Source organism: Ruegeria jejuensis (assembly GCF_041537905.1).
In the GTDB taxonomy this organism is placed as follows: Bacteria; Pseudomonadota; Alphaproteobacteria; order Rhodobacterales; family Rhodobacteraceae; genus Ruegeria_C.
The window spans coordinates 1-54675 of record NZ_JBGRUO010000026.1; the positions used below are offsets into that span (position 1 = coordinate 1).

63 protein-coding genes and 1 pseudogene (1 of these 64 only partly in view) are annotated in these 54675 nt (G+C 59.7%); 35 read left to right on the plus strand and 29 right to left on the minus strand.

The genetic code is table 11. The features are described from left to right. Positions 1–529 precede the first annotated feature (529 nt). A pseudogene (locus tag AB1E34_RS22255) lies at positions 530–1688 on the minus strand (IS110 family RNA-guided transposase). Positions 1689–2427: 739 nt separating this feature from the next. Here AB1E34_RS22255 and AB1E34_RS22260 point away from each other — a divergent pair. Both AB1E34_RS22260 and AB1E34_RS22265 read left to right on the plus strand, forming a co-directional pair. After that, on the plus strand, positions 2428–3009 hold the full coding sequence (locus tag AB1E34_RS22260) for a uracil-DNA glycosylase family protein (RefSeq protein WP_372574505.1): 582 nt from the start codon (positions 2428–2430) through the stop codon (positions 3007–3009). Between the two features lie 54 nt (positions 3010–3063). After that, a complete protein-coding gene (locus tag AB1E34_RS22265; RefSeq protein ID WP_372574506.1) occupies positions 3064–3852 on the plus strand; it encodes an SseB family protein in 789 nt (262 codons plus the stop codon). A 53-nt stretch (positions 3853–3905) separates the two neighbouring features. On the opposite strand, the gene yghU is transcribed toward AB1E34_RS22265, so the two are convergent. Then, complete coding sequence (yghU, locus tag AB1E34_RS22270; RefSeq protein ID WP_372574571.1) at positions 3906–4784, minus strand: glutathione-dependent disulfide-bond oxidoreductase; 879 nt, start codon at positions 4782–4784, stop codon at positions 3906–3908. 256 nt (positions 4785–5040) lie between these two features. On the opposite strand from yghU, the gene AB1E34_RS22275 reads away from it, so the two are divergent. Both AB1E34_RS22275 and AB1E34_RS22280 read left to right on the plus strand, forming a co-directional pair. Continuing rightward, positions 5041–5562 carry a YHS domain-containing (seleno)protein gene (locus AB1E34_RS22275; RefSeq protein WP_372574507.1) on the plus strand — a complete coding sequence of 174 codons (522 nt, stop codon included), beginning with the start codon at positions 5041–5043 and terminating at the stop codon, positions 5560–5562. A 215-nt stretch (positions 5563–5777) separates the two neighbouring features. After that, positions 5778–6755: a Hint domain-containing protein gene (locus tag AB1E34_RS22280; RefSeq protein ID WP_372574508.1), complete on the plus strand. Its 978-nt coding sequence runs from the start codon at positions 5778–5780 to the stop codon at positions 6753–6755. 85 nt (positions 6756–6840) lie between these two features. Here AB1E34_RS22280 and AB1E34_RS22285 read toward each other — a convergent pair whose 3' ends face one another. Continuing rightward, complete coding sequence (locus tag AB1E34_RS22285) at positions 6841–7413, minus strand: GcrA family cell cycle regulator (protein ID WP_372574509.1); 573 nt, start codon at positions 7411–7413, stop codon at positions 6841–6843. Between the two features lie 126 nt (positions 7414–7539). Here AB1E34_RS22285 and AB1E34_RS22290 point away from each other — a divergent pair, with 126 nt between their 5' ends. Next, the gene (locus AB1E34_RS22290; protein WP_372574510.1) at positions 7540–8343 is read left to right on the plus strand and encodes an ABC transporter permease; all 804 of its coding nucleotides are present in this window, start codon (positions 7540–7542) and stop codon (positions 8341–8343) included. Positions 8344–8349: 6 nt separating this feature from the next. Here the strand turns inward: AB1E34_RS22290 and AB1E34_RS22295 are convergent, their stop codons facing one another. Together AB1E34_RS22295 and AB1E34_RS22300 are read right to left on the minus strand one after the other, a co-directional pair. Then, positions 8350–9234, minus strand: a complete 885-nt coding sequence (locus tag AB1E34_RS22295; RefSeq protein WP_372574511.1) for a DMT family transporter — start codon at positions 9232–9234, stop codon at positions 8350–8352. Positions 9235–9282: 48 nt separating this feature from the next. Continuing rightward, a complete protein-coding gene (locus AB1E34_RS22300) occupies positions 9283–9648 on the minus strand; it encodes a MerR family transcriptional regulator (protein ID WP_372574512.1) in 366 nt (121 codons plus the stop codon). Between the two features lie 79 nt (positions 9649–9727). Between AB1E34_RS22300 and AB1E34_RS22305 the strand changes: the two genes are divergently transcribed. The 5 genes from AB1E34_RS22305 to AB1E34_RS22325 all read left to right on the plus strand — a co-directional run bounded on the left by AB1E34_RS22305 (position 9728) and on the right by AB1E34_RS22325 (position 13393). Then, positions 9728–9985, plus strand: coding sequence for a zinc ribbon domain-containing protein (locus AB1E34_RS22305; RefSeq protein WP_372574513.1), 258 nt, complete (start codon positions 9728–9730; stop codon positions 9983–9985). 248 nt (positions 9986–10233) lie between these two features. Next, positions 10234–11421: an aspartate aminotransferase family protein gene (locus AB1E34_RS22310; RefSeq protein ID WP_372574514.1), complete on the plus strand. Its 1188-nt coding sequence runs from the start codon at positions 10234–10236 to the stop codon at positions 11419–11421. A gap of 77 nt (positions 11422–11498) precedes the next feature. Further along, entirely contained in the window at positions 11499–12425 is a 927-nt protein-coding gene (argF, locus tag AB1E34_RS22315) for an ornithine carbamoyltransferase (protein WP_372574515.1), read from the plus strand. 90 nt (positions 12426–12515) lie between these two features. Then, the gene (locus AB1E34_RS22320; protein ID WP_372574516.1) at positions 12516–12866 is read left to right on the plus strand and encodes a hypothetical protein; all 351 of its coding nucleotides are present in this window, start codon (positions 12516–12518) and stop codon (positions 12864–12866) included. A gap of 44 nt (positions 12867–12910) precedes the next feature. Further along, positions 12911–13393, plus strand: a complete 483-nt coding sequence (locus tag AB1E34_RS22325; RefSeq protein ID WP_372574517.1) for a copper chaperone PCu(A)C — start codon at positions 12911–12913, stop codon at positions 13391–13393. A gap of 72 nt (positions 13394–13465) precedes the next feature. Here the strand turns inward: AB1E34_RS22325 and AB1E34_RS22330 are convergent, their stop codons facing one another. Further along, on the minus strand, positions 13466–14164 hold the full coding sequence (locus AB1E34_RS22330; RefSeq protein ID WP_372574518.1) for an NAD-dependent deacylase: 699 nt from the start codon (positions 14162–14164) through the stop codon (positions 13466–13468). 45 nt (positions 14165–14209) lie between these two features. Here AB1E34_RS22330 and AB1E34_RS22335 point away from each other — a divergent pair, with 45 nt between their 5' ends. Further along, entirely contained in the window at positions 14210–14656 is a 447-nt protein-coding gene (locus tag AB1E34_RS22335; protein ID WP_372574519.1) for a low molecular weight protein-tyrosine-phosphatase, read from the plus strand. Here the strand turns inward: AB1E34_RS22335 and AB1E34_RS22340 are convergent. From AB1E34_RS22340 to AB1E34_RS22360, 5 genes are all read right to left on the minus strand, one after another. After that, a complete protein-coding gene (locus AB1E34_RS22340) occupies positions 14653–15276 on the minus strand; it encodes a class I SAM-dependent methyltransferase (RefSeq protein ID WP_372574520.1) in 624 nt (207 codons plus the stop codon). The two genes, AB1E34_RS22335 and AB1E34_RS22340, sit on opposite strands and share 4 nt — an antisense overlap. Beyond that, positions 15273–16238 carry a LysR family transcriptional regulator gene (locus tag AB1E34_RS22345; RefSeq protein ID WP_372574521.1) on the minus strand — a complete coding sequence of 322 codons (966 nt, stop codon included), beginning with the start codon at positions 16236–16238 and terminating at the stop codon, positions 15273–15275. The genes AB1E34_RS22340 and AB1E34_RS22345 overlap by 4 nt, the downstream gene beginning before the upstream one ends. A 162-nt stretch (positions 16239–16400) precedes the next feature. Further along, positions 16401–16712, minus strand: a complete 312-nt coding sequence (locus AB1E34_RS22350; protein ID WP_372574522.1) for a hypothetical protein — start codon at positions 16710–16712, stop codon at positions 16401–16403. 150 nt (positions 16713–16862) lie between these two features. After that, on the minus strand, positions 16863–17141 hold the full coding sequence (locus AB1E34_RS22355; RefSeq protein ID WP_372574523.1) for an acylphosphatase: 279 nt from the start codon (positions 17139–17141) through the stop codon (positions 16863–16865). A 135-nt stretch (positions 17142–17276) separates the two neighbouring features. Next, positions 17277–18347, minus strand: a complete 1071-nt coding sequence (locus AB1E34_RS22360; protein ID WP_372574524.1) for a hypothetical protein — start codon at positions 18345–18347, stop codon at positions 17277–17279. A gap of 36 nt (positions 18348–18383) precedes the next feature. Between AB1E34_RS22360 and lepA the strand changes: the two genes are divergently transcribed. The 5 genes from lepA (at position 18384) to AB1E34_RS22385 (ending at position 23107) form a co-directional block, all read left to right on the plus strand. Continuing rightward, positions 18384–20183 (plus strand): translation elongation factor 4, encoded by a 1800-nt coding sequence (gene lepA, locus AB1E34_RS22365; RefSeq protein ID WP_372574525.1) that lies wholly within the window; start codon positions 18384–18386, stop codon positions 20181–20183. Positions 20184–20193: 10 nt separating this feature from the next. Then, positions 20194–20865, plus strand: a complete 672-nt coding sequence (locus AB1E34_RS22370; RefSeq protein WP_372574526.1) for a hypothetical protein — start codon at positions 20194–20196, stop codon at positions 20863–20865. Beyond that, entirely contained in the window at positions 20865–21740 is an 876-nt protein-coding gene (locus AB1E34_RS22375) for a hypothetical protein (protein WP_372574527.1), read from the plus strand. The genes AB1E34_RS22370 and AB1E34_RS22375 overlap by 1 nt, the downstream gene beginning before the upstream one ends. A gap of 485 nt (positions 21741–22225) precedes the next feature. Continuing rightward, complete coding sequence (locus AB1E34_RS22380) at positions 22226–22540, plus strand: hypothetical protein (protein WP_372574528.1); 315 nt, start codon at positions 22226–22228, stop codon at positions 22538–22540. Positions 22541–22657: 117 nt separating this feature from the next. Further along, entirely contained in the window at positions 22658–23107 is a 450-nt protein-coding gene (locus tag AB1E34_RS22385) for a hypothetical protein (protein WP_372574529.1), read from the plus strand. A 1087-nt stretch (positions 23108–24194) separates the two neighbouring features. Here the strand turns inward: AB1E34_RS22385 and AB1E34_RS22390 are convergent. Together AB1E34_RS22390 and AB1E34_RS22395 are read right to left on the minus strand one after the other, a co-directional pair. Further along, positions 24195–24332 carry an entericidin A/B family lipoprotein gene (locus AB1E34_RS22390; protein ID WP_372574530.1) on the minus strand — a complete coding sequence of 46 codons (138 nt, stop codon included), beginning with the start codon at positions 24330–24332 and terminating at the stop codon, positions 24195–24197. Between the two features lie 65 nt (positions 24333–24397). Further along, on the minus strand, positions 24398–24610 hold the full coding sequence (locus AB1E34_RS22395) for a hypothetical protein (RefSeq protein WP_372574531.1): 213 nt from the start codon (positions 24608–24610) through the stop codon (positions 24398–24400). Here AB1E34_RS22395 and AB1E34_RS22400 point away from each other — a divergent pair. The 6 genes from AB1E34_RS22400 to AB1E34_RS22425 all read left to right on the plus strand — a co-directional run bounded on the left by AB1E34_RS22400 (position 24609) and on the right by AB1E34_RS22425 (position 28350). Then, a complete protein-coding gene (locus AB1E34_RS22400; protein ID WP_372574532.1) occupies positions 24609–25241 on the plus strand; it encodes an ATP-dependent Clp protease proteolytic subunit in 633 nt (210 codons plus the stop codon). The genes AB1E34_RS22395 and AB1E34_RS22400 overlap by 2 nt on opposite strands. Positions 25242–25358: 117 nt before the next feature. Beyond that, a complete protein-coding gene (gene clpX, locus AB1E34_RS22405; RefSeq protein ID WP_306202352.1) occupies positions 25359–26627 on the plus strand; it encodes an ATP-dependent Clp protease ATP-binding subunit ClpX in 1269 nt (422 codons plus the stop codon). Between the two features lie 64 nt (positions 26628–26691). Further along, positions 26692–27066, plus strand: coding sequence for a Rid family hydrolase (locus tag AB1E34_RS22410; RefSeq protein ID WP_372574533.1), 375 nt, complete (start codon positions 26692–26694; stop codon positions 27064–27066). A 76-nt stretch (positions 27067–27142) separates the two neighbouring features. Continuing rightward, complete coding sequence (locus AB1E34_RS22415; protein WP_372574534.1) at positions 27143–27526, plus strand: NADH:ubiquinone oxidoreductase subunit NDUFA12; 384 nt, start codon at positions 27143–27145, stop codon at positions 27524–27526. 12 nt (positions 27527–27538) lie between these two features. After that, positions 27539–27994: an outer membrane lipid asymmetry maintenance protein MlaD gene (mlaD, locus tag AB1E34_RS22420; protein WP_372574535.1), complete on the plus strand. Its 456-nt coding sequence runs from the start codon at positions 27539–27541 to the stop codon at positions 27992–27994. Further along, positions 27991–28350 carry a DUF2155 domain-containing protein gene (locus AB1E34_RS22425; protein WP_372574536.1) on the plus strand — a complete coding sequence of 120 codons (360 nt, stop codon included), beginning with the start codon at positions 27991–27993 and terminating at the stop codon, positions 28348–28350. Before mlaD ends, AB1E34_RS22425 begins: the two co-directional genes overlap by 4 nt. On the opposite strand, the gene aat is transcribed toward AB1E34_RS22425, so the two are convergent. From aat to AB1E34_RS22485, 12 genes are all read right to left on the minus strand, one after another. Further along, positions 28314–28946 (minus strand): leucyl/phenylalanyl-tRNA--protein transferase, encoded by a 633-nt coding sequence (gene aat, locus AB1E34_RS22430; RefSeq protein ID WP_372574537.1) that lies wholly within the window; start codon positions 28944–28946, stop codon positions 28314–28316. The genes AB1E34_RS22425 and aat overlap by 37 nt on opposite strands. A 15-nt stretch (positions 28947–28961) precedes the next feature. After that, a complete protein-coding gene (gene accC / locus AB1E34_RS22435) occupies positions 28962–30311 on the minus strand; it encodes an acetyl-CoA carboxylase biotin carboxylase subunit (protein WP_372574538.1) in 1350 nt (449 codons plus the stop codon). Positions 30312–30320: 9 nt separating this feature from the next. After that, positions 30321–30815 carry an acetyl-CoA carboxylase biotin carboxyl carrier protein gene (gene accB / locus AB1E34_RS22440; protein ID WP_372574539.1) on the minus strand — a complete coding sequence of 165 codons (495 nt, stop codon included), beginning with the start codon at positions 30813–30815 and terminating at the stop codon, positions 30321–30323. A gap of 146 nt (positions 30816–30961) precedes the next feature. Beyond that, positions 30962–31498, minus strand: coding sequence for a LuxR C-terminal-related transcriptional regulator (locus AB1E34_RS22445; protein WP_306202369.1), 537 nt, complete (start codon positions 31496–31498; stop codon positions 30962–30964). A gap of 118 nt (positions 31499–31616) precedes the next feature. After that, positions 31617–32345 (minus strand): hypothetical protein, encoded by a 729-nt coding sequence (locus AB1E34_RS22450; protein ID WP_372574540.1) that lies wholly within the window; start codon positions 32343–32345, stop codon positions 31617–31619. After that, positions 32342–33328 carry a GSCFA domain-containing protein gene (locus tag AB1E34_RS22455; RefSeq protein ID WP_372574541.1) on the minus strand — a complete coding sequence of 329 codons (987 nt, stop codon included), beginning with the start codon at positions 33326–33328 and terminating at the stop codon, positions 32342–32344. The genes AB1E34_RS22450 and AB1E34_RS22455 overlap by 4 nt, the downstream gene beginning before the upstream one ends. Before the next feature lie 269 nt (positions 33329–33597). Then, positions 33598–34464 (minus strand): glycosyltransferase family protein, encoded by an 867-nt coding sequence (locus AB1E34_RS22460; protein WP_372574542.1) that lies wholly within the window; start codon positions 34462–34464, stop codon positions 33598–33600. 65 nt (positions 34465–34529) lie between these two features. Further along, positions 34530–35285, minus strand: coding sequence for an ABC transporter ATP-binding protein (locus tag AB1E34_RS22465; RefSeq protein WP_372574543.1), 756 nt, complete (start codon positions 35283–35285; stop codon positions 34530–34532). 12 nt (positions 35286–35297) lie between these two features. Continuing rightward, complete coding sequence (locus tag AB1E34_RS22470; RefSeq protein WP_372574544.1) at positions 35298–36053, minus strand: ABC transporter ATP-binding protein; 756 nt, start codon at positions 36051–36053, stop codon at positions 35298–35300. A gap of 12 nt (positions 36054–36065) precedes the next feature. Then, positions 36066–37265 carry a branched-chain amino acid ABC transporter permease gene (locus AB1E34_RS22475; RefSeq protein ID WP_372574545.1) on the minus strand — a complete coding sequence of 400 codons (1200 nt, stop codon included), beginning with the start codon at positions 37263–37265 and terminating at the stop codon, positions 36066–36068. Between the two features lie 3 nt (positions 37266–37268). Further along, positions 37269–38300 carry a branched-chain amino acid ABC transporter permease gene (locus tag AB1E34_RS22480; RefSeq protein WP_372574546.1) on the minus strand — a complete coding sequence of 344 codons (1032 nt, stop codon included), beginning with the start codon at positions 38298–38300 and terminating at the stop codon, positions 37269–37271. Positions 38301–38404: 104 nt separating this feature from the next. Beyond that, the gene (locus tag AB1E34_RS22485; protein WP_372574547.1) at positions 38405–39751 is read right to left on the minus strand and encodes a substrate-binding protein; all 1347 of its coding nucleotides are present in this window, start codon (positions 39749–39751) and stop codon (positions 38405–38407) included. Positions 39752–39979: 228 nt separating this feature from the next. Between AB1E34_RS22485 and AB1E34_RS22490 the strand changes: the two genes are divergently transcribed. From AB1E34_RS22490 to AB1E34_RS22510, 5 genes are all read left to right on the plus strand, one after another. Further along, positions 39980–41281 carry a short-chain fatty acyl-CoA regulator family protein gene (locus AB1E34_RS22490; protein ID WP_372574572.1) on the plus strand — a complete coding sequence of 434 codons (1302 nt, stop codon included), beginning with the start codon at positions 39980–39982 and terminating at the stop codon, positions 41279–41281. Between the two features lie 86 nt (positions 41282–41367). Beyond that, positions 41368–41748 carry a response regulator transcription factor gene (locus AB1E34_RS22495; RefSeq protein ID WP_372574548.1) on the plus strand — a complete coding sequence of 127 codons (381 nt, stop codon included), beginning with the start codon at positions 41368–41370 and terminating at the stop codon, positions 41746–41748. After that, positions 41745–42050 carry a hypothetical protein gene (locus AB1E34_RS22500; protein WP_372574549.1) on the plus strand — a complete coding sequence of 102 codons (306 nt, stop codon included), beginning with the start codon at positions 41745–41747 and terminating at the stop codon, positions 42048–42050. Before AB1E34_RS22495 ends, AB1E34_RS22500 begins: the two co-directional genes overlap by 4 nt. Then, positions 42050–44725, plus strand: coding sequence for an ATP-binding protein (locus AB1E34_RS22505; protein ID WP_372574550.1), 2676 nt, complete (start codon positions 42050–42052; stop codon positions 44723–44725). Before AB1E34_RS22500 ends, AB1E34_RS22505 begins: the two co-directional genes overlap by 1 nt. A 74-nt stretch (positions 44726–44799) precedes the next feature. Further along, complete coding sequence (locus AB1E34_RS22510; RefSeq protein ID WP_372574551.1) at positions 44800–45867, plus strand: flagellar motor switch protein FliM; 1068 nt, start codon at positions 44800–44802, stop codon at positions 45865–45867. A gap of 23 nt (positions 45868–45890) precedes the next feature. On the opposite strand, the gene AB1E34_RS22515 is transcribed toward AB1E34_RS22510, so the two are convergent. Further along, positions 45891–46331 carry a protein tyrosine phosphatase family protein gene (locus AB1E34_RS22515; protein WP_372574552.1) on the minus strand — a complete coding sequence of 147 codons (441 nt, stop codon included), beginning with the start codon at positions 46329–46331 and terminating at the stop codon, positions 45891–45893. Positions 46332–46674: 343 nt separating this feature from the next. Between AB1E34_RS22515 and AB1E34_RS22520 the strand changes: the two genes are divergently transcribed. After that, entirely contained in the window at positions 46675–46890 is a 216-nt protein-coding gene (locus AB1E34_RS22520) for a hypothetical protein (RefSeq protein WP_372574553.1), read from the plus strand. Between the two features lie 23 nt (positions 46891–46913). Here the strand turns inward: AB1E34_RS22520 and AB1E34_RS22525 are convergent, their stop codons facing one another. Continuing rightward, positions 46914–47132, minus strand: a complete 219-nt coding sequence (locus tag AB1E34_RS22525; protein ID WP_372574554.1) for a hypothetical protein — start codon at positions 47130–47132, stop codon at positions 46914–46916. A 156-nt stretch (positions 47133–47288) separates the two neighbouring features. On the opposite strand from AB1E34_RS22525, the gene AB1E34_RS22530 reads away from it, so the two are divergent. Further along, entirely contained in the window at positions 47289–47549 is a 261-nt protein-coding gene (locus AB1E34_RS22530; RefSeq protein WP_306202395.1) for a DUF2312 domain-containing protein, read from the plus strand. Positions 47550–48260: 711 nt separating this feature from the next. Next, on the plus strand, positions 48261–48605 hold the full coding sequence (locus AB1E34_RS22535) for a hypothetical protein (protein WP_372574555.1): 345 nt from the start codon (positions 48261–48263) through the stop codon (positions 48603–48605). A gap of 72 nt (positions 48606–48677) precedes the next feature. On the opposite strand, the gene AB1E34_RS22540 is transcribed toward AB1E34_RS22535, so the two are convergent. Further along, on the minus strand, positions 48678–49871 hold the full coding sequence (locus tag AB1E34_RS22540; protein WP_372574556.1) for an adenylate/guanylate cyclase domain-containing protein: 1194 nt from the start codon (positions 49869–49871) through the stop codon (positions 48678–48680). Between the two features lie 385 nt (positions 49872–50256). On the opposite strand from AB1E34_RS22540, the gene AB1E34_RS22545 reads away from it, so the two are divergent. Genes AB1E34_RS22545 through modC form a run of 4 tightly spaced genes read left to right on the plus strand, consistent with a single transcriptional unit; the run spans position 50257 to position 53690 of the window. After that, complete coding sequence (locus AB1E34_RS22545) at positions 50257–51126, plus strand: hypothetical protein (RefSeq protein WP_372574557.1); 870 nt, start codon at positions 50257–50259, stop codon at positions 51124–51126. Positions 51127–51142: 16 nt separating this feature from the next. Then, positions 51143–51910 carry a molybdate ABC transporter substrate-binding protein gene (gene modA / locus AB1E34_RS22550; RefSeq protein ID WP_372574558.1) on the plus strand — a complete coding sequence of 256 codons (768 nt, stop codon included), beginning with the start codon at positions 51143–51145 and terminating at the stop codon, positions 51908–51910. Further along, positions 51907–52605 carry a molybdate ABC transporter permease subunit gene (gene modB / locus AB1E34_RS22555; RefSeq protein ID WP_372574559.1) on the plus strand — a complete coding sequence of 233 codons (699 nt, stop codon included), beginning with the start codon at positions 51907–51909 and terminating at the stop codon, positions 52603–52605. The genes modA and modB overlap by 4 nt, the downstream gene beginning before the upstream one ends. Continuing rightward, complete coding sequence (gene modC, locus AB1E34_RS22560; protein ID WP_372574560.1) at positions 52602–53690, plus strand: molybdenum ABC transporter ATP-binding protein; 1089 nt, start codon at positions 52602–52604, stop codon at positions 53688–53690. Before modB ends, modC begins: the two co-directional genes overlap by 4 nt. Before the next feature lie 30 nt (positions 53691–53720). Here modC and AB1E34_RS22565 read toward each other — a convergent pair whose 3' ends face one another. Next, on the minus strand, positions 53721–54323 hold the full coding sequence (locus AB1E34_RS22565) for a helix-turn-helix domain-containing protein (protein WP_372574561.1): 603 nt from the start codon (positions 54321–54323) through the stop codon (positions 53721–53723). A gap of 153 nt (positions 54324–54476) precedes the next feature. Here AB1E34_RS22565 and glyA point away from each other — a divergent pair, with 153 nt between their 5' ends. Then, positions 54477–54675, plus strand: the 5' portion of a protein-coding gene (gene glyA / locus AB1E34_RS22570; RefSeq protein ID WP_372574562.1) for a serine hydroxymethyltransferase. The gene runs 1055 nt beyond the window's last position; only the first 199 of its 1254 coding nucleotides appear in the window; it begins with the start codon at positions 54477–54479; its stop codon lies beyond the right edge, outside the window.

A 54675-nucleotide genomic window follows, 5' to 3' on the forward strand; every position in this document is an offset into this window, starting at 1 on the left:
GACCTGGAAAACGTTCTTGGCCAAATCAACGCCGATTGTGGTAACTTGCATGGGGTGGCTCCTCTCAAAAGCAGACTTAGACACCCGCACTATGGCGCATTGCGACGCCGGTTGGAGCAGGAGCCATCCACCCAATCAGCAATGCGAAAGCTGCGATGCAGCATCCGGAAGGTGCACTGAGTGTCCTCTGTGGGTGGCGCCTGCATTGCAAGTGTTTTCTGGTGATTTCTGCGATCATTTTCGTCAGTACCGTCGTCTGTCCGGCCTCACATGATGATGTCTCCGTCAATAGTATAGTTTCTTCATTGGAATCCGAGGCGAGCTCTCTTCCGACAGACCCCTGTCTGTAAACCTCACATTCGGCGGGATCCTGATCCCAACCACTGTCCCGCATACGGGACCGGAGAACTCCAAAGGAACGGCGCCACTCTGTGATGACGGCATCAATTGTGCCATGCCGGACAACGGCGACGTACCCTCGGTTACCAGGCGGCTATGCCGTCGCAGAGCAACCTGATTTCGCTGATTGTCAACTTGCGGGTTTCATTGTCGCTCCTTGCGGGACTATCCCGTGGGTGGCAAACCGCCAAAGGGCAATCAGCAGCTTCTGGGCGAGTGCAACAATCATTACTTTCCGCACCCGCCGACCGGTCTGACCTGTTCGCTCCCGGAACCAGACAACCTGCTCCGCTCCGGGCTGGTAACGCAGCCAGAGCCAGGCCAGTTCTACCATGGTCGTTCTTAGTCTCCGGTTCCCGGCTTTCCCGATCCCTTGCTCATGTTTTACCCCTCCACTGTTGTAGGGTGTCGCCGTCAGGCCAGCATACGATCCCAACGCCTTGCCATTGGCAAAGTGGCGCACGAAGGCCTCGCGAACCAGCACGGTGGCGCTCTGCACCCCAATACCGCGTAGTTGGCAAAGCTGCTGGATCATTTCGCCCGCCTTATCCTCAGCGGGTTCCTTAACCACGGCATCACGTTCCCGTTCCAGCTGAGCGATTTGGGTGAGGACGAGCTCGAGCCTGGTTAAAAGCCGTTCAATTTTTTGCAAATGCATTCGGAGGCAATGGTTCACCCAGACCGGTGCGCAAGTCCAGCAATCGGCGTCGTCGACTTTGGAGAAGAGGGTTGTAACCTTCCACGCCCAGCGTTGCCAGGACGGCGTCGATCCGGTTTGCCAGCGCAACGCGCTCGGAGATCAACCCCGTTCGCTCGCGCACGCATCGGCGTGCATCCTCGTCGGCTTCGTCCGGGATCGGTACCATAGAGCAGACCCGAGGTTCTCAGCGCAACCACGCCATCAGAGTGCGGAGAAGCAACTCGGCATCAATCCCGTCGGATTTGGCGCGACGCATGCGGCGATCCACTGGGACACCCGAAGGCTGAATGACGTGGACTGTGACATCCTTTGAGGTCAGCCATCGCGCCAACCAGAAGCCGCACCACCCAGCTTCATAAGTCGCGATCACACGATCGACACGACTATCAGCTGCCGCGGCCCGGCTCCGATACTCGTCAATCGCCGCTTCAAGGGCCAGTTTATCGGGCGCGATGGTTTTCCTGGTTCTGGATTGCGGCAGGCCCGGCACTTGTGCCGCGAGAACCCACGACTTGCTGCTGAGTTCAAAGGCGAGGGCCAGCGTGCTTTCGTAATGAACGGGTTTCGGCATATTGAGTGGCTGTAACATGATCAGATCTCCTCTTCTTGACGGCGCGCAGTCTATCCTCCTAGCGCCCCTCATCATGAGATCTATTAGCGCAGGGCACGCGGCTGCTGGCCCTGATGAATTCCGCGAGCAAGGTTCCAATCGGCTTATCGACCTCGGAGGGCCGCGGACACTCCCGGAGTGTCCTTGCTCGTAGTTGACTTATTTCCGCATCATCACTTCAACGTCTTGCATCTCGTAGACAGCCAGCGTGGTTACAACGCTGGTTGCCGGTATTCCTGTTTCTTCGTGAGCATCGCCCAGATGGCCCGAGCGGCCTTGTTGGCCATGGCCACGGTTGCTAACCTTGGAGGCTGTCGGTCCAACAGGGCGATTGTCCATGGATCTACGCGGTCCGGATTATCCTTCATATGCCTCAGTCGTGCCGTCATGCCTGCTACCAATAGGCGTCGGACGAGGACGAAGCCGCTGTGGCGGCAGGGGCGCTTTTGGTTGGTGTATTGCGATGATCTGACGGTCTGGATTTTGGGACTGGGCGCGTCTGTATACCAATTGATTATCGTCTTACTCAGGTCGTTGTTTGTCGGTAGAGGCGGTAACTGCGCCAAAAAAGTGTTTGATCCCACGGTTTGATGGTGTGATCCTTTCGTTGGAATGGAAGGAAGCAATATGGGACAAATTCGTCATGGCAGCTTGACCTGTTGGACGAATGTCGGGTTCCGGGCTCATCAACTATCGTGAGGATGCACTACTATCTTCAATGAATGAATTTGAAACCCTGAAATCCGAGATGCGTGCCTGCTCTCTTTGCAAAAATCTGCCGCTTGGACCCAACCCGCTATTTCAGCTGAGCGAACAGGCGAGAATCCTGATTGTTGGGCAGGCGCCCGGCCGTATTACACATGCCAAGGGGCGTCCGTTCGATGATCCGTCAGGTGATCGGCTACGCAACTGGTTGGCGATCGACAAGGACAGGTTTTATTCGGACCCCAAGATAGGCATATTCCCGATGGCTTTATGTTTCCCTGGCAGAGGGGCAGGTGGCGATAAGCCGCCACGTAAAGTTTGCGCGACGACCTGGCGCGCTCCGGTCCTAGGGGCATTGCAGGATGTACGACTCACCTTGATCTTGGGCGCATATGCGATTGCATGGCATGCGCCATCGCTTAGAGGACTGTCCGTAGCAGACGCGGTATCGCGGTCAGGTGAGCGTGACGACGGAAATTTCATCCTCCCGCACCCGAGCCCGCGAAACAACCGGTGGCTCAAAAACAACCCTTGGTTTGAGGCAGACATTGTGCCGCGCATACAGCGAAGTGTGTATTCTCTATTGAACAGCTAGGTGGACCAGGTGGCCAGGTTCTGCGGGTTGGTGGTCGAATACGGGACGTGATAAATGACTGAGCAAACAGCGCTGGATGTCGCCCATGCGGCGATGGAGCAGGATGGCGCGGATGATGCCGCCCGGTTGCGGTTTTTCGAACGGCTGGCCGATAGTGAGCTGTTCCTGCTGCTGACGCAGGAGGCACAGGGCGATGAGATCTCGCCAGAGCTGTTTGATGTGGCGGATGGTCGTTTCGTGCTGGTGTTCGACCGCGAAGAGCGGCTGGCCCGTTTCGCCGGGCGGCCCGCGCCTTACGCAGCGCTGTCGGGCCGGGTGCTGGCCGGGATGCTGGCGGGGCAGGGGGTCGGGCTTGGCCTCAATCTGGATGTGGCGCCTTCGGCACAACTGATACCGGGCGAGGCGGTGGACTGGCTGCTGGACACGCTGGCTCAGCAACCCGATCAGGTGGAGGGTCACATCGCCGAACTGCACGCGCCTGCGGGCCTGCCGGAACGTCTGTTGACGGCACTTGACGCGAAACTGGCCACGGCCGCAGGTCTGGCGCAATCGGCTTATCTGGTTGGGGTGACCTATCAGGGCGGGGGCCGCGGTCATCTTCTTGCCTTCGTGGATGCCCCCGAGGGCGCGCGCGAGGCGCTGGCCAAGGCAGCCTCGGAGGCGCTGACCTTTTCCGGTATCGAAGCCGGTTCAATGGATGTGGGTTTCTTTGCCGCCAGCGACCCCATGGCGGCAAAGCTGGCGCGACACGGGTTGCGCTTTGATTTACCGCAGCCTGAGCCGCTGGCAACAGCACCCGCAGCGCCCGGCATGGACCCGGAAAAGCCGCCGGTGCTCAAGTAAGCACTGCTTCCGTTCTGCGGGCGCGACCCGTCAAGACCGCGCCGCAGGGCCGATCACTCTGCTGCCGGTTCCAGCTTGTCCTGGGTGCGATGCTCGAAATCGCTGGCGTCATGGCGCTCGTGCAGCTGGGTATGGGGTTCGCCAAAGGCTCGGTTGACCATGCGGCCGCGTTGGACCGCCGGGCGCGCGTCGATCTTTTTGGCCCATTTCATTACGTTTGCGTAGCTGCTCACATCCAGAAATTCTGCTGCGTCATAGAGCCGACCGAGCACCAACTGACCATACCACGGCCAGATCGCCATATCTGCAATGGTGTACTCATCGCCCGCGATATACTCCTTCTCCGCCAGTTCGCGCTCCAGCACGTCAAGCTGGCGCTTGGTTTCCATCGCGAAACGGTTGATCGGGTATTCCCATTTCTCGGGCGCATAGGCGTAGAAGTGGCCAAAGCCGCCGCCCAGGTAAGGCGCGCTGCCCATCTGCCAGAACACCCAGTTCATCACCTCGGTGCGCGCCGGGCCCTCTTTGGGCAGGAACTCACCGAACTTTTCGGCAAGATGAAACAGGATCGAGGCGCTTTCGAACACCCGTAACTCGCCATCGCCAGAACGATCCAAAAGGGCGGGGATTTTTGAATTGGGGTTGGCTCCGACAAAGCCGCTGCTGAACTGGTCCCCTTCGCCAATATTGATCAGCCAGGCATTGTATTCCGCACCGGAATGCCCAAGGGCCAGCAACTCTTCCAGCATGACCGTGACCTTAACGCCGTTGGGGGTCGCCAGGGAGTACAACTGTATCGGGTGGTCTCCGGTCGGTAGGTCCTTGTCATGGGTCGGGCCGGCGATGGGCCGGTTGATAGAGGCAAAGCGCCCGCCGCTTTCTGCGTCCCAGGTCCAGACTGTAGGCGGGGTGTAGGTCGATTGGTCGGTCATCAGCAGGTCATCCATTTCTTGCAGGGCACCACAAGCCCGCGACCCGCAGCTAATACCGTCGCGGCCAAAGTCCAACCCCATCCAGCGTATTTCGGGCCCGGTTTGAAACATTTCGGCAGGTTGGGCTCACGAAATCTCGTGCCATGTCACAGCGCCGCGAGGGGGGCTTCGCAAGTGCTGCAAAGCTCCTATTGTCAGTGTCACGCTGGTCACGCGCCGGCATCTTGATGCAACAACCCCTCAGAGGACCCGATATATGAAACGTTTTGCCTTTGCTCTTGTGACCGCCGCGACCACAGCGCTGGCGCTTCCCGCTTTTGCGGGGCCGCAATATCTTGACGATACCGGCTTTGCTGTTTCGGGCTATGATGTTGTCGCCTACCGCGATCTTCCGCAGGCGAAAGTCGGCCAGTCCCAGCCCGAAGGTGTCAAGGGCAGCACCGAGTTCACCGCCGAATACAATGGTGCCACCTTTGCCTTTACCAACGCGGAAAACCGTGACAAATTCCAGTCCAACCCCGCTTTCTATGCGCCGCAATATGACGGGCATTGTGCCTATGGCGTGTCGCGCGGCGGCAAGGTGCCGGGCAACCCGAACCTGTGGCGCATCGTCGATGACAAGCTCTATCTGAACATCACGCCAAATGTCGTCACCTTCTGGGAAGAGAACATTCCCGGCAATATCGATCTGGCGCAAGGTAACTGGCCCGGCATTGAGGCAGACACAGCCTCGACCAACCCGATCCCGAATTTCGAATCTGCGGCTCCGGTCAAGTAGTCGCGTCGTTACCCCCCTTGTAAACAGTTTGCGCCCGGTCATTTCACCGGGCGCTTTTGTATTGATCATCCCTCTGACAACCCCGAAAAATTGCTCGCCCTATGCGTGCGCGCTTAAAAGGTATAGCCTGACCGGCGAGCGGAGGGGGCTTTACGGATTCGCCATGAAGCCCCTTTACTGTGTTCGTCTATGTGCCAGTCGAAGGGAATCCGGCGATGAAAAGGCTAACGATCTATCAGTTGAATACCGATCCGCTCGGCAGCGCCAATGTTACGGTTCTGGATGCTTTTCAGGTCGATATCGTCGATACGGATGATTTTCTTGAAAACCCGGACGCGGACGGGAACCCGCAATTGGACGTGACCGGGATTCCCGGTTTCATCGGGAATTCAACATCGTTCCAGGTTTTTGAGACATATAGCGGAAATGTCGGAACGGAGCCTGTTACCTTCACGCTTCTGCAATGGCAGGGCACACCATACATGGTCCTGACTGCCGGATCGGTGGAGGTTGGGGAAACGGTTACGGGCACCAACAATGTCATCGTGAATGCGCCGCCAGCGGAATACGATACCTTGCCGGATTTTGTGTGTTTCGTTGCGGGTTCACTGATCCTGACCCCGGACGGCGCGCGCCGGATTGAAACGCTGAAACCCGGGGACGAGGTCATTACGGCAGATGGGTCCGCCAAGCGGGTTCGCTGGGTGGGCAGGCGGCGCTTGCCTGCGCATGAGTTGCGCAACAATCCGCATCTCACGCCTGTGCGAATCAAGGCGGGTGCGTTTGGGCCGGATCGTCCGGCGCGCGATCTGCAGGTGTCGCCGCAGCACCGATTGCTGGTGACCGCCGCCGAGCTTGAGGTCTGTTTCGGAGATGCGGTCATGCTGGCCCCAGCCAAGGCGTTGATAGATGGCGCGCGGATCTGTCAGGAGCCGATCGAGGCCGGCGTGGAATATGTCCACCTGCTTTTCGATCAGCATGAGCTGGTGCAGGTCGAAGGGATCTGGTCGGAATCGCTCTATCCCGGAGATTGCACTGTGGAGGCGATGCCGGAACGCTCCCTGCGTGAGTTAGATATGCTGTTTCCCGATCTTAGGGCAGGCGCCGGATCCGTGGCCTTTCCAGTTCTGAAACCGTTCGAGGCCAATATCTTCAAGGAAAAGTTGCAGCTTTGCGCACCTCGGCTCCCGTGAGAGCCAAACGTTGTAGCGAAAATCAAAGACCCCGCGCTGGACCGGCGCGGGGTCTTTGCAGTGTTGGTGATTGGCTGAGCGCGCCTTAGCGGCGGCGGTCGCGGCGGGCGCTCATCGGCTGAAACGCCACGCCCACATGCGCCTCGCAATAGGGTTTGCCCTGCTGTACGGGCAGGCCGCAGAACCAGAAATCTTCGGTCGCGGGGTCGCCCACGGGCCATTTGCAGGTACGCTCGGTCAGTTCCATCAGGCTGATCTTCTTGGCCTTTTTCTCGACCTCGTTGACCTTGGCCAGTGCCTCGGGGCTGATTTCATTGGCCGAGGGCTGCGGTGGCAGCGGTTGGCCCGCCGGAATGATCTGCTTGCGCGGCGGCAATGGTTTGACTTCGGCGGCGGACGCAGGCTCAGGCGCCGGACGCGCCGGCTCGGTCTTGGGCGCGGGTTTGGGCTTGGCCTCGGCCTTGGGCGCGGGCTTTTCCTTTGGCTCGGCCTTGGCGGGGGCTGCCCCGCCAGTACGGTTCGACAGGCCCAGACGATGCACCTTGCCGATCACCGCATTGCGCGTGACACCACCCAGTTCTTTGGCGATCTGACTGGCCGACTGACCTTCGCCCCACATTTTCTTGAGCAGTTCCACACGCTCGTCTGTCCAGGACATGGCTTGCCTTTCAAAGCGGGAAAGCGGCCCCTGACGGCGCCGCCTTCGAAATATTACCTGACGCCCTATTCTAATCACTGCCGCCTGAGTTACAAGGCAGATCGGCATCAGATTCGGAGCCAGACCATGCATGACCCTTCAGTACTAGGCGAGCGCCGCTTCGGGCGGGTGAACTGGCTGGGGCTTTATACCCTGGCGCAGCGCGAAACTCGTCGCTTTCTGTCAGTCTGGACACAGACCATTCTTGCACCGCTGGTAACGGCAGGCCTGTTCATTCTGATCTTTTCGATCGCCATCGGGCCGGGGCGGCCTGACGTGATGGGCGTGCCGTTCCTGACCTTTCTGGCGCCGGGCATCCTGACCATGACGGTGATCCAGAACGCCTTTGCCAATACCTCCTCCTCGGTGATGATCGCGAAAGTGCAGGGCAATATCGTCGACACGCTGATGCCGCCTCTGTCCGCGACCGAGATCTTGCTGGGTTATCTGGCAGGTGGCGTGGCCCGTGGCGTGCTGGTGGCGCTGGCGATCGCCTGCGGCATGGCGCTGGTGCTGGGGGTGGTACCGCATCACCCGGTGCTGGCGCTGGTCTTTGTCGCGCTGGGGTCGGTGTTCATGGGGTCGCTGGGGCTGGTGGCTGCGATCTTCGCCACCAAGTTCGACCAGATGGCTGCAATCACCAATTTCATCGTTACCCCCTTGGCGTTTCTGTCGGGCACCTTCTATTCGGTGCAGGCACTGCCGCCGGTTCTGAACGTGATCACCCATATCAACCCGGTCTTCTACCTGATCGACGGCGTGCGGTTCAGCGTGATCGGTGCGTCTGACAGCCCGCCCGTTTTGGGTCTCGCGATCTGCCTGTTGGCAACGCTGGCGGTCTGCGCCCTTGTCTGGCGGATGCTGCAAAGTGGGTACCGCCTCAAGGCATGAGGGGGATCAGGCCCGCGCCAAGCGCCCTTCGCGCAAGGCCAGCAACAGCGCGCCTGCGATGATGACCGCCGCGCCGGTCAGGCTGATGGTATCGGGGATCACTCCGAACACCGCGAAATCCATCAACGCGACAAAGACCAGCGTGGCGTAGCTGAACGGTGCCACGAAAGAGGCATCCGCCCGCGCCATCCCGTTCACGAAGCAGAACTGCGCGCAGGCCATCAACCCACCCAGGCTGGCAAGGGCGACCCATTGTGCGCCGTTTGGCATCTGCCAGACCGGCAGCACGGCAAGTGTCGCGATGGTCAGGCCGATGCTGTTATTGACCAGCAGCACCTGAATGGGGCGTTCGCGCCCGGAAAGCTGCTTGATCAGGATCAGTTCCAGCCCGATCATCGCCGCTGCCGCGAGCGCAAGCAAGGCGGCGGGGTCGAAACTGGCAGGTGTCGGACGCAGAAGGATCAGCGCGCCCATGAGCGCGATGCCCGCAGCCAGCCAGCGGATCGGGCCCACCTTCTCGTGCAGCAGGGGAATGGCCAGCAGCATGGCGAAGACCGGGTTCAGGAACGAGATCGCTGTAGCGTCGGTGACCGGAATATAGGCCACCGCCGCAAAGGTCAGCGTGATGCCGACCCAGCCGCAGCTTGTCCGGCCCAGATGCAGCCGCCAATGCACCTTTCCCAGCTTTGGGCGGGCGGCCAGCACGACGGTGACAATCAGCAGGAAGGCAAACAGAAACCGCCCATGGCTGATCTGCATCGGATGCAGCGCCGGGCCAAGCGCTTCCGTCCCCAGCGCCTTGGCCAGCAGCGTGGTCCCGGCCAGAAAGACCGAGGCCAGGACGATCAGCAATGCTGCAAGGGCAGGACTATGAGAGGGCGCGCGCTCCATGCGCAAGCGGTGCGGCAAGCCGTGCCCCGGCGCAAGCGGAAAGTGATCTCAGGGCTCGGTCGGCGGTGTCGCCAGCACCAGCTTGGCGCGACGCAGGCTGTCCAGAAAACGCTCGGATCGTTTGACCCGGTCCGCGACTTCGTCGATCCGCGCCTGCAGGAACGCCTCGCCATCGAAATCCTCGCAATCAGCGGCCTCAAGCTGGGACAGGAACAGGATCAGGTCGGCAATACTCATGCCAGCGGCCTGCGCATCTGCGATCTGCTCAAGCTGGATCAGCGTATCTTCGGGATAGTCGCGATAGTTGTTTGTGGCCGCCGCACCCGCGTGCGATTGGATCAACCCCTGCTTTTCATAGAAGCGCAATGTATCGCGGCTGAGTCCGCTACGTTTGGACAACTCACCGATCCGCATGGCAAAACCATTGACTTAACTCCATGGTTTTGATCCTATGGGAACAGCCCGCCGAGGGCAAGCGAGGATGAGGGACGCCATGTCAGGTCGATGCCAAAGCTGCGGAATGCCGTTGTCGAAAGACCCCGAAGGTGGCGGCAGCGAGGCAGATGGCAGCCTCAGCACCACCTATTGCTCGATCTGCTATGCCGAGGGTGCTTTTCGCCATCCCGATGCCTCGTTGAGTGAGTTTCAGGCCTACTGTGTCGATGCGCTCGCCGCCAAGGGCATGCCGCGCATCCTGGCTTGGGCCTTCACCCGTGGCATGGGCAAGCTGGATCGCTGGCGCGAGGCCTGAGCCATTTTGCAACCCCAACCTTCCGAAAGGGGTTTTCAAGAACGGTATCCTCCGTTATGAGCCGCTCTTATGTTCAAACGCACACATATCCGCCTGCAGCGACGCCGACGCCCGAGCGCGTGATCCGGCCCGTTTGAACCTGCGCCCTGTTTGGCGCACCCAACCCACCAAATCAGTTGACGAACCCGGCCCCGGTGTATCACTCATGTGTTTCATTTGGGCCCAACCCAGCGAAAGAGGATGATCCGATGATCCCGTCCGTTCTGCCGACCTATAACCGTGCGCCGCTCGAATTCGTGAAGGGCGAAGGCGCCTGGCTGATCGAGGCGGATGGCCGACGTTTCCTTGATCTGGGCGCCGGGATTGCCGTGAACGCGCTGGGCCATGCCCATCCGACGCTGGTGCAGGCGCTGACCGATCAGGCGCAGAACCTGTGGCATGTCTCCAACCTCTACCAGATTCCGCAACAGCAGGCGCTGGCGGACAAGCTGGTGGAACATACCTTTGCTGACACGGTATTTTTCACCAATTCCGGCACCGAAGCCTGTGAGCTGGCCGTGAAGATGGCACGCAAGCATTTCCATGACAAAGGTCAGCCGGAAAAGGTCGAGATCATCACCTTTGACGGGTCTTTCCATGGCCGCTCCTCGGCGGGTATTGCGGCTGCCGGATCGGAAAAGATGACCAAGGGCTTCGGCCCGCTGCTGCCCGGTTTTGTGCATCTGACCTTTGGCGATCTGGACGGTGTCACCAATGCCATCACCGATGCCACCGCTGCGATCCTGATCGAACCGATTCAGGGCGAGGGCGGCATTCGTCCGGTACCTGACGCGGAGCTGAAAGCCCTGCGCCAGATATGTGACGAGAACGACCTGTTGCTGATCCTGGATGAGGTGCAATGCGGCGTCGGTCGGACCGGCAAGCTGTTCGCCCATGAATGGGCGGGCATCACGCCCGACATCATGATGGTCGCCAAGGGCATCGGTGGCGGCTTTCCGCTGGGCGCGGTGTTGGCCACCGAAGAGGCGGCCAGCGGCATGACCGCAGGCACTCATGGCTCGACCTATGGTGGCAATCCGCTGGGGTGCGCCGTGGGATGCGCCGTGATCGACCATGTGGCCGACCCGGAGTTCCTCGCCGAGGTGAACCGCAAAGCGGGGCTGTTGCGCCAGAAACTGGAGGGGTTGATCGCCGACCACTCCGGCGTCTTTGAAGAGGTGCGCGGCGCTGGCCTCATGCTGGGCATCAAATGCAAGGCGACCAATATCGACGTGGTGAACGCGGGCTATGACAATCAGGTCATCACCGTTCCTGCAGCCGATAACGTGATCCGCCTGCTGCCGCCGCTGACCTTGACCGAGGACGACATCTCCGAGGCGCTCATCCGTCTCGATAAGGCCGCCCGTCAGGTCGAAACCAACCTCGAAACCGCCTGATCCATCTTCTTGCTGAACACGTGCCGGGGTGCGGGGTTCGATCCCCACCTCCGCCGCCAGCCAAAAGCGACAAAGACATGAAGCATTTTCTCGATATCCACAAAACCGACGCCTCTGACCTGCGGGCCATGATCGATCAGGCGGGCGACATGAAACAGGCCCGCCTGGGCCAGCCCAAAGCCGCACTTGATGCGGATCAGCCGCTCAAGGACCGCATGGTTGCGCTGATCTTCGAAAAACCCTCGACCCGGACGCGGGTGTCCTTTGATGTGGGCGTGCGCCAGATGGGCGGTCAGACCATGGTGCTGTCTGGCAAGGACATGCAGTTGGGCCATGGCGAAACCATCGCCGACACCGCGCGCGTGCTGAGCCGTTACGTGGACATGATCATGATCCGCACCTTTGACGAAACCATCCTGACCGAGATGGCGGAATATGCCGATGTGCCGGTGATCAACGGGCTGACTGACCGCACCCATCCCTGCCAGATCATGGCCGACGTCCTGACCTTTGAGGAACATCGTGGGCCGATCAAGGGCAAGAAAGTGGTCTGGACCGGTGATGGTAACAATGTCTGCGCCTCGTTCCTGCATGCGGCGGGGCAATTCGGGTTCGATTTCACGTTCACCGGCCCGGCGCAGTTCGATCCGGAAGAGGAATTCATGGGGTTTGCCCGCCAGAAAGGCTCCACCGTGGTGACCGAGCGCGATGCGTTCAAGGCGGTGGAGGGGGCCGATCTGGTAGTGGCCGATACCTGGGTGTCGATGCATGACGCCCAGTCGGCCAAGGAACGCCGCCACAACATGCTGCGGCCCTATCAGGTCAATGCCGAGTTGATGGCCCACGCCAAGCCCGATGCTCTGTTCATGCATTGCCTGCCTGCCCATCGCGAGGAAGAGGCGACCTCTGAGGTTATGGATGGCCCGCATTCGGTGATCTTTGATGAGGCGGAAAACCGGCTGCATGCGCAAAAGGCGATCATGCGCTGGTGTCTGGGCGTCTGAGCGGGCGGGAACAGGGTGAATGCGGCTGATTGTTGCACGGCCCGGTTTCGGGTTGCGCCGGTCAGGTCTGCCTTTCATACGTGAGGGCGAATGGGAAATCCTGTGCGCATAAGTCTTGCCCTTGTGATCTCGGCGCTTCTGGCGCTGACCGCGCAGGGGCTTGCCATGTCGCGGGGAGTCTCGGCCTCGGTGGGGCAGATGGTGATCTGCACCGGAACCGGGCCGGTCATGGTCTATGTCGACGAAGACGGCCAGCCCACACGCCCTCCGCACTACTGCCCCGATTACGCGCTGTCGCTGCTCGGTGCGCTTGATGTGGTCGAGATCGCGCCAGATGCAGGGCCATCTGTTACGACGGATCCGTTGAGGCTTTCTGAAACGCAGGTGGTGCATGTCGGGGTCCGAAGCACATTGGCGCGTGCGCCCCCGATGGCTGTCTGACACCACATCCCCAGATTTCAGAATTCCAACCAAGGAGAGACGACATGTCTTTCAAATCTTTACTCCTGTCCGTTCCGACATTTGTTGCCATGGCAGGCTCTGCCCTTGCAGGCGGTATCAGCGTCGAGGACGCTTATGCACGGTCATCGGGCAAGAACGCCAAGGCCGGGGCGGCCTTTATGGTGATCGTGAACGAGAGCGATCAGGATGATCGCCTGATTGGTGTTGCCGCCGATATCTCGTCGCGGGCGGAACTGCATACTCATCGCGAAAACGGCGATGGTGTGATGCAGATGATCCATGTGGAAGAGGGCTTCGAAATCCCGGCAGGCGCGCACCACGCGCTGGCGCGGGGTGGCGATCATGTCATGTTCATGGGGCTGAACCAATCGCTTGAGCATGGCGATACGGTTCCTGTGACCTTGATCTTTGAGCATGCGGGAGAGATCCAGATCGACATCCCTGTCGATCTGGATCGCAAGCCTGAGCATGGCGGGGCGGCACACAAGTCCCATAGCGGCGGCTGAACCGGGGACGCGCGGTCTCGGGCCGCGCTGCGGCCGTCGCCCGCGCGTCGGTCCGGGCTATGCACGGACCGGTCAGCGTGCCCTGGACAGCAGGCTCTCGACCCAGGCGGGGACAGAGCTGGTGGCCGGGCCTGTCAGCACCTGATCGAACATTGAGGCACCCTCGGAGGGGTCGAGATTGAGCTCGACCGTTGTGGCGCCTGCGCGTCGCGCCTGCTGCACAAAGCCTGCCGCCGGATAGACCTGGCCCGAAGTGCCGATTGCGGCGAAGAGGTCGGTGCTGTCCAGGTGGTCGAATATCTCGTCCATGAAATAAGGCATCTCGCCGAACCAGACCACATCGGGGCGCCCGGCGGCGGCCTGACAGGCCGGGCAGGGCTGGCCGGTCTGCATCTCGGGCGGAGACTGCCAGCGGTGATCGCAAACCGCGCAGAGCGCGCCGGCCAGCGTGCCATGCATGTGGATCACGCGGGCGGTATTTGCCGCCTCGTGCAGGCCGTCCACGTTCTGGGTGACGATCACGACCTCACCGGGCCAGTCTCGCTGTAGCCTCGCCAGCGCCTCATGCGCGGCGTTTGGTCTGGCTGCCGCCGCCTGCACCCGGCGCGCGTTGTAGAAGGCATGCACGAGGTCGGGATTGCGCGCGAACCCTTCGGGGGTCGCCACATCCTCGATCCGGTGCTGCGCCCAGAGCCCGCCTTCGTCGCGGAACGTGCCCAATCCGCTTTCTGCGGAAATGCCAGCCCCGGTGAGGATCACGATCTTTTTCATATCAGTCTTTCTGGTCTATTCCTGCGGGACAAAGGAGCCCTGCCCATGACCCATCGTATCCTGTTTGTCTGTCTTGGAAACATCTGCCGTTCGCCCGCAGCTGAGGCAGTGTTTCGCGACATCATGCCGGAGGCCCAAACCGACAGCGCCGGCACCTCGGATTGGCATGTGGGAAAGCCCCCTTATGCGCCGATGCAGGCGGCGGCGCGCATGCGAGAGATCGATATGTCGGACCTGCGGGCGCGGCAGTTTTCGACCGCGGATTTTGACCGTTTCGACCTGATCATCGGCATGGATGCGAGCAATCATGCGGAGATCGAGGCCCTGAGACCGGCCGATAGCACGACGCCCGTGCGATTGTTGACCGACTTCGCCCCTGACAGCGGCATGGATCACGTGCCCGACCCCTATTACACCCGTGATTTCGATCAGGCGCTTGATCTGATCGAGATGGGCGCGCAAGGCCTGCACCGGCACTTGCGGGGCGATTAATCGGCCCCTTTCTGCGCCAGTAGCAAGGTCATTCCATAGCAATCGGGATCTTCGGGGGTGAATGCCACCACCCGCAGCCCTTCTTTGGCAAGGATGCTGGCATATTCCGATTGCGACAGGCTGGAGTGATAAACCGGGTCGTTCCCGACCTGTCCAGCAACCTCGCCCGCTTCTGGACCGACGCTGAGCAATAGCGCGCCACGGGCACGCAGATGCCCCGCCATGCGAGGGAGGACATCGCGCTGTTCGGCTTGTGTCAGGTGAAAGAAACTGTTCCAGCCGATGATCCCGTCGAACCTCTCGGGCAAGGCCAGCACCCGCATATCACCGAGCCGCCAATCCCCTTCGGGACGCCTTTGCCGCGCGATGCGGATCATGGCCTGCGAGGCATCCATACCCACAACCCGGTGCCCCAACCCAAGGAAATAACCCGCAATGGGATCGCCGGAACCGCAGCCAAGGTCCAGGATGCTGGCGTGATCCGGAAGCAATGCGACAAACCGGTCGAGCCAGGGTTTTTCGATAAGCGCCTGTGGGCGGGTCCGGGCGAACCAGTCGGCATTGCGTTCATAAACGTGCTGCGTCTGGCGCGCGAGCTTGGCAAGAGGCGGGACCCTCACGCCTTGATGACCTGGAACTGATCGCCCAGCCACGGCATCTGCGCGACCGCCGGGTCGATCATATGGCTCTGCACCAGGCGCCGCATCATCTGCGCCACATCGCGCGGCACGGTATCAGCCCAATCCGCCCCGGCAAAAAGCGAGATGGTGCGCGCAAAGGGGGCGTTGGGCAGGGGGAAGGCCTCGATCTGATCGTGAAAGCGGCCTGCACGCATGAAGCCCAGCGGCGTGGTCACCGCCCAGCCCAGACGCCGCCCGGCCATGGCCATCAGCGCCAGATGCGAGCCGATCTCGAAACGATGTTCGAAGTGCAGGTTCTGACGGGTCAGGTAGCCCTCGATCTGGTGGCAGATCAGCTGTTCGTCGGTATAGCGCAGCAAGGGCAGGTCGTGCAGTTGCTCGAACACCGCCGTCTCGCTTTCGATCATGCCCCTGGGCGCCACCACCATGAACGGGTCGCAGACCAGCGGGTATTCCATGACGCCCTCAAGCGCCTCACCCGGGCTGGCCGCAACCGCGATATGCAGTTCTTGCGCACGCATCGCTGCGCTGATCTCGCGGCTAGGGGCAGTGATCAGCTTGAACCGACATTGCGTCAGGCTCTTGGCCAGCATGGTGGCAAGGCGCGGAGTCAGGTCATTGTCGAAATCGTCGATCAGCCCGATCGACAGCGTGGTCAGATGGCTGAGGTCCATAACCGTGAGTTCGCTTTGCGCCAGCCGCAACTCTCCGAGCGCGGCCTCGGCGCGTGCCAGAAACGACCGTCCCGCCGGGGTCAGGCGCATGGGGCGTTTGCCGTGATCGAGCAGATCGACACCCAGCGCGGTTTCAAGGTTGCGCAGTTGTTGGCTGACTGCGGGTTGACTCAATCCGGTGGCTCCGGCGGCCTGGGCCACCGATCCGGTTCTGGCGAGCGCCTCGAACACTTCGAGGCCGCGCAGTGTCACACCTTTGGTCAGCATATCGGCCCCACCACAGTTTCCGATTTTCTTAACCTCTGCGGCGGAAGGGTCAAGAAAATAGTCAGCGGCCCGGCGAGTGCGCGCCGAGTGTATAAGTTTTGTGAAATCAGAACTTCAGCCTCAGGCTAGGATGGCCTACATGTTGGCCAGCTTGAAAGCTGCTCAGCTACAGGAATTCTGCGCGCGCGCGCCAAAGGCCTTGTAGCGCCGCCAGAGCCGTTCATCGCTGCTCCGGTCCGACATGCGGATTTCCTGCGCCTCATGCGGGTCCGAGAACCATTTGGCCACCTTGCGCCGCTCGGACGCGCTGAGCGACTGGTTCGCCACCCGCTGGATGCAATTGCACAACCGCGTATTGGCCGCAGGCCGGTCCGACGCCCGGCACGCCTTGCTGATCGCCCCCGCATCAGCAGGCATCGGCATCATCGCCGCCAGACTGCCCGCACATAGAACAATGGTCAGAAATTTCTTCATCTCGCACCTCAAACTTCACGACGGAGTTTGCCCCCATTCGAATTAACAAAGAGTATGTCGCAAAGTGATTCGCCGATCAACGCCCTTGTCACCGCAGGGCTCCACTTGACGACAGGGGGTGGCGTCGCAACGGGCGGCCGCCCGTGCCAATTATCGCAAAACGACAAACCCCTGCGTCTTCGGGGCGGGTGAGGGATGAACCTCGACCAAATCAACCCGTGCCGCAGGTGGCCCCTTGTGCAAGAGCGCCACCATCTCGTCGACCCGCGCAACCGGCCCGGACAGACAGGCCGCGACCGAGCCATCTGCCTCATTGCGCACCCAGCCCTCCAGCCCCAAGCGCGTGGCTTCCTGTCGTGTCCAGCCGCGAAACCAGACACCCTGCACCCGACCGGTGATCTTGACGGTGATGGTTTTTGTGGTGGTCATTGGCTTTGGTCCATTTGACTTGCCGTCAATGATAGCAGATTGCGCCTAACTGGAACCTGAAATTCCCCCGAGTTGATGCGCCCCGCGGGGTCCCGAACCATTTGCTGATCGTTCCGCGGTAGCGCGGGTTCGCTTTTACGAAAGAAACTTCAACCACTCCTCGACGGCCTTGATCAACGCCTCAACCTTCTCCGGTTGGGTCACAAGATAAGCTCCACCGGATGGGATGCCCCATTTGATCAGTGTATCGACCGTTAGATCGACCTTTCGGCCGCACCATTTCACGATCGCCACCAACCCGGTTTTCAACGCCTGCAAACACGCCGCCACCCGGTCCTGGTCGGGCGCGTCACTTGCAACCTCTTCCTTGATCCCGGCGGCGGCATCCCAGATCAGAGTGATCGAGGTGGTCAGTGCCTGCACATCTTCTATCTCTTCGGGTGGATTGTTCCCTCCGACGCCATGCCGGCTGGTCACCTTGCCGATATGCGCCTGAGGCAGGTCCGTAAGCGCTATCTCCGTCTGGATGCGCGCAATTTCTCGCGCAACGGCTTCGGGGCCCGCGTTCCAGATTTGGTCGTCAATCCGAGCGACGCGGAATTGCAGATTCCAGTCCAGTGCCTTGCCGTCGAGGAGGCTTCGGTACCAATCGCGCCAGAACGACCAAGTTTCACTTTCGTCACCGAAGAAGGCGAACATATGGTCTTCCAAGCGGTTCGAGAGAGAGCCTTCGACTCGCTCTTCATGTTGGGAGTACATATCTAGCCACAGTGGAGTGCTGGTGGCCGGGCTTGAATCGTGCTTCTTGGATTTGGCTTTCTCGAATTCGATATCTTTTAAGAAGGCGTTGTGAAGCTCGTTGCCGAAGTAATGGTGCGACGATGCCAGTTGACGTAACTCGTTGGATGATCGGTTCTGGTGCGTGGCAAAATCCGCAACGAATACGGATATCGCATCTGCTACTAATTGCATCGGCGCGTACCCATCGTAAGCATCATCGACAAGTTCATCGGTGCCGATTTGTTGGGCAATGCTTGAGGCGAGGCCCCTGTCCTGTTTGAATGCGTAACAATGGGCGTTTATGCAAATTTGCAAAAACCGAAGTGTTACTTGATCGCCGTGGCCGGGGTTATCAGCCTCACCTTGCGAATAGATCGAGAAGGGTAACATCCTTAGTACAGTCCTAAGCCCAGCCAGATCGTCCATTGACCAACCCCGATTTCCAACGCATATCCCCAACCCATGACAGACCTCGCTCATATCCGCAATTTCTCCATCGTCGCCCATATCGACCATGGCAAATCCACCCTTGCCGACCGGCTCATCCAGGAGACCGGGACAGTCAAGGATCGTGACATGAAGGAACAGTTGCTCGACAGTATGGATATCGAGCGGGAGCGCGGCATCACCATCAAGGCCAACACGGTTCGCATCGACTACACGGCGGATGATGGCGAGAAATACGTGCTGAACCTGATCGACACCCCCGGCCATGTGGACTTCGCCTATGAGGTCAGCCGGTCGATGCGCGCGGTCGAAGGGTCGCTGCTGGTTGTCGACAGCACCCAAGGGGTCGAGGCGCAGACGCTGGCCAATGTCTATCAGGCTATCGACGCCGATCATGAGATCGTGCCGGTGCTCAACAAGATCGATCTGCCCGCGTCCGACTGTGACCGCGTCGCCGAACAGATCGAGGATGTGATCGGCATCGACGCCACCGACGCCATTCAGGTCTCGGCCAAAACCGGGCAGGGCATTCACGAGACGCTGGAAGCCATCGTCACCCATCTGCCCGCCCCGCAGGGCAATCTGGATGCGCCGCTCAAGGCGATGCTGGTGGACTCATGGTATGATGCCTATCTCGGCGTCATCGTTCTGGTCCGCATCATGGACGGCACGCTGAAAAAGGGCATGCGGGTCAAGTTCATGTCGAACGGCACCCTGCACCATGTCGACCGCGTCGGTGTCTTCCGTCCTGAGATGGAGATGGTGGACTCCCTGGGCCCCGGTGAGATCGGCTTCCTGACCGCCTCGATCAAGCAGGTCCGCGACACCCGTGTCGGCGATACCATCACCAATGACCGCAACGGCACCGAGGATGCGCTGCCGGGCTTCAAACCCGCACAGCCGGTGGTGTTCTGCGGCCTCTTCCCGGTCGATAGCTCGGAATTCGAAGACCTGCGCGACGCGATCGACAAGCTGGCTTTGAACGATGCCAGCTTCAGCTATGAGATGGAAACCTCGGCCGCCCTTGGCTTTGGTTTCCGCTGCGGCTTCCTCGGCCTCTTGCACCTTGAGGTCATCCGCGACCGGATCGAGCGCGAATATGATATCGAGCTGATCACAACCGCCCCTTCGGTGGTCTATCACATCTTCATGCGCGACGGTGCGATGACCGAGCTGCACAACCCCGCCGACATGCCCGACATGACGCTGGTGGATCATCTGGAAGAGCCGCGCATCAAGGCCACGATTCTTGTGCCGGATGAATATCTGGGCGACGTGCTGAAACTGTGTCAGGACCGGCGCGGCATTCAGGAGGACCTGACCTATGCCGGCACCCGCGCCATGGTGGTCTATGACCTGCCGCTGAACGAGGTGGTGTTCGACTTTTACGACCGGTTGAAATCGGTGACCAAGGGCTATGCCAGCTTTGACTATCACATGACCGGGTACCGCGAGGATAATCTGGTCAAGATGTCGATCCTGGTGAATGACGAACCGGTGGATGCGCTGTCGATGATGGTGCACCGCGACCGGGCCGAGATGCGGGGCCGCGCCATGTGCGAAAAGCTCAAGGACCTGATCCCGCGCCACATGTTCAAGATCCCGATCCAGGCGGCCATCGGCGGCAAGGTCATCGCGCGTGAGACGCTGTCCGCGCTGCGCAAGGACGTGACCGCGAAATGCTACGGAGGCGACGCCACCCGGAAACGCAAACTGCTGGACAAGCAGAAGGCGGGTAAGAAAAAGATGCGCCAGTTCGGGAAGGTGGATATCCCACAGGAGGCGTTTATTTCAGCGTTGAAGATGGATGGGTGACAAGGTGAAGATGGACATCAAGGAAGCGCTAGTCGACGTGGTGAAAGAACGTTGGAACGATAGCAAGGCACCTGTTCTGTACTCGCAAGTGCCGAAATTGCTGAGGCGCAAAGGAATTGACTATCGTGAAGCACTAGATGGTCAATCTCTCAAAGACTTCATTCTCATGGCTCAGTTAGACCAGCTGAAATCCATTCAGAGTCCTGAAGACGAAAAAATATGGGCTTTGGTTCCGGCTGATGTATCTTCAGATGAAAAGGAGTTGTTCGCGAGCTATAAAGAAGCTTCGGGGGCAAAGAAGAGGGGAAGGTTTGACAAATTAGTTTGGCAAGCTTTTACTCATCAGCTTAGTGAGGGCGTGTCGAGATTGCTATCCGTTTCGGACTCTGGCTGTTTGAGTCGGGATGTCCCGCATTCCGAGGCCCAGGCGGTCGAGGGCTTCATTTTGATTGATCTCAAGTACATTCAAACTGATCCTTCAGCACGAACGTATGGTTCGGTTTGTGCTAATATTGAGGCTTGGTGTGCCGATAATCAGGTTGATGTTGAGATGCTCATGTACGTCCCTAGACAGCCCTCTTTGTCGGCTTTTTGGGCAAAAATCTCTGAACTGTCGCCTGATGACCTCGGCCGGATCTCTATTCCCGCTGACATAGTGCAAAAATTGGTGTCTAAGAAGTAATGTACTTCGTTATTGTAGGGGTGCCTGAGCGAGTTGGAAAGAAACTAGAAGATCGACTTCTTAAGGCAAAGAATGGCCACGAGTTTGGGATTGTGGCTTATCCAAAGCTGCCTCCTAGAAGTTCCGAAGCACTATTGGCGTCGAACCATGCAGTGCTTAAAAAAATTGAGCATAATTTCGAGTGCCATCAAGGTTTTGCGATCCTCAACTTTTGCAGTGCCCTTGATGCAAGCCTATCTGCGTCGTTTGAGCCTTCGATACCGTGTTGTTTCATGCGTGAGATCGACTATGGCGTCGAGACAACATCAGGGGTCAATCGGCTTGTTCGCGAAGTTCTTGCGGCAGTTAATCAGAAAATTGGAAAAGTTGTTCGAAACCACGGAGCTCTTAAGGTGGAGCTGTCGAAGACTAATTCCACGCCACTTTTGCTTCCAGTTGTTAACTTTAAAAGTGAAGATCTTAAAAGATTTTTTGATTTTATTTCTAAAAATTATTCTTCCGTGAAAGTTGAGAGTTATTTGCTTGCCCATAAGAAAAGAATCTCTTCATGTATGAAGGCTGCTCAGGACGGCAGGAAAGCTTTTCTCTCAAATGATGGCCTCTATTTTAAGACACCAGGTCGCGCGAAACATGGCAGTCATCCTCCCAAACTTGATTTCGATACTGATCATAAGATACTGTGTCGAGTTGGATCATTGATCCGTTTCGGGGTTAAGATCGAAACAGGTTTTCACTACGATTGTAAATATGAGAAAGGTGGCAGCTTTTCACAAGATCGTAGCAGTTGCCACGGACAAGCAGTTTCGACGAACGGCTGCGGTTATGTCAATATCTATCCAAACGACTACATTAGAGCCACGAAGGCAAAAAAATAGGGTGGCAAGCATCGCTCGCCACCCCTTCAATTTGTATCATGTCACAGTCTATTAAGCGTGTTCGCGATGAGATCAAACTCATCTACCGGGACCTAGCTGGCAACTCATACCTGATGGGGACACCGTCGTGTATGCCATCAGGACTTGCTTTACTAGCGGCAGTTTGGCATATCGCTTGTTTGCCAAACTGCACTTCCGTATCCTCCTTGATTTTCAGGAGCCTCGGGAACGACCAAGAGCTATGATCTGACACAATCCTATTCGAATTAGAATCTTTGATAACCACCAATATTGTTTTTGTTATGGCATATGCAAGGCAAATTGTACAGCATCGCAAGCTGGCTCAGTGTTCTTCGTTAGTTGTTGAGATTAACTTAGGGAATTTTAGGTGCGTTTCCAACCCCTCCCCTGTGACCCACATCACAGCCAAGCCCCGCCCTCTCTGCTACGCTTGACCCAACGTAACCAGTCAACGAGGTGCCGAGATGTCCATGATCCCTGTCATCGCCCTCGGCTCGGCTGGCCTTTATGCCCTCGCCATGATCGGCATGAAATTGTGGTGGACCGCGCCCGGTCCGGGCATCGCCCTGCTGATCATCGCGGCGATCATGGTGGGCGCGCTGCTGGAGATGACGGCGCTGCGCAGCGAGAGGCTGGGCCTCATCTATGTCTCCATTCTGGGCGCCGAGGTGATCCTGATCGCCAGCGCCTCGCTGCTTTATTTCGGGGAAAGCTTTTCGACCCGCGAAGCGGCGGGGATCGGCCTCGTTCTGGTTGGAACGGCGCTGGCCTGGGCGTGACACGCCGAACATGAAGACTGCGTTAAAATCCCTTCATTTAGACATCCACAGATTGTAAACCTCCCCCCACCTCCCAACCTTGAATACTGACAGACGCCCAAGGAAGAGGAGGAAACCATGACACGGATGAAAGCCATAGGTGCGGCAGCCCTTGCCGGAACGCTCGCTCTGGCCACCAGCGCCTTTGCCAGCGACACCCCCGATCTGCGCGGCACATGGAGCGGCAGCCACACGGTTGCGGCCCTGCCCAACAAGGACAGCGACGGGGCCCCGCGGTTCAACGAATCCGAATGGGTGATGGAGATCAAGGAGCAGCAGGACAACGTGTTCTGGGGCACCAGCAAGTGGAGCCGCAAGAGTTCGGATCGCTGGAATGAAGGTCAGATGACCGGCACGATCAGTCTGGATGGTTCGGGCGATATCGCCATGGTCGAAAGCAGGGCCGGTTATGATCGCGAGGTGAACGGGTTGATCGACGCGACCTATCAGGACGGCAAGATCTATGCCGACTTCCGCAGCCTGCACAGCGGCATCACATACAGCACGGTTCTTGAGCGCGTGAATTGATGCGTAAGACCCTGGCGGGGATGTCACACCCGGATCTTTATCGGGACCTCCGCCAGGGCAGCACCCAAGGGTCCCGGTTCGAACCGGGGCAGGGGCGGAGACGGCAGGCGGACCTTTTAGCGAGTTTGGGGGTTAGCGTCGTGACATCCGTTTCCATATTGTTCGGTCCGGGTGTTCGACAGGTTCTCCGCGATTGACCGGCTCCGCCCCACTTCAAGTGTAGCACCGAATTCCAGTGATGACGCGCTGTGTGACCAAGATACGCGAATCTCTCACCAGCAGAACCTGCATTACCGGGTGAGTCGGGGCGAAAGGGACCTGAGTGCCCTTTGCAGGTGCAGAAAATCTCGAAAATCAGCGGATTCTGACAGGATTTGGGTTTTCCCCATGCAAGGTGATTTGCAGCGCGGGGATTTTCGAGTTTTCCACATCTCCATCCCGGCAGATACCAACAGGTTATCCCCGTCTAATTGTCATGCTGCAGTGCTATTTTCTTGCCCGGCGAAGTGGCTTTTGTAACAGTCTCCTTACTGCGGCGGACCTTCGGGACCTCAGCAGGGCACAGCGGCCAGGGGGTCATGGCGGATCAGGATAGGGCTTCGGTTTTACTCTGATATGTCATCGGCTTACCGGGAGCGGGCCAGTCGCGGAGGATCTTAGGATTTGAAGCGGGTGGCAGGCTTTTCAAACGGTCGGTGTGTGTCGGGCGGCGTCTTCGGGCGGGGTCCGGCGGCGGCGGCTCTTCGGGGCGGTCGTGACTGGTTTTGATGCGGCCCTCGGGTTGTGATGAATCAGCAAGGCGTCAGGGGCGTCCGCAAGGGCGCATGCAAGGACCGCGTCTGAGCACCTGGCGCCTTTTCCTATTGCGCATTGCCAAAACGAAACGAGGCTCGCCTGGGAGGTCCCGGCAAGCCCCGTCGTCAGTTGATGCGTACCGCGTCTATGCACCTGTACCCTGTCAGATATCGGCATGACGCGCGAAAATCAACAATATCTTGTGTATCAACCGCCAAAGCGGCGTGGTTTTCTTCAGTGATGCCTATATGTTGCGTTCTGGTTACAGTTTCCTGAACGCAACGGGGTCAGGTCAGAGATTTTCCTGAACATCACTTGCTGTGTTCGTGATCGCGTCACCGGCCTTTTCGATATCGCGCCCGGCACCTTTGGCGGTTTCACAGGCGGCCAGGGTCAGGGTCATCAGGCCAATCACCAATACTCGGGTCATCATAGTCTCCATATCTGCTCGATTGTTATATCTTTAAGCGTTTCCGAGGTCACGATGCAAGGCGCTCAGCTCGGCCCTTTGGCGTCGTCATGCATGTCGGTCATTGCAAGCAGGGTTGCGGTGGCGCAGGCGATGAACGCACGGGTCGGCCTATCGCACAGATAGACGAACCAGATGACCGCCACCCCTTGCAGCCCCCCCGCACCGATACTAAGACTCGGGTAACCCGGCCCCGGTATCCTTCCGGCGCACCCTTCAAGAGCAGGCAGGTCTACCATGTTCGATCCCGTTGATACTTACGCCAATACTCTCGTGCCCATGGTGGTTGAACAGACCAGCCGAGGCGAACGGGCCTATGACATCTTTTCGCGCCTGCTGAAGGAGCGGATCATTTTCATCAACGGCCCGATCCATGACGGGATGAGCCATCTGGTGGTGGCGCAGCTGCTGCACCTGGAGGCCGAGAATCCGACGAAGGAAATCTCGATCTACATCAACTCGCCCGGTGGCGTGGTGACCAGCGGATTGTCGATCTATGACACGATGCAGTATATCCGGCCGAAATGTTCGACGCTGGTGATCGGTCAGGCGGCCTCGATGGGCTCGCTGCTGCTGGTGGGGGGCGAGAAAGGGATGCGGTTTTCGCTACCCAACAGCCGGATCATGGTGCACCAGCCCTCGGGCGGGTATCAGGGTCAGGCCAGTGACATCATGATCCATGCGGCCGAAACACAGAAGCTGAAAGATCGGCTGCACGAGATTTATGTCAAACATACCGGCCAGACCAAGAAGGTGGTCGAAAAGGCGCTGGACCGCGACAATTTCATGAGCCCGGAAGAAGCCAAGGATTGGGGCCATATCGACGAAATCGTCGACAGCCGGGCCAAGGATAGCGACGACGAGTCATAAGGCTGCACGCGGCATGAGAAGGCCGTGAGCAGGTGCAAATTGCGATTGTGAAGGCCGGTGCGCTGGCCTAAGCTGCTGCAAGAAGTGGCGGCGATGACGGAGCCCGAAAGGTAAAGCATGGCGACGAATTCAGGCGGTGACAGCAAGAACACGCTCTATTGCAGCTTCTGCGGCAAGAGCCAGCACGAGGTGCGCAAGCTGATCGCGGGGCCGACCGTGTTCATCTGTGATGAATGTGTCGAGTTGTGCATGGACATCATCCGCGAGGAAACCAAGGCCAGCGGGCTGAAGTCCAGCGATGGGGTGCCGACGCCGAAAGACATCTGCGGCGTGCTTGACGATTACGTGATCGGCCAGGCCACCGCCAAGCGGGTTCTGTCCGTTGCGGTACACAACCACTACAAGCGCCTGAACCACGCTCAGAAGGCGGGCGGCGATATCGAACTTGCCAAGTCGAACATCCTGCTGATCGGCCCAACCGGCTGCGGCAAGACATTGCTGGCGCAAACGCTGGCGCGGATTCTGGATGTGCCCTTTACCATGGCTGACGCTACCACGCTGACCGAGGCAGGTTATGTCGGCGAGGATGTGGAAAACATCATCCTCAAGCTGTTGCAAGCGTCTGAATACAACGTCGAACGCGCGCAGCGCGGCATCGTCTATATCGACGAGGTCGACAAGATCACCCGCAAGTCCGAAAACCCCAGCATCACCCGTGATGTGTCGGGCGAGGGCGTGCAGCAGGCGCTTCTGAAACTGATGGAGGGCACCGTGGCCAGCGTGCCGCCGCAGGGCGGGCGCAAGCATCCACAGCAGGAATTCCTGCAGGTGGACACCACCAACATCCTGTTCATCTGCGGTGGGGCCTTTGCTGGTCTCGATAAGATCATCGCGCAGCGGGGCAAGGGCTCGGCCATGGGCTTTGGTGCCGATGTGCGTGACAATGATGACCGCGGTGTGGGCGAGATTTTCCAGGATCTGGAACCGGAAGATCTTCTGAAATTCGGGTTGATCCCGGAATTTGTCGGACGTCTGCCGGTGCTGGCAACGCTGGAGGATCTGGATCAGGACGCGCTGGTGACCATCCTGACTCAGCCGAAGAACGCATTGGTCAAGCAGTATCAGCGCCTGTTCGAACTGGAAGATACCGAGTTGGACTTCACCGATGATGCGCTCAAGTCGATCGCGCAGCGCGCCATCGAACGCAAGACCGGCGCGCGCGGGCTGCGCTCGATCCTCGAAGACATCCTGCTGGATACCATGTTCGACCTGCCGGGGATGGAGCATGTGACAAAGGTGGTGGTCAACGAAGAAGCGGTGACCTCCGACGCTCAACCGCTGATGATCTATGCCGATGCTGACAAGGAACCGGCGACGGCGGGCTGAGTCTTCTACGATTTCAGGCAGACGGCGCGGCAGGGACCGCGCCGTTTCCAATTTTGGAGGTATCATGAAGATCAGACGCATTTCATCTGGTGGAGTGTTCGAGGCCAAGGTCGGCTACTGTCGCGCGGTCGCGGCAAACGGGTTCGTTTTTGTCGCGGGAACCTGTGCTCAGGGTGATGACGTGCCCAAAGATATCGTTGGCCAATGCAGATCGTCTCTGGACGCTATTGGAAAGGCTCTGGCTGAGGCGGGGTCAAGCTTCGCCGATGTGGTTCGCGTGAACTACTATTTGCCGGATATGCAGGAATTCGAGCTTTGCTGGCCCTTGCTGGTAGAAACCTTTGGTCCCAACCCGCCCGCGGCAACTGTGATCGAATGCAATCTCATTACACCCGAAGACCGCATCGAGATCGAGGTCACCGCAGTTTTGCCGGAATAGCGCGCATCACCTGCCTGACACTGGACCTTCGCGGCCCATTGGTCCATATCAGGGACAACGCAGTCCGGAGGCACGTATGGGAATCCTGAACACTCTGCTGAGCGCGGTCACCTGGTGGAACGGGTCGACGTTGAACACGCGTATCTACACGTCGCGCAAGGGCATCAAGGTGGGCGAGGATGACGAAGGTAACGTGTTCTACAAGAATGCCGATGACAGCCAGCGCTGGGTGATCTTCAACGGTGAGGCCGAGGCCAGCCGGATCGACCCGAACTGGCATGGCTGGCTGCATCGTACCTGGGACGAGCCTCCGACCGACAAGCCCCTCAGCCACAAGGCCTGGGAAAAGCCGCATCAGGAAAACTTGACCGGCACGCCGTTGGCCTATGCGCCAGCGGGATCGCTGCGTCGGGCGGACCCGGTCGAGCGGAAAGACTACGAGGCCTGGACCCCCGAATAGGCGGATTTTTTCATGAGTACCCACAACACCACAGAGATCGTGGTCGGCGGCGCCGTGCTGGCCGCAGCCATCGTATTTGGCGTCTATGCCACCCAGGCCACGGGCCTGTCGAATTCCAGCGCAGGCTATGAGCTTGGCGCGTCCTTCCGGTCTTTGGAAGGCGTCACCGTTGGCACCGATGTACGCCTGGCGGGCGTCAAGATCGGCACCGTGACCGGTGTGGACCTGAACCCCGAAAGCTATCGTGCCGACACCACCTTTTCGGTCGCCAACAACATTCAGGTGCCCGATGACAGCGCTGCCGTGATTTCCTCGGAGGGGCTCTTGGGCGGCAACTTCGTCGAGATCATGCCGGGCGGCTCGCCCTTTTACTTTGAGGCGGGCGATCAGATCGAGGATACGCAGGGCGCGGTCAGCCTGATCTCGCTGCTGGTCAAATTCGTTGCGGGCGACGGGAGCGGCGAGTGATCCGCGCCGCGATCATCACGCTTGCCTTGCTGACGCAGGGCGCAATGGCACAGGATGCCGTGACCTCGGGCACCGGTGGCGTGTTGCGCGGGCTGGACAAGGTGAACGGCCAGACCGTGGATGTGGACATTCGCAATGGCGAGACAGGTCAGATCTTCGGCCTTGATGTGGCGCTGGGGGATTGCCGGTTTCCGGTCGAAAACCCGACCGGCGATGCGTTTGCCTATTTGACCATCTGGGAAACCGGCAAGGCTCAGGCGCTGTTTGATGGCTGGATGATTGCCAGCTCCCCGGCGCTGAACGCGCTGGATCACGCGCGCTATGATGTCTGGGTGATCCGCTGTATGACGCCCTGAGGGCTCTGTTCGAGCGGCGTGGTGAAATCTGCGATGGACGCGACGGCCGGTTCCAGCAATCTGTGATATTCCGCACGCGGGATTTCGATGGCCCCCAACGAGGCCAGATGCGGGGTCAGGAACTGCGTGTCAAACAGCTGGAAACCGGTCTGCACCAGCCGGTCGATCAGATAGGCCAATGCGATCTTTGAGGCATCGGTGCGGCGCGAAAACATGCTTTCGCCGAAAAACGCCGCGCCCAGCACCACTCCGTATACGCCACCAACCAGTTTGTGCCTGTCCCAGACCTCAAGCGAATGGGCATTGCCGCGTTGATGCAGTGTCAGGTAGTGCGCGCGAAGCTCTGCGTTGATCCAGGTTTCGCTGCGATCGGCGCAACCGTCCACGACATCACCGAAGGCGCGGTTGATTGTGATCTTGTAGTCCTGCTGCCGCAGACGGCGCGCCAGCGAGCGCGAGATGTGAAATCCGTCAAGCGGGAAGACACCCCGCAGTTTCGGGTCGACCCAGAAAATCTCCGGGTCTTCCCTGTGTTCGGCCATCGGGAAAATCCCGATGGAATAGCCATGCAGCAGCAGTTCAGGCGACAGGGTCATGACCGGGTGACCGGGTCATTCGCCCAGATTGGTCTCAAGCCAATGTTCCAGCCAGTGGATGTTGTAATCCCCGCTATGGATGTCGGGTTCCTGCAACAGCGCGTCAAACAGCGGCACCGTGGTGTCGACGCCATCAACGATCAACTCGCCCAAAGCCCGATGCAGGCGGGCCAGCGCCTCGGGCCGGTCGCGGCCCTGCACGATCAGCTTGCCGATCAGCGAGTCGTAATAGGGCGGGATTGAGTAACCATTATACAGCGCCGAATCCATCCGCACGCCCAGCCCACCCGGCGCGTGATAGGCCGTGATCTTGCCGGGGCAGGGGGCGAAGTTGGGCAGCCGTTCGGCGTTGATGCGCACCTCGATGGCATGGCCGTTGATCCGCAGATCCTCCTGCCCGAAGGACATCGGCTCGCCTGCGGCAACGAGGATTTGCTCGCGCACCAGGTCGACGCCGAAAATGCCCTCGGTGACCGGGTGTTCCACCTGCAGGCGGGTGTTCATTTCGATGAAATAGAACTCGCCATTCTCATAGAGGAACTCGATCGTACCCGCACCGATATAGTTGATCTTGGCAACCGCGTCGGCGCAGACCTTGCCGATCTTGGCGCGCTCTTCGGGGGTGATACAGGGGCCGGGGGCCTCTTCGAACACTTTCTGGTGGCGGCGTTGCAGTGAACAGTCGCGTTCGCCCAGATGTACCGCCTTGCCCTTACCATCGCCAAAGACCTGAATCTCGATATGGCGCGGCGTGGTCAGGTATTTCTCGATATAGACCTCGTCATTGCCGAAGGCGGCCTTGCCTTCGGCCCGCGCGGTGCGGAAGGCGGTTTCCATCTCTTCGGCGCTGTTGGCGACCTTCATGCCCCGTCCGCCGCCACCGGCGGTGGCCTTGATGATGACGGGATAGCCGAATTCCTCGCCGATCTTCTTTGCTGCTTCAAGGTCTGGCACGCCACCATCCGAGCCGGGCACGCAGGGCACGCCCAACTCTTTCATCGTGTCCTTGGCGGTGATCTTGTCGCCCATGACGCGGATATGTTCGGCAGTGGGGCCGATGAAGGTGATGCCGTGATCCTCGACGATCTGAACGAAGGCGGCGTTTTCCGACAGAAAGCCATAGCCGGGATGGATCGCCTGTGCGCCGGTGATCTCGCAGGCCGAGATGATGGCAGGCACGGACAGGTAGCTTTGCGGGCTGGGCGCCGGGCCGATGCAGACCGACTCATCTGCCATGCGCACATGCATGGCGTCGCTGTCGGCGGTGGAATGCACGGCGACCGTGGCGATCCCCATCTCTTGTGCCGCGCGGATCACGCGCAGGGCGATCTCGCCGCGATTGGCAATCAGGATCTTGTCGAACATGGGACCGCCTTACTCGATGATGACCAGAGGGGTTCCGAACTCCACCGCGGCGCCGTCCTCGACCAGGATCCGCTTGACGGTTCCGGCCTTGGGCGCGCTGATCTGGTTCATGGTCTTCATTGCCTCGACGATCAGCAACGTGTCGCCCTCGCTGACAGTGGCGCCAACGGTGATGAAGGCGGGGGCACCCGGTTCGGCCTGCATATAGACAGTGCCCACCATCGGCGAGGTTACGGCACCCGGATGGCTAGCGGGATCTTCGGCGGCGGCCGGGGCCTCGGGCGCGGCAGCGGCTGCCACAGGGGCGGCCGGTGCGGCGGTGGGAACGGCAACCTGCACAGGTGCCGCCGTCGTGGCCGGACCCATGCGGCTGACGCGGACATTCAGACTGTCCTCTTCGCCATAGTCGCGTTTGACCTGCAATTCGGTCAGGTCATTGTCGCGCAGCAACTCGGCCAGTGCCTTGATGAATGCCACGTCCGCTTCGTGTTTATTGTCTGTCATGCGAGTCCTCGACGTTCCCCTTGGTCCTTGTTGTGTTTCGGACCTCAACTTTACGCGGCGTTATAGGCCAAGCTTTCGGCCATGAAAAGCGCCGTGTCCCTGCGCTAGATGGGGCTTTGTACGCCATTTTGCGAGCAAAAGCTGCATCACAGCGGCATCCCCGACAATTTGGCCACAAGTTCGGGCAGTTTGCGGGCCCCGAACTTCTCCAGCAGCCGCGCGCGATGCGCCTCGATCGTGCGATAGCTCAGGCCCAGTTCCGCGCCAACCTCCTTGGCTGACAGTCCTCGGCAGGACAGGATGGCCACATCCCGCTCGCGCGGGGTCAGTTCAACCAAGGGGCGATCCTCCGAGATATCCGAGAAGCTCCAGATCCCGTGGCGGAACGGGTCGTCGGGGGTCAGCGATTTACCCCGCGCCCGACACCAGAACAGGTCACCGTCGCGGCGGCGCATGATGCGTTCGTCCGAGTAATAGCCGGTCTCGCGCATCACTGTCAGGCTACGCGCGCCGATGCGTTCGAAATCCGCCTGGCTGGGATACAGATGCAGGAGCGGCATGTCGCGATACTCTTCCTCCTCGCCGCCGAACATCTTGGCAAAATAGAGATTGCAGCGCCGAATGACGCGGTTCTCCAACTCCACAAGGCCGATGGGCGCATATTCGAAGGCAGGGTCGCTCATGACACCATGGTGACCGGTATTGCCGCGAAATTGAAGAGAAATGCGCGTCGGACAATGCGCGCGTGCCAGTCTATCCCTTTTGCGTTTGCGTCAGCATCCGGGTGTCATCGTTTCAGGCTCAGATTTCCGGGTGGTTTTGCGCGAGGAAATCCTGAATCTTCTGATACATAAGCGTCCCGTAATCTGCGTTTGCATGATGCGGGTCCCGTTTGCCAGTGAATGTCTTTTCCAGTGAATACTCTTTCAACAGAAACCCCTGGTCGTCCATCGTCCCTTCGGGCGGTGCGATAAACGGGATGTCCTGCTCGGTCAGCCAGTCGGTGAAACGCTGCCGCGCTCGGCTGTCGATCGCCGAAATGATATCGAGTGGAATGCCGCTTTCAGCGATGACACTATTGCGTCGCACCGCTGGGCAGGAAATGACAAAGAACTTGGCGTTGATCTGCTTGAGTTGCGCAAGGAAAGCTTTGATGTATCTCTGATCGTCATCGATGATGGCGTCGACGACAGCCCTTGAAACAGGTCGCATATCGGGATGGTCAAGGCAGGTTGGGGTCGCTTCCTTCCAGAACTCTCCTCGCAGTATTCGGTTGTTGTGGGTCCCGGTGACCAAGCCCCAAACATGGGTGTCATCGATCGACACCTCGGAGGTCGCGGTTTCAACCCGCTCGGAAAAGAGCGGTTCTGTGAAGAAGATTCGGTTGCCACGTACTTCGCTGAACGGGGCGGTTTCATAGGCGCCACTGCCCAGAGCAAAGACATGCACGTCGGTCGATTTTTTGCCGACTCGGATCATACCCTGTTTGATTGCAGCAGTATGAGAGTTTCCGCAGATAAAGAGACTCATTGGCCGAACGTCTCCAAAATGGCTTCTTCACAGACAAGGTCGTCCTGAGAGGCCTCAACGGGTGTCGCCTGATTGGGTGTTTCGGTGTCACCTGACTGATCGCCAATGGCGGAAAAGAACACATCCATGGCCTGTGCGACGCCCTCGGCCGCAACGTTCCGCAAGTTTGGCATGTAGTACATCGCCCGCATGGGATGAGAGGCGATGAGTTCGTAGGAGGGAAAGTAGTCAACAAATTCGTGCTTCTGCGAGAGCGCGCCTGCGACGGCTCGCAGCACCGACTTGGAGTAAATCGTCGCAGGCAGAACATGCTGATCGGTCGCCGTCGCGGTGAGCGGCACAGGCGAGACAGTCAGCAGGAATTTCATCTGCGGGTTCTTTTCACGCGCCAAAGCGATGAAAGCATTCATGTCCTGCAGCGTTTCTTCGTAGTCGAAATTCTTGAAGCGGTATTTGGCTGGATCGAAGGTACCCCCCACCGTCCCCGGGCAGGTCGGCAAAGCCACGCCGTCCTCGATACTTTCCCAGGCTTCGGTCAAGCCAAGTGTAAAGACGAACAGGTCGGTTTGATCCAGCATCGAGGCAACCTGAGACAGGTGATAGCGCCGATCCGTTTCAAGCTCGTCAATATCAGCAAAGCCGTCGGGTTCGATGGCGGGGCGGAACGGATCACGGGCGCGCCCGTTCTCATCGACGTAAGCGGTTTCAATCGGCTGCAGAGTGCCGCTGGCGCGGGCCAGCATCTGGATGAGTTGCCGTGGTGTGTAGATATTGCCGTAGCGCGCCGAATAAAGGTCGTAGCCAAATTCATGCCACCGTTCGCGAGACAGCGCCGGGGGCGGTGTTTCCAGGTCGACATAGTTGAAGCCGCGCTTCTTGAACTGCGCCCCGATATGCTGTGCAAAGCAACTTCCCGCGCAGGAAATGCGGACGGTTCGGTCGATTTCGAACTTGGGCTCATAAATATCAGAAATACCCAGCAAATTTTGTTCCGAGACGCCGGATCGCCAGAACGCTTTTGGTGGCTGTGATTCATATGGATTCGCAGGCATTGGCAAGAACCTTAAGGGCTAAGAAACTTGAGGTACTAAACATTCTGGATAGGGGAAACACAATCGCCGGTTTCAAACCATTTCCTGCCTATTAGCGGATTTGGACCTGTTCCCTTGGCGGTAGGTTTCGCCGACACGGGAACGGACTGGCGACGCTCGGGAAGGAACCAATAGCTCCGGTACCCGAAGTTCTAACCGGATCACGCTGAACGGAACCAGCCGGGCAGGTCGGTGGCAAGGTTGAGCGGGACGTCGCGTACCCGGATCAGGCCGATGCGGCGGTCCCGTTCAGGTTCGCCACTGATCTGAGCATAGGCTTGCGGTTCCGCCTCTTCCCAATCGGTCGGCGGCAAGCTGCGGACTCGGTCGGCGAACTTGCGATTGCGAATGTCGGGCTTGAGCCAGGATTGCCCAGGCGTGCCGCGGCCCGGTTCCGATGCGACCTGCATCCTGTGTGTGTCGCTTTCGGCAAGCGCGTGTGTGTTGGCGTATTTGAGATGCACCAGATAGACGCCGCGTGGCACCGAGAACGGGTAAGCCTCGGTATGGCGCGGACGAATCTCTATCCCGTGCCGACGCAGTCCGACATGCTGGCGTACCGCCCAGGCCTTGCTGTAATGGGCTGAAAACAGCGCCCGCCGCCGGTGCTGCAGCGCCAGCATGCCGGGTTTGAGTTCCGGATCGTCTGGCAGTTCGGCCAGATTCAGCCCGAGCGAGAATTGTGCGCGTCCGGGGTTCTGTTCGAAGAGATCGGCAAAGCTCTGATAGCGGGCCGGATCGAGGTAGATCAACTCATCCACATCGGTACGGATGACCCAGTCATAAACCTGATTCAGCCCGGTCTGAAACCCGTTCAGCAGGCGGCCCCGGGACAGGTCAAATTCCGTGAGCTTGTCGCGCGGGACGGTGATGATGCTGGCGTCGGGGCAAAGTTCCTGGATTTTAGGGTCGGCCCCATGCGCCACCACAAACAGGTTTTGGGGACCCAGATGTCGGCCGTAATGCGCGTACCACTGGGACAGGGCCCAGTAATCGCGATACACCATCGTCAACGCGCAGATCTTCATAGGGCCATTTACGGCGGGTTCCGCGACTGCGGCAACCGGGTGTTCCGAAAAACCCGCGGCCTGTGTCAGATCGCCAGATATTCCGAGCGCAAATCCTCGTTTTCCAGCACGTCCGCAGCGGTGCCGTCAAAGACGATGCTGCCGGTGTCCAGAATAACCGCCCGGTCCGCCAATTCCAGCGCCCGCACCGCGTTCTGTTCAACGATGATCGTGGTCATGCCCTGCTCTTTGATATGCATGAGCGTCTTTTCAATCTCGTCCACGATCACCGGGGCCAGACCTTCGTAGGGTTCGTCCAGCAGCAGCACTTTGAGGTCACGCGCCAGCGCGCGGGCAATGGCCAGCATCTGCTGCTCGCCGCCTGAAAGCGTCACGCCCTCTTGCTTGCGCCGCTCTCCCAGGCGCGGGAACAATTCATAGAGCCGCTCCAGCGACCAGCCGACCGGTGGTGCGATTTGCGCCAGCTGCAGGTTTTCCTCGACCGTCAGGCCGGGGATGATCCGGCGGTCCTCGGGCACAAGGCCCAACCCGGACGCGGCGGCCTCGTGGCTGGCCATCTTGTGCAGCGGTTTGTGATCGAGCCAGATCTCGCCATGCTTGACCTCGGGGTCGCCCAACCGCGCGATAGACCTGAGTGTCGAGGTCTTGCCAGCACCGTTGCGGCCCAGCAAGGCAAGGATCTCGCCTTCGTGCACGTTGAAGGACACGCCCTGCACGATATAGCTTTCGCCGTAGTAGGAATGCATGTCCCAGACCGACAGGAAGGCGGGGGCGGTCTTGGCCTGATTGGCGTTTTTCGAGAAATCGGGTTTGGTGTTCATGATGATTTCTCCTTACGCGCTTTCGCCCAGATAGGCTTCGCGCACCTTGGGATTGCCACGAATGTTTTCGGGGCTGTCCTCGACCAGCGGTGTGCCTTGGGCCAGAACCGTGATCCGGTCGGCGAGGCTGAACACCACATGCATGTCGTGTTCGATGATGGCGATGGTGATGTCGCGTTCGTCGCGGATTTGTTTCAGCAGATCGATCGTGTTGTTGGTATCGGCCCGCGCCATACCCGCCGTCGGCTCGTCCAGCAGCAGCAGGCGCGGCTGCTGGCTGAGGCACATGCCGATCTCAAGCCGCCGTTTGTCCCCGCGTGACAGCGATGCGGAATGCATGTCGCGTTTGTCGGCCATGTTCATCTCTTCCAGCATTTCCTCGGCCGCTTCGACGATCTGTTTCTCGTTCTGGACGGTCTCATAGGCATGCATACGAAACGCCCCGTCGCGTTTGGCGAAGATCGGGATCATCATGTTTTCCATCACCGTGAGTTCGCCGAAAATTTCGGGCGTCTGAAACACCCGGCTGATGCCCATCTGATTGATCTCGAACGGGGCCCGGCCCAGAACCGACTGGCCATCAAACATCACGCTGCCGGTATCGGGGATCAGCTTGCCCACCAGACAGTTCAGCAGCGTGGATTTGCCCGCGCCGTTCGGCCCGATGATGGCATGTACCGAGTTTTCCTTGACGCTGAGGTTTACATCCCCCAGCGCCTGCAATCCGCCGAAACGTTTGTTGACGCCTTTGACTTCCAGAATGCTCATCACTGCGTCCCCTTATTCCGCCGGCTCGGTCTTGCCGCTGGTTTTCTTGTCCTTGCGTTTGCCACGCACCCAGTTCAGCAGCTTCTGACCCCCTTCGACCAGACCGCCGGGAAGGAAGATCACGACCAGCATGAACAGAAGACCCAGTGTCAGATGCCAGCCTTTGCCGATGAAGGGGTGGATGATGAAGACCATGAAGTCCTCTATCCCGTCGGGCAGGAACGCGAACCAGCTATGCAGCACGTTGTCGTTGATCTTCGAGAAGATGTTCTCGAAATACTTGATGAAACCCGCGCCCAGAACCGGCCCGATCAGGGTGCCGGTGCCGCCGAGGATGGTCATCAACACCACCTCTCCGCTCGCCGTCCACTGCATCCGCTCGGCGCCCGCAAGCGGGTCCATCGCGGCCATCAGCCCGCCGGCCAATCCGGCATACATGCCCGAGATCACAAAGGCCGCCAGCGTGTAGGGGCGTGAGTTCAGCCCGGTATAGTTCATCCGCTGCTGGTTCGACTTCACCGCCCGCAGCATCATGCCAAAGGGTGAACGGAAGATGCGGATCGACAGGTAAAAGACCACCATCATGATCACCGCGCACAGGTAGTAGCCCGCGTTGAAATCGAAACTCCATCCGCCGATGTCCAGCGTATAGGTCGACCGCATCGACAGGCCGAACAGATGTGGCAGATCCGGCAATCCGTCTCGATGGAACCATTGCACGTCATCTGCATAGACCTGCAACCCGGTCTCGCCATTGGTCAGGTTGAACCGCGGGTTCGATAGCACCGAATAAGCCAGCGCAAAGCTCATCTGCGCAAAGGCCAGCGTCAGGATCGAGAAATAGATGCCCGAGCGGCGCAGGCTGACAAAGCCGATCAGCAATGAGAACAGACCAGCGACGACCACGCTCAGCAAGATGGCCGGGATGACGTTGTAGCTAAAGAGCTTGAACATCCATACGGCGGCGTATGATCCGACACCCAGGAAAGCGGCGTGGCCGAAACTGAGATAGCCGGTCAATCCGAACAGGATGTTGAAGCCGATGGCGAAGATCCCGAAGATCACGAAACGCTGCATCAGATCCGGGTAGCCCGCGTTGAACTGCGCCATGGCGCTGCCTTCGGGAAAGGGGTTCAGGATGAAGGGGGCGAGCAGCGTCAGTACTGCCACGATCAGCAGCAGAGACGTGTCTTTCTTGTTCAGTCCCAGCATGGCTCAGTCCTCCATCACGCCTTTGCGGCCCATCAGCCCGCGGGGGCGGGTGAGCAGCACGATGATTGCGACCAGATAGATGATGATCTGGTTGATCCCCGGGATCGTGGTGGTGGCCCAGGTGGTTGAAGCAAAGCTTTCCAGAATACCCAGCAGGAACCCCGCCAGCACCGCGCCGGGCAGCGAGCCCATGCCACCAACAACGACAACCACGAAGCTCAGCACCAGAAAATCCATACCCATATGGTAATTGGGCGGGTTGAGCGGGCCGTACATCACGCCTGCCAGTCCGGCGACCGCGGCAGCGATGCCGAACATTATGGTGAAGCGGCGGTCGATATTGATGCCCAGCAGGCCCACGGTTTCACGATCCGCCATCCCGGCACGCACGACCATGCCGAAGGTGGTGAATTGCAGGAAGGCAAAGATGCCACCGATGATCAGCGTGGCAAAGGCAAAATATATCAGTCGCCAGATCGGGTAGATGATGGCGTTGGGGTCAAACCCGACCATCACGCCCAGATCGATCGATCCGCTCAGCGCCTCGGGTGGTGGGGTCTGGATCGGGTTGGCACCGAAGAAGTATTTCACGATCTCCTGCAAGACGATAGCAAGCCCGAAGGTGACCAGGATCTGATCCGCATGCGGTCGCTTGTAGAAGTGCTTGATCAACCCGCGTTCCATCACGTAGCCGACCAGCAACATGATCGGGATCGCAACGAGGATCGCCAGTGGCACGGACCAGTCTATGATAGCGGCCCCGGTTTCCGGCCCGAACCAGGCCTCGACATAGGGCGTCTTGACCTTGAGCGGGTTGCCCAGAAAATCCTTCTGGGTCTCGTCCACGGTCTCGAAGCTCAGATTCAGAAACCTTTGCAGCGTTACCGCGCAAAAGGCGCCGATCATGAACAGCGCGCCATGGGCGAAATTTACAACGCCCAGCGTACCGAAGATCAGTGTCAGTCCCAGCGCGATCAGCGCATAGGCCGAGCCTTTGTCGAGCCCGTTCAGGATTTGCAGAAGAATGGCGTCCATCTGTCCCCACCTCTGGATTGGCCGATGCGGCATTGGCTTTTGTGCCCGCCGCTCTTGTTGACCGGCCGCAATCGCTTGCGACCGGTCCCGGTTTGCGTGAGTGGTTAGGAACCGGGGTTACACTCGCCCAGGCTGCCGCCCGCGAACATCGGATGCTCGGGATCATACTCGACCTGCGACCGCGGCGTGATCTCGACGATTTCCAGCGTGTCATAGGCGTTGGTCGGGTTCTCGTTGCCCCGCACCACCAGCACGTCCTTGAAGCACTGATGATCCGCGCCGCGATACCAGGTCGGGCCATTGCCAAGCCCGTCGAACTCGAAATCTTCCAGCGCTTCGACAACACCGCACGGGTTGAAGGTGCCCGCGCGTTCGACCGCATCCGCATAAAGAAGAACCTGCGCATAACAGGTCTGGGCCGAGTTGGATGGCGGCTTGTCGTATTTTTCGCCGAAGGACTTCACGAAGGCTTTGGTGCCTTCATCCTGCAGCTGCCAGTTCCAGTTCATCGACCCCAGCACGCCCTTGATGTTCTCGCCCGCACCAGCGGCCATCAATTCGGAATAGAGCGGCACGACGATCTTGAAGTCCTTGCCGTTGGCCACCTTGTCGAGCAGACCGAACTGGATCGCGTTGGTCAGCGAGTTGACCATGTTGCCGCCATAGTGGTTCAGAACCAGAACATCCGCGCCCGAGTTCAGAACCGGGGCGATATAGGACGAGAAATCCGTCGATGCGAGCGGGGTCTTCACCGTGTTGACCGTTTCCCATCCCAGGGCCTCGGTCGAGGCAACAATCGACTCTTCCTGAGTCCAGCCCCAGTTGTAATCCGCCGTCAGGTGATAGGCGCGGCGTTCCTTGCCCATCTCTGCCGCCAGCACCGGTGCCAGGGCGGCACCCGACATATAGGCGTTGAAGAAGTGGCGGAAGCCGTTGGCCTTCTTGTCCTTGCCGGTCGTGTCATTGGCATGGGTCAGACCGGCCATGAAGATCACGCCGGCTTCCTGACACAGGCCCTGAACCGCAACAGCCACGCCCGAGGACGAGCCGCCATTGATCATGACCGCGCCATCCTTTTCGATCATCGACTTGGCCGATGCGCGGGCCGCGTCCGATTTGGTCTGGGTGTCGCCGGTGACGAAGTCGACCTTCTTGCCCAGAATGCCGTTCCCCTTCAGCGCCTTCGAGGTGAAGGTGTTCAGGCAGCCACCATCGCCTTCACCGTTCAGGTGCTCGACGGCCAGTTGCTGCGCCAGCAATTCGTCATTGCCTTCTTCGGCATACGGCCCGGTCTGGGGCACATTGAAGCCGAGGATAACATTGCTGCCGGTTGGCTCGTTGGTAAACGCGCTTGCGGATTGCGCGGTGAAGACTGTCGGCATCGCCAGACCGGCCCCCGCCACGGCACCCGTTTTCAGCACCCTGCGACGGGTGACATCATTCTTGGACATTCATTCCTCCCATTTCATTTGCGCTTTGCGGCTCCTCTTCCGCGCGGCGCGGCACTTATCTGTGCAAAGTCGAGTATGGGAGGCGCAAAGAAAATTGCGCAATAAACCCTTTGAATCGAATATTTATTCTGTAAATTATTCGACAGATGTGAGGGGTATCATGTAAATTTTCTTACGTCGCGGCGCAGAAAGCCGTTGATATGGGACGAAAAACCGGGGGGTCGGGCCATCGCACGGGACACGTTGACAGGCAGCCGCATCCGCGAACGACGGATGATCAGCGGGTTTCGGCAGGCGGACCTCGCCCGCAAAGTGGGTATTTCTGCCTCCTACCTCAACCTGATCGAGCATAACCGGCGCAGAATCGGCGGCAAGTTGCTGGTAGATATCGCGAGCGAGCTGCAGGTCGAACCCTCGATGCTGACCGAAGGGGCCGAAGCCGCGCTGATCGCGGCGCTGGGCGAGGCGGCGGCCCAGATCGGCCCGGCTGCGGCGGAACTGGATCGGGTCGACGAACTGGCCGGGCGCTTTCCCGGTTGGGCCGATATCGTCGCGCGCCAGCATCGCCGGATCACGACGCTGGAACGGACCGTTGTGACCCTGTCAGACCGGTTGACCCATGACCCGCTTCTGGCCGCTTCGCTGCATGAGTTGCTGTCGACCGCCGCCGCGATCCGGTCGACCGCCTCGATCCTGGCCGAGCCCGGCGATCTGGAACCGGAATGGCGCGACCGCTTCCACCGCAACCTCAATCAGGATGCCGAACGCCTGGCGGAAAGTTCCAAGGCGCTGGTTGGCTATCTGGACGAAACCGACAGCAGCAGCGCCGACCGGCGGGGGATGCCGCTGGAGCAGGTCGAGGCCTTTGTCGCGGCGCGCGGCCATCACTTCCCGGAAATCGAGAGCACGGGCGAAGTGCCGAACGACGTGCTGGAAGGGCTGGAAAGCGGCGCGGCGCGCGCGGTGGGGGCGGGTATCCTGACGCTCTATGCCGCCGATGTTCGCGCTATGCCGCTGCGGGATGTTCTGGATGCGCTGGATGAGCTGGGGGTTGATCCGCTTGGCCTCGCGCGGCGGTTCGAGGTCGATCTGCCCTCGGTGTTCCGCCGCATGGCGACCCTGCCCGAGGGTGCGCTGGCCCATGACGTGGGGTTGGTGCAATGCGATGCTTCGGGCAGTATCGTCTTCCGCAAGGCAATCTCGGGCTTTGCCTTGCCGCGACACGGGGAATCCTGCCCGCTCTGGCCGCTCTTTACCGCGCTCAACCGGCCGCTGGTGCCGATTCGCCGCCGGGTGTCGCAACTGGGGCGCACAGCGGCAGAGTTCGATTGCTTTGCCGTCGCCTGGCCGCAGGAGGTGCCCGGTTTCGATGTGGATCCGGTCTATCACTCGATCATGCTGATCCTGCCGGTGCCGAGTGACGAAGGGGGTCATGCCGATGCGCTGCCAGTGGGCAGCAGCTGCCGGGTCTGCCCGCGCCGGGCCTGCGCGGCGCGACGTGAACCGTCGATCCTGTCGGAAGAGTTTTGACAGGTCCGTGACAGCAAGTCTAATCTGAACCACGCATAACAGACGGGCACAGGCCCGATTGCCTTTTTTGGGGAGGAAGGGCCGGAATGAACCGACGTGTTCTTCTGATTGAAGATGAACCGAATATCACCGAAGCAATCCGCTTCCTGCTCAGCCGCGAAGGCTGGCAGGTCGATACCCATGCCGATGGCTCTGACGCGGTGGATGTGATCACCTCGGCCGCGCCCGATCTGCTGATCCTGGATGTCATGCTGCCGGGCAAGAGCGGCATGGACATCCTCAAGGAGGTACGCGCGCTGGATGGAATGCAGGACCTGCCGGTTCTGATGCTGACCGCGCGCGGCCAGGCCCGTGATCGCGACATGGCCGAGAAGGCTGGCGTCAGCCGCTTCATGACCAAACCGTTTTCCAACGCCGAGGTTCTGACAGCGGTACGCGATCTGCATGCACAGGCCAGCCGACCATGAGCGTCGGGCCGGAGAATGAGACCGGCCCGGTCCAGGCACCTCCGGTGTTTCTGGAAAAACAGAGCTATCGCCGCCGCCGCCTGAGCGATGCCGCGCGCCTGCTGCCGATCTTCGGCGCGCTGCTCTTTACGGTCCCATTGCTCTGGCCTGATGGATCGGGAGAGGGCGGGCAGGTGTCGATGTCAGCAGCCATCACCTATATCTTCGGGGTCTGGGCGCTGCTGATCGTGATCGGAGGGCTCTTTGGCGTGGCCGCGCGGAGATGGAGCGGGTCTGACCCCGGCAGTTCGGAGCGCGGCTGATGGCGTCCCTGAACGTGCTCATTCTGGTCTGTCTGGGCTACGTGGTGTTCCTGTTCGGTGTGGCCTTTGCCTCGGACCGGCTGGCGGCGACCGGGCGCATCCGCTGGCTGCGCTCGCCGCTGATCTACACCTTGTCGCTCTCGATCTATTGCACCGCCTGGACGTTCTACGGAGCAGTTGGTTATGCCGCTCGTAGCGGACTGGAGTTCGTGACCATCTATCTGGGGCCAACGCTGGTGATGATCGGCTGGTGGTGGGGGTTGCGCAAACTGGTGCGGGTGGGGCGCAGCCAGCGGGTGACCTCGATCGCCGACCTGATCTCCTCGCGCTTTGGCAAGTCGAACGTGCTGGCGATCTGCGTGACAGTTTTGGCTGTGCTTGCGGTGACACCTTACATCGCGTTGCAATTGCAATCGATCACGCTGTCCTTCTCGATCTTTGCTGATGGTGACCCCGACGGGTTTTATCGCGAGGGCTCCAGCGCCTTTTGGGTGGCGGCGGGGCTTGCGGTGTTTGCGATCCTCTTCGGTACGCGCAACCTGGATGCCAATGAGCGCCACCACGGGGTTGTGACCGCCATCGCGATTGAGGCCGTTGTCAAACTGCTGGCGCTGTTAGCGGTCGGCGTTTTTGTCGTCTGGGGGATTGGCGGCGGGGTTGAGCCGATATTGCAGCGCATCGATCAATCCGAGATCGGGACATGGACCATCGACAAAGGGCGCTGGGCGACGATCACCTTCCTTGCAGCGGCGGCTTTTGTCTGCCTGCCGCGCATGTTTCAGGTCATGGTGGTTGAAAACGATGATGAACGCCACCTGCGCATGGCGGCCTGGGCCTTTCCGCTTTACCTGCTGCTGATGAGCCTCTTCGTTGTGCCCATCGCGGTGGTGGGGCTGGACCTGATGCCCGAGGGATCGAACCCCGATCTGTTCGTGCTGACCATCCCGCTGGCGCAGGGCGAGGGCGGGTTGGCCATGTTGGCGTTTCTGGGCGGGTTTTCCTCAGCCACCTCGATGGTGATCGTGGCGGCGATGGCGCTGTCGACCATGGTGTCGAACCATATCGTGATGCCGATCTGGCTCTATTCGCAGGGTGGCGGGGCCTCGGTTTCGGGGGATGTGCGCAATATTGTCCTGTTCTCGCGCCGGATATCAATCGCGGTGATCATGGCGCTGGGCTATTTCTATTTTGTTTTCACCGGCGGCGGCGCGCTGGCCTCGATCGGGCTGATTGCGTTTGCGGGGATCGCGCAGATCCTGCCTGCGCTGGTCGGCGGCCTGTTCTGGCGCGGTGCGACACGGACCGGCGCTCTGGTCGGCCTCACCATCGGATTCGTGCTGTGGCTCTATACGTTGCTTTTGCCCGGTATCGGCAGCGGGTTGCTGTCCGAGAGCGTCATGACAAATGGTCTTTTCGGCTGGCACTGGCTGCGGCCTGATGCGCTTTTTGGCGTGACCGGGTTGGACCCGACCGTGCATTCGGTGATGTGGTCACTGTCGCTCAATACCGTGGCCTTCTGCTTCGTGTCGCTGTTGAGCTTTCCCAGCCCGCTCGAACGGCTTCAGGGCGCGCAATTTGTCAACGTGTTCGACCATTCCGCCGGTCCGCGCGGCTGGACCGGGTCGGTGGCGCAGAGCGAAGACCTGATGATCATGTCCCAGCGCATTCTGGGCGCGCGCGAAGCGCAGGAGTTCTTTCATGCCGAAGCCTTGCAGCAGGGCGGGCGCGGTGTCTTGCCCGACCCGACACCGGCCTTTCTGGAACGGCTGGAACGCGAGCTTGGCGGCTCGGTCGGGGCGGCTGCCGCCCATGCGATGATCGGGCAGATTGTCGGCGGGTCGTCGGTTTCTGTGCAGGACCTGCTGGCGGTGGCAGACGAATCGGCGCAGCTGATGGAGTATTCCAGCCAGTTGGAGGCGAAATCCTCGGAACTCAGCCGCACCGCGCACAAACTGCGCGAAGCCAACGAGAAGCTAACCCAGATATCACTGCAAAAAGACGCCTTCCTCAGCCAGGTCAGCCACGAGTTGCGCACGCCCATGACTTCGATCCGCGCCTTTTCCGAGATATTGCGCGACACTGACGGGCTTCTGCCCGAGGACAAGACCCGCTATGCCACGATCATCCATGACGAGGCGTTGCGCCTGACGCGGCTGCTGGACGATCTGCTGGATCTGAGCGTGCTGGAAAGTGGTCAGGTCAGCCTGAACCTGCGCGATGGGCGGCTGGATGCGGTGCTGGACCGGGCGCTTGATTCGGCGTTGGCGGGCTCAACGCGCAAGCTGCTGGTGAAGCGCCAGAAATCCACCGAGCGCATTGCGCTGCGCTCCGATCTGGATCGGCTGGGGCAGGTCTTCATCAACCTGATCTCGAACGCGCAGAAATATTGCGACGCGCGCGATCCGGTGCTGACGATCTCGGTGCACGACGTGGGCGGTCAGGTGGTTGTCGATTTCATCGACAATGGCAGCGGCATCCCGACACAAGCGCAATCGATGGTGTTCGAGAAATTTGCCCGCGTAAGTTCCGAAAAAGCTGGCGGGGCGGGGCTGGGTCTGGCGATCTGTCGCGAGATCATGCAGCGGCTTGGTGGCAATGTGACCTATCTGACCGGGCAAAGCGGCGCGGCGTTTCGGGTGAGCCTGTCGACAAATCAGGAAATGGCCGCCGAATAGGGCGGGCGTAAGGGTTTGGTAAGGCGTTCTGCCTAAACCGGTGTCATGGCGCAGTCGTACAGGCAAACGATCCCGTGAATTCAGAGGCCCGCAACGTGGATACCGCGATGGCGCGCAAGATCGCGTTGTCGGGTAAGGGTGCGGTGCAATCCGCCCGCCCGCTGCTGCGGGCCCTGCGGCGGGGGCTGGCACAGGCTTCGGCACATGTCGCGGGTCCGGCGATGGCGGTGATCGGCGCGACCGAGAACAGTTTTCCCCGCGATCTGCTATCCGCCCATCTGGAAGAACAGCGCCTGATGCTGGTTCTGGGGGAACCCGGCGGGCTGACAGCGGCGATCTGTATCGACCGCCGGGCAACTGCCGCAATGATCCGCTATCAGACCATGGGTGAGGTTGGGTCGCAGCCCCCCGATGACCGACCCTTCACCGATACCGACGCCGCGCTTCTTGCGCCGCTGGCTGAGCAGGTCTTGGCAGAAGCGGGCGCGCTGCTGGGAGAGGCCGAGGATTGGTTGTGTCTGCAGAAATACAGGTTTGAAAGCCGACAGGAAAAGCTGTCGGATCTGGCGCTGGTCTTGGGGCAGGAACATTATCGGCTTTGTGAGCTGGTCGTCGATATCGGACATGGGGCGTGTCAGGGCCAGATCACGGTGGCGTTGACGGATCACGTCGAAGAACAGGAAGCCCAACCAAGCAAGGCCGCATCGCAGCCTGCGGGGCTGGAGTCTAATTTCGGGCTGATGCGGACGGAGTTGCGGGTGGTGCTGACCCGGTTGCACGTGCCGCTCTCTGCTTTGTCGGGGTTGAAGCCGGGCGATGCGTTGCCACTGAAGTGCTGCCCGTTGGATGAGGCGGAGTTGCTGACAATTGACGGGCGGGTCGTTGCGCGGGCGCGCCTGGGTCAGTGCCGGGGCATGCGTGCCCTACGGCTGAACGAGACGCCGCCCGAACCCTATAGCGAGCCCACGGATGTCGAGGTTTTCGACGACTTATCGCAGCCCGCACAGGGCGACCCTGCGCCAACAGCCATCGCGCCACCATCGACAGAACCGGTTTTGTCTGAAGCAATCGAGCCCACGGTGCAGGAGGGGTTACGCCCCGGCACTGACATCGCCCCGATGCCTCAGTCACCGCAAGGATGAGGGCGCCACGCCTGACCTTGAGCTTAGCTGGTCTCGGAGGCTGCCCGGCTCAGCGCCTCAAGCGTCGGTCGCAGCCCGTCAAGCTGATAGCCCGCACTTTGAGTCTGCGACAGAATCTCGTCGGGGCTTCGCGACGGGCACTGCCCCAGTGCCCAGACCACCGAACAGCGCGTGCCCGAGGCGCAATAGGCCAGAACCGGGCCGGTGCTTGTCTCGGCCAGCGCCATTTGATGCGCGACATTCTCTGGCGTCATGGTCTGATGGGTCAGTTCCAGAACCTCGAATTCCAGACCGGCGGCGCGTACGGCTTTGGCAATGGCGTCGGCCTGGTGGGTGGGCGGAACCTCGGTGTCGGGGCGGTTGCAGATGACGCGGGTAAAGCCCGCCTCGGCGATGGCTGGCACGTCCTCGACCGAAATCTGTGGCGAGACGGCGTAGCGCGGCGTAATAGGTCGAATATCCATGGCCTGTTCCTATGCCGCAGCGACCCGTCTGTCCAGCCGATGGACACTGTGACCCCACGCCGCGAGGCGCCCGGCGATGCTGTCGCGCCTGATCTATGCCGCCTGAAATTGCCCCAGATTTATGTTTTTTAAACACCAGGAAAATGCAGCGATTCACCTTTTTTGATCACAATCAAGGTGCGCTCCGACCAAAAATGCCAGAATACGAGGCGTGACCCCAAAAAGCTGCCGATTTCTTTGGCCATAGGGTGTGTTTTGCATAAAATCCGGCCAAAAAGCCTTCGGTTTTTCTTCACGTTGTTACAATTCTGGGTAGAATGTCGATCATAAGGGAGGACCAAGAATGACTGCTCAAGACCTGATGTTGGAAGCGGAACGTCTCGAAAAGAAAATCGCCGGGGAATCCTTTGATGGCCGTCTGCGCCTGCAACCCGCGCTGCATGCGGTAATCCGTCGCCTCGGCGAAGAGGGGGCAAGTGTGCCCAAACGTCTGCGCCGCCTCGACGCACATCTGTGCGATGAATTGATCGAATCCCGCTTCGACAATATGCCCATCTGACCGGATCGGCCCCAGCTAGGCAATCAGCCCAGCGAGATGCCCACGATAACGGCCATCAGACCCAAGACAGACAGAAACAGCGCGCCAAGGTTCCAAGGCAACACAGCCTGAACTGTGGCGCGCAATTCTTCGTCGCTCAGCCCGGACCGGCGGGCCTTGTGTACACGCAGGATGCACCAGACGAGACCGGCCAACCCGGCCAGCGAAAGGGTTGTTCCAGCCCAAACGATGATATCGAACATGGATGCCTCGCGCCTTTCGTTTCTGGCCGCAGGGGTTAGCGGATCGTCGCGTTGGGTGCAACCGCCCGCGCAGGGTCCAAAGGGTGCTTGCGGCAGGTGCGGTGGCGCGCTATCCCGCCCCTCGCACCTCAATTGCATCCCGATGGAGAGATACTGATGGACGAGTCCCAGGCTGAAGCCAACTACCGCGTAACCGCAGGCGAACTGCGCCAGTTCATCGAACGGTTCGAGCGGCTGGAAGCCGAGAAAAAGGACATCGCAGAGCAGCAGAAAGAGGTCATGGCCGAAGCCAAGGCGCGGGGTTACGACACCAAGGTGATGCGCAAGGTGATCGCGCTGCGCAAGCGCGACAAGGATGACATCGCCGAAGAAGAGGCGGTGTTGGAGATGTACAAGGAAGCGCTGGGCATGACCTAAAACCCAATCATGGACGAGGTGCCATCGAAATGGCGCGACAGTCTGCTGAATGGTGGAGCGCAGTAACGCGCGCCAAGAATTGAAACAAAGTGCGGCCAGCCTGGGCGGAGGTTTCAAGTATCGCAGCCTTGGCTGGCCGCGCGGGCGTTTTGTATGGGACCCTTGAGGGGGTGCACATATGTTGGCCGCAATCGACCTCGGCTGCATCCCTGCGACTCGCCCAGCATGGCCCGGATACTTCTGCAATTTAGCTAAAGTAGCAGTCGAAGGCGCTCAAGATTTGCGCAATCCAGAACTATGCGCCGTCGTCAGTGCCCTGAATCATGAGTTGTACCAACATTAGGGTAGAAACAGTTTAAATCACTCGCCACTCTTCCAACAAGGCCGCGCGCTTTTTGGTTATTCTTGCTGCCCCTCCCCGGTGGGCCTTTTTTTGATTTCCGTGCGGCCTTACGACGTCAAAAGCTGCGCCGCTCTCCAAACTCTCGTCGCATTTGCTTGCCAACTGTGGCGCATGCAGTTTCCAACTGACCAACTCAATCTAGTTCAAACTGATATCGCGTGGGGCGCCGCAATGGGTAGCGGTCACCAAACGCCTTAGGGCAAAGGTTAACGAAAGTTACTCCAACGGACATCGCCACAACAACTCTCGTGTTCATTTCGAAGGGTATCTACAGCCGGCTGCACCAAGTGGTCGCGCAGAGCAGGAGAATGAGCGAAATGTTGAAAGGCCTCGAACAGATTGACCGATTGGAAGACCTCTATGCACGCGCATGGAATGATGCCGAATTTGCTGAGCGTCTAAAGTCCGATCCCGATACAGCGCTTTCGGAATACATCCAAGATGTCCCTAAAGAAGTCAGCCTTCGTGTAGTTCAGGACACTGCTGATACAAGGTATGTCTGCATTCCCAGCCCGCCGACCGAATTCGAGGTTTCAGAAAGTGACTTGTTTGACGTGCAGGGCGGAACCAGCCCAATCTGTTTTGGGGCTGCAGTTTCGGTATTTATGACCGTGGTTATCTCGGTCGGAGCAACGACCGAAAACCGCTCCTAAACGTCACGTGCCTGTCGTGGCAGAGGAAAGCGAATAGATGACCACCACATTCGATCTCTTGTGGCTAACGGCTTACCCAAAGCCCAGATCGCGCGCGACCTCCCGCTCGACGAGAGAAAACAGCTCGATTGTACGCGCGAGGCCACGTACTTCATGAAATCCGCAAGGAGAGAACAGATCAGGCGCGGCACCTGCGACGGCTGATGTCGCCAACACTCTTCGGCCAATCGATTTGGTCAATCCCTCAATCCGGCTTGCGACGTTCACAGCACCACCCAGAACTGTGAAATCAAGTCGCCCGGGGCTGCCGATGTTACCATAACTGACTTTCCCAACGTTAATCCCGATTCCAAGGTCCAACGGCGGTTTTTGAGCCTCACCGCGGCTATGATTGAGGGCGGCTAAACCGGTTAATACACTCTGTGCGGCCTGAGCAGCCTCGCGACATCGCTCGGCGCGATCCGCCTGAGTTGCGATGGCGAAGATCGACAGAATGCCGTCGCCCATGAATTTGAGGATATCGCCGCCATTCTCTTCCACAGCCTGAACAACCAGATCGAAGTATCCGCTCAGCGCGTCAAAAACGTCTTCTTCTGGTGCGCTCTCTGAAAGAGCTGTGAAACCTCGCAGATCAGAAATCATAACGACCGCGTCAAGGGTCGTGCGCTCCCCGCGCTTGATCCGTCCGTTCCAAACAGCATCGCAGGCACCATCGCCAAGATATGTTCGCAAGAGGCCTTTGGACGACTTGCGCATCGTGACAGGTTCCAGCGCGGAAGAAAGCGCAGGCAGTGCATTCTCGATCAATTCCAGATGTCGCGCCGAGAACCCTGCTGCTGCCTGCGTGACAAATGTGCAGCCGTGTAGCGATCCATCACCATAGTAAAGCAGAGTAGCATAATAATCGGTGCCACCCAGCTCAGCGAATTCAAGATACGATGAATGCTCTGTCTTTTGATCCAGTTGCCGGAGGCTTTTGTGAAGTGGCTTTCTGTGTTCCAGAATATATTCAAATGAGCTGCCAACATACCCGTCCGTCAACATCGTTTCATGTGTTACGTCGTAGCTATCGGTCCCATCAGGTGTCCAAACGACCCCCCATGCAATGAGTAAGGGATTGGCGAAACGCTGACCGATATTGACCCGCCAGAGTGGGACACCGGCCTCGATCAAAGACGAGCAGAAATGTGACACCACTTTCACGGGATCGCCTGAGCGACGCCCTTCGGTAATCATCCATTTGGTTAGCCGGGCTGCGGAGTCCATTACCTCAAACTAGTCGCTTGGACATGATGAGCAAAGGACCTTGGGTTTTTTGTTGGACCGTATTAGGCAAATCTGTTTTTGAGCTCGTTCGCGTCGGTGTATTAGGGCTATGTTATGAACTACGTGCTCCGGTTAATCGCCAATTTCACGCTGACTAAGGAATGCTGTGATGAGCTGGGATCGGCCGAGTTACCAGACGACATTTGCAGACCGGTCACGATTGAGGGGATAGGGGCCGTGGGCTTCGGTTAACCAGATCGCAAGCGGTCTGCAACATGCTCCATAAGGCCCGGAACCAGGCACTGGTGATTTGACGCCTTGGGCACCAAGTTGTAACTCGAAAACAAGCGCAAGGCAGCGAGGGGTATGGTTCGTCGGAATGCAAATGATCTTTCAAACCGGGGCGCATTCGACCGAACATGAACGCTTGTTGAAATGCCTGCAAGGCAACAGTGATGACTTCGCACAGCAGGGTGTTGTGGTTCCGCCGCCGCGACGATACCGCCCGCAGCTTAAAACCGCACTTGAGATGATGGAAAACTCCGAACCTGCCCCTGATATCCGCAGCAAACTGGTCGAGACGCTGCTGAGCGGTTCTGAAAAGGACCGTGTGCTGCTGTCGAACACGCATTTCTTCGGAACGCAGCGTGAGGCCTTTGGCGACAATTGTTTCTACCCTCTGGCCCCGCAACGCGCCGCCTATCTGCGGCGGATGTTCGCGGAAGACCAGATGGAGATCTTCATGGCGATCCGGAACCCGGCCAGTTTTCTGCCCGCTGCTCTGGTGAATTCGAGCAAGTCCCGCATCTCGGGACTGATGAAGAAGCTGGATCTGGCGGATCTACGCTGGTCGGAGCTGTTTGAGCGTTTACATGCGGCTGTTCCCGATGTGACGATCACCGTCTGGTGCAATGAGGATTCACCGCTGATTTGGTCGCAAATCCTGCGCGAGATGGCGGGGCTGGCCGCGGATGCCGAAGTGACGGGCGAGTTGGCGCTGTTGACCGACATCCTGTCACCCGAGGGGATGTCCCGCCTGAGCGAATACCTGGCGCAGCACCCCAACATGTCCGAATTGCATCGCCGCCGGGTGATTGCCGCCTTCATGGACAAATACGCGCTGGAGGAGGCCGTAGAAGAGGAGATCGACCTGCCGGGGTTGACCGAGGATCTGGTAGAGGAAATGACAGAGATCTACGACGAGGATGTCTTTGCGATCCAGCACATTCCGGGCGTGCGGTTCATTGCGCCCTGAGGTCCGGTGCCGTTTCATGGGGCCAATCTGGCGCAGTCTGAGTGCGGTGCTGGTTCTGGCTGGTCTTTGGGGCGGTCCGGTGCGGGCCGCGGAAACCGTTCTTGTCTTTGCTGCAGCCAGCCTGAAAACCGCGCTGGACGAAGTGGCCATGCAATACGAAGCCGAAACCGGTCACGACGTGACCCTGTCTTATGCGGGCAGCTCGGCGTTGGCGCGGCAGATTGAGGCGGGCGCGCCAGTGGATGTCTTTCTGTCGGCCAATCCCGACTGGGTGGACAGGCTGATGGATCAGGGCCAGGTGCGACGCGGCGATGTTGTCCCGCTGCTGACCAACCGGCTGGCTCTGGTCGCGCCTACGCAAGACGCGCGCGTCACCGGGATCGATGCGCTGCCCGAAGCACTGGCGGGTGGGCGACTGGCGATGGCGCTGGTTGAAGCCGTGCCCGCTGGGATCTATGGCAAGCAGGCGCTCAGTAGCCTGGGGCTTTGGTCCGCGCTGATGGATCATATCGCGCAGACCGACAATGTCAGTGCGGCGTTGCGGCTGGTGGCCCTGGGTGAGGCCCCGCTGGGGGTTGTGTATAAGACGGATGCGCTAGCCGAGCCTCGGGTGCGGCTGGTCGGCCTGTTTCCCGAGGACAGCCATGATCCGATCATCTATCCGGTGGTGCGGCTTGGCGCGGCTGCCCCCACGGAGCACGACTTTTTCCATTATCTGCAAGGCCCAGCGGCGGCGGAGGTCTTTTTCCGCAACGGCTTCGGCCTGGTGTCGCAGGCGCCATGAGTGATTGGCTGCGCGCAGAAGAGTGGATGGCGCTGACCCTGTCGCTCAAAGTGTCGTTCTGGGCGGTACTCATCAGCCTGCCTTTCGGCTTGCTCATCGCCTATGCGCTGGAGCGGAAAGAGTTTCGCGGGCGACAGGTGCTGAATGGTCTCGTGCATCTGCCGCTGATCCTGCCGCCTGTGGTCACCGGGTATTTGCTGCTTTTGACCTTCGGTCGCCGCGCCCCGCTGGGCCAGTGGCTGGAAGAGACGTTCGGGCTGGTGCTGGCCTTTCGCTGGACCGGCGCGGTGCTGGCGGCGGCGATCATGGCTTTCCCGCTGATGGTGCGGGCGATCCGACTGGGGCTTGAGGGTATCGACCCGAAACTTGAAGAGGCTGCCGCGACGCTGGGGGCCTCGCGATTCTGGGTGTTTGCCACGGTGACCCTGCCGCTCTTGCTGCCCGGGCTGATCACCGGCGCGATCCTGGCATTTGCCAAGGCGATGGGCGAGTTCGGGGCGACAATCACCTTTGTGTCGAACATTCCCGGACAGACCCAGACCCTGCCATCGGCCATCTACACCTTCCTGCAGGTACCTGGTGCCGAGGCCTCGGCCTTGCGGTTGGTGGTGATCTCGATCCTTGTCGCCATGGGCGCGCTGGTTGCCTCCGAAGTATTGGCCCGGCGGGCCGCAAAGCGGATATCGGGCCGTTGAGTCTGTCGGTCGACATACTCCATCCGCTGGGTGCGATGGAACTGGAGGTCTGTTTTGAGGCCCCGCGCGGAGTGACCGCGCTGTTCGGTGCCTCGGGCACCGGCAAGACCAGCGTCATCAACGCGGTTGCGGGTCTGCTGCGGCCCCGAACCGGGCGGATCATTCTGGATGGCGAGCCGATCTTTGACACCGCGATGAAGATCGATCTGCCAGTGCACAAGCGGCGTTTGGGCTGCGTGTTTCAGGACGGGCGGCTGTTTCCGCATCTGAACGTGCAGCAGAACCTGGTCTATGGTCAGAGATTTGCCGCTGCGGGCAGCGCGGGTCCGGACCTGCATGAAGTGGCCGGGATGCTGGGTATTTCGGAGTTGTTGTCCCGCAGGCCGGCTGCACTGTCAGGGGGCGAAAAACAGCGGGTCGCGATCGGGCGGGCGCTGCTTTCGCGGCCCAAGATGCTGGTGATGGACGAACCGCTCGCCGCGCTGGATGAGCCACGCAAGCAGGACATTCTGCCTTATCTCGAACGTCTGCGGGACGAGACCGACATTCCGATCCTCTATGTCAGCCATTCCGTGTCCGAGGTGGCGCGGCTCGCCACCACCGTGGTGATGATGGACAAGGGCAAGGTGACGCGGTTCGGGCCCGCCGAAGAGATCCTGTCGGACCCAGCCAATGTGCGGCAGTTGGGGCTGCGCGAGGCGGGGTCGGTGCTGCAAGGCGTGGTGGCCGCCCATCATGAGGACGGTCTGACAGAGGTAACCGTTTCAGGCGGTACGCTGCTGTTGCCGCATGTGAATGTTGATCCGGGTCACCAGATCAGAGTGCGGGTGCTGGCAAAGGATATCATCCTTGCCACCAAAGCGCCCAAGGGGCTTTCGGCGCTCAACATCCTGCCCGCGGATATCGTTTCGATACGTGACGGCAGCGGGCCGGGAACGATCGTTCAACTGAAAGCGGGCGAAGACCTGCTGCTTGCCCGTATCACCCGACGCTCTGCCGAGGCGCTGGCGCTGAAATCGGGCGACCGGGTCCATGCGGTGATCAAGGCCGTCTCGGTGGCGCGCACCGATGTTGGCGGTGGCTGATCCGTTAAGGGGCGGCTGGCCGATTGGGCCTCATTCAAGCGAGACCCAGAGCACCTTGGCGTCGTCTTCGCCCGAAGACACGCAGAAATGGCCCATCGAACTGTCATAATAGATCGAGTCACCTGCAGCCATGGGCAGCGGTTTGTAATGCTCGGTGTGAAACACCAGATCACCGCTGATCACATACATGAATTCTTCGCCATCATGGCGAATCCAGGTCTCGAATTCCGACACGTCCCGCGCTGTGATTGTGCTGATATAGGGCAGCATGCGCTTGCTGGTCAGTTCGGTGCACAGCAATTCGTGCCGGTAGGTGTCGGTCACCCGGGTCTCGCCCGTGCCGCTGGGTGTATGGTCGCGCCGACCGCTGACGCCGCTCTGTCCCGAGGGAAGGAAGAGATGTGGCGTTTTCAGATCAAGCGCCGTGGTGAGGCGGCGCACGATGTCGAAACTGGGTTTGGTCTGATCGTTTTCGATCTTTGACAGAGTCGAACGACCAATCCCCGCTGCGCGACTTGTTTCCTCCAGCGTCCAGCCCTTTTCGCGCCGAGCCTCTCGAATCATGCGCCCGAGTTCCCCGGTGGAGGGTGCCTCTTTCAGGTCGGTTTCAGGTGTTTGCGCTATCGGTTCCATCGGCCGTTTCCACTTGTTTTCTTGAGTTTACCGGTTTTTACGCAAGGCGCAATCGCGCCGGATAAGAGCATTGTTGACGTAAAGGAATAAATTCCACTATAGGAAACTTATTCCGCAAAGCGGCACTTTGAGATCCATAAGGAGACTCCGGATATGTTCACCACTGATCTGAGCGTGGCCGACCACGCAATTGCCAGCTGGATTGAAGAAGAAGGCACGCGTCAGGCCGACCAGATCGAACTGATCGCGTCTGAAAATATCGTCTCCAAGGCGGTTCTGGATGCGCAGGGCTCGGTCCTGACCAACAAATATGCCGAAGGCTATCCGGGTCGACGCTATTACGGCGGCTGCG

Coding starts and splice junctions, on each gene's coding strand:
- AB1E34_RS22260 (WP_372574505.1), top strand. CDS start 2,428: ATGAATGAATTTGAAACCCTGAAATCCGAGATGCGTGCCTGCTCTCTT.
- AB1E34_RS22265 (WP_372574506.1), top strand. CDS start 3,064: ATGACTGAGCAAACAGCGCTGGATGTCGCCCATGCGGCGATGGAGCAG.
- yghU (WP_372574571.1), bottom strand. CDS start 4,784: ATGACCGACCAATCGACCTACACCCCGCCTACAGTCTGGACCTGGGAC.
- AB1E34_RS22275 (WP_372574507.1), top strand. CDS start 5,041: ATGAAACGTTTTGCCTTTGCTCTTGTGACCGCCGCGACCACAGCGCTG.
- AB1E34_RS22280 (WP_372574508.1), top strand. CDS start 5,778: ATGAAAAGGCTAACGATCTATCAGTTGAATACCGATCCGCTCGGCAGC.
- AB1E34_RS22285 (WP_372574509.1), bottom strand. CDS start 7,413: ATGTCCTGGACAGACGAGCGTGTGGAACTGCTCAAGAAAATGTGGGGC.
- AB1E34_RS22290 (WP_372574510.1), top strand. CDS start 7,540: ATGCATGACCCTTCAGTACTAGGCGAGCGCCGCTTCGGGCGGGTGAAC.
- AB1E34_RS22295 (WP_372574511.1), bottom strand. CDS start 9,234: ATGGAGCGCGCGCCCTCTCATAGTCCTGCCCTTGCAGCATTGCTGATC.
- AB1E34_RS22300 (WP_372574512.1), bottom strand. CDS start 9,648: ATGCGGATCGGTGAGTTGTCCAAACGTAGCGGACTCAGCCGCGATACA.
- AB1E34_RS22305 (WP_372574513.1), top strand. CDS start 9,728: ATGTCAGGTCGATGCCAAAGCTGCGGAATGCCGTTGTCGAAAGACCCC.
- AB1E34_RS22310 (WP_372574514.1), top strand. CDS start 10,234: ATGATCCCGTCCGTTCTGCCGACCTATAACCGTGCGCCGCTCGAATTC.
- argF (WP_372574515.1), top strand. CDS start 11,499: ATGAAGCATTTTCTCGATATCCACAAAACCGACGCCTCTGACCTGCGG.
- AB1E34_RS22320 (WP_372574516.1), top strand. CDS start 12,516: ATGGGAAATCCTGTGCGCATAAGTCTTGCCCTTGTGATCTCGGCGCTT.
- AB1E34_RS22325 (WP_372574517.1), top strand. CDS start 12,911: ATGTCTTTCAAATCTTTACTCCTGTCCGTTCCGACATTTGTTGCCATG.
- AB1E34_RS22330 (WP_372574518.1), bottom strand. CDS start 14,164: ATGAAAAAGATCGTGATCCTCACCGGGGCTGGCATTTCCGCAGAAAGC.
- AB1E34_RS22335 (WP_372574519.1), top strand. CDS start 14,210: ATGACCCATCGTATCCTGTTTGTCTGTCTTGGAAACATCTGCCGTTCG.
- AB1E34_RS22345 (WP_372574521.1), bottom strand. CDS start 16,238: ATGCTGACCAAAGGTGTGACACTGCGCGGCCTCGAAGTGTTCGAGGCG.
- AB1E34_RS22350 (WP_372574522.1), bottom strand. CDS start 16,712: ATGAAGAAATTTCTGACCATTGTTCTATGTGCGGGCAGTCTGGCGGCG.
- AB1E34_RS22355 (WP_372574523.1), bottom strand. CDS start 17,141: ATGACCACCACAAAAACCATCACCGTCAAGATCACCGGTCGGGTGCAG.
- AB1E34_RS22360 (WP_372574524.1), bottom strand. CDS start 18,347: ATGGACGATCTGGCTGGGCTTAGGACTGTACTAAGGATGTTACCCTTC.
- lepA (WP_372574525.1), top strand. CDS start 18,384: ATGACAGACCTCGCTCATATCCGCAATTTCTCCATCGTCGCCCATATC.
- AB1E34_RS22370 (WP_372574526.1), top strand. CDS start 20,194: ATGGACATCAAGGAAGCGCTAGTCGACGTGGTGAAAGAACGTTGGAAC.
- AB1E34_RS22375 (WP_372574527.1), top strand. CDS start 20,865: ATGTACTTCGTTATTGTAGGGGTGCCTGAGCGAGTTGGAAAGAAACTA.
- AB1E34_RS22380 (WP_372574528.1), top strand. CDS start 22,226: ATGTCCATGATCCCTGTCATCGCCCTCGGCTCGGCTGGCCTTTATGCC.
- AB1E34_RS22385 (WP_372574529.1), top strand. CDS start 22,658: ATGACACGGATGAAAGCCATAGGTGCGGCAGCCCTTGCCGGAACGCTC.
- AB1E34_RS22390 (WP_372574530.1), bottom strand. CDS start 24,332: ATGACCCGAGTATTGGTGATTGGCCTGATGACCCTGACCCTGGCCGCC.
- AB1E34_RS22400 (WP_372574532.1), top strand. CDS start 24,609: ATGTTCGATCCCGTTGATACTTACGCCAATACTCTCGTGCCCATGGTG.
- AB1E34_RS22395 (WP_372574531.1), bottom strand. CDS start 24,610: ATGGTAGACCTGCCTGCTCTTGAAGGGTGCGCCGGAAGGATACCGGGG.
- clpX (WP_306202352.1), top strand. CDS start 25,359: ATGGCGACGAATTCAGGCGGTGACAGCAAGAACACGCTCTATTGCAGC.
- AB1E34_RS22410 (WP_372574533.1), top strand. CDS start 26,692: ATGAAGATCAGACGCATTTCATCTGGTGGAGTGTTCGAGGCCAAGGTC.
- AB1E34_RS22415 (WP_372574534.1), top strand. CDS start 27,143: ATGGGAATCCTGAACACTCTGCTGAGCGCGGTCACCTGGTGGAACGGG.
- mlaD (WP_372574535.1), top strand. CDS start 27,539: ATGAGTACCCACAACACCACAGAGATCGTGGTCGGCGGCGCCGTGCTG.
- aat (WP_372574537.1), bottom strand. CDS start 28,946: ATGACCCTGTCGCCTGAACTGCTGCTGCATGGCTATTCCATCGGGATT.
- accC (WP_372574538.1), bottom strand. CDS start 30,311: ATGTTCGACAAGATCCTGATTGCCAATCGCGGCGAGATCGCCCTGCGC.
- accB (WP_372574539.1), bottom strand. CDS start 30,815: ATGACAGACAATAAACACGAAGCGGACGTGGCATTCATCAAGGCACTG.
- AB1E34_RS22445 (WP_306202369.1), bottom strand. CDS start 31,498: ATGAGCGACCCTGCCTTCGAATATGCGCCCATCGGCCTTGTGGAGTTG.
- AB1E34_RS22450 (WP_372574540.1), bottom strand. CDS start 32,345: ATGAGTCTCTTTATCTGCGGAAACTCTCATACTGCTGCAATCAAACAG.
- AB1E34_RS22460 (WP_372574542.1), bottom strand. CDS start 34,464: ATGAAGATCTGCGCGTTGACGATGGTGTATCGCGATTACTGGGCCCTG.
- AB1E34_RS22465 (WP_372574543.1), bottom strand. CDS start 35,285: ATGAACACCAAACCCGATTTCTCGAAAAACGCCAATCAGGCCAAGACC.
- AB1E34_RS22470 (WP_372574544.1), bottom strand. CDS start 36,053: ATGAGCATTCTGGAAGTCAAAGGCGTCAACAAACGTTTCGGCGGATTG.
- AB1E34_RS22475 (WP_372574545.1), bottom strand. CDS start 37,265: ATGCTGGGACTGAACAAGAAAGACACGTCTCTGCTGCTGATCGTGGCA.
- AB1E34_RS22480 (WP_372574546.1), bottom strand. CDS start 38,300: ATGGACGCCATTCTTCTGCAAATCCTGAACGGGCTCGACAAAGGCTCG.
- AB1E34_RS22485 (WP_372574547.1), bottom strand. CDS start 39,751: ATGTCCAAGAATGATGTCACCCGTCGCAGGGTGCTGAAAACGGGTGCC.
- AB1E34_RS22495 (WP_372574548.1), top strand. CDS start 41,368: ATGAACCGACGTGTTCTTCTGATTGAAGATGAACCGAATATCACCGAA.
- AB1E34_RS22500 (WP_372574549.1), top strand. CDS start 41,745: ATGAGCGTCGGGCCGGAGAATGAGACCGGCCCGGTCCAGGCACCTCCG.
- AB1E34_RS22505 (WP_372574550.1), top strand. CDS start 42,050: ATGGCGTCCCTGAACGTGCTCATTCTGGTCTGTCTGGGCTACGTGGTG.
- AB1E34_RS22515 (WP_372574552.1), bottom strand. CDS start 46,331: ATGGATATTCGACCTATTACGCCGCGCTACGCCGTCTCGCCACAGATT.
- AB1E34_RS22520 (WP_372574553.1), top strand. CDS start 46,675: ATGACTGCTCAAGACCTGATGTTGGAAGCGGAACGTCTCGAAAAGAAA.
- AB1E34_RS22525 (WP_372574554.1), bottom strand. CDS start 47,132: ATGTTCGATATCATCGTTTGGGCTGGAACAACCCTTTCGCTGGCCGGG.
- AB1E34_RS22530 (WP_306202395.1), top strand. CDS start 47,289: ATGGACGAGTCCCAGGCTGAAGCCAACTACCGCGTAACCGCAGGCGAA.
- AB1E34_RS22535 (WP_372574555.1), top strand. CDS start 48,261: ATGAGCGAAATGTTGAAAGGCCTCGAACAGATTGACCGATTGGAAGAC.
- AB1E34_RS22540 (WP_372574556.1), bottom strand. CDS start 49,871: ATGGACTCCGCAGCCCGGCTAACCAAATGGATGATTACCGAAGGGCGT.
- AB1E34_RS22545 (WP_372574557.1), top strand. CDS start 50,257: ATGATCTTTCAAACCGGGGCGCATTCGACCGAACATGAACGCTTGTTG.
- modA (WP_372574558.1), top strand. CDS start 51,143: ATGGGGCCAATCTGGCGCAGTCTGAGTGCGGTGCTGGTTCTGGCTGGT.
- modB (WP_372574559.1), top strand. CDS start 51,907: ATGAGTGATTGGCTGCGCGCAGAAGAGTGGATGGCGCTGACCCTGTCG.
- AB1E34_RS22565 (WP_372574561.1), bottom strand. CDS start 54,323: ATGGAACCGATAGCGCAAACACCTGAAACCGACCTGAAAGAGGCACCC.